This is a genomic window from Methylomonas sp. EFPC1, assembly GCF_016925515.1.
Classification (GTDB): domain Bacteria; phylum Pseudomonadota; class Gammaproteobacteria; order Methylococcales; family Methylomonadaceae; genus Methylomonas; species Methylomonas defluvii.
On the sequence record NZ_CP070494.1, the window covers coordinates 4,140,522 to 4,196,346 of the forward strand.

Below are 55,825 nucleotides of genomic sequence, written 5' to 3' on the forward strand. Positions count from 1 at the left end.
GTGCCAATGCGAATGACACGCTGACTTTGCAATTCAATTACATTTCAACCGATGGCCGTGGTTATGACGACTACGCCTGGGCGCGCTTGGTCAATGCGGATACCCACAACACTGCCGCCTGGTTGTTTACAGCCCGCAGCACCAATTCTGCTAACGGTAATGTCGTGCCCGGTAACGTGTTGAATCGTCAGGTAGATAACAACTTACCGGATGAACTCGATGCGGTATTGAATGACGGTAACACCATTGGCTTTGCTGCGGCTGGCACAAGCTGGATACCGTTGGGTGGTTCAAGCGGCATTTGCTGGGATAACGCCAACACCTGTGGCCCGACCGGCTGGATTAAGTCCGCTTACTCGTTCACCGCAACCGGATCGTATTTTCTTGAGTTTGGGGTGATTAACTGGGGCGACGAAGCGTTTGATACTGCACTTGCTTTTGATTTTGGCGGGCTACAGCAAGTGAATTTCAGCGGTGTCACAATAGTGCCGCCACCCGCGACAGTGCCTCTGCCTGGCGGCTTCCTGTTGATGTCTTTGGGCATGGGCTTAGTCAGCGCAATTTCTCGTAGGAGCAAATTCGCCGGCCAATCCTGAAAATTCCGCGGCAAGTCATCTTGATAAGAAATCAGGGGATGATTTTGTCTGTTCTGTACTAATGAAAACCGCGAGCCAAACCAGGCCCCGCGCCGGCAGATCCGCCACAACCACATCAAAAACAACAGTTTAAATCGCCGTAAAATCAACCCTGTGATATATTCGCGCCAGACTCACCTGCCCATATGGGCAATATAGCCTCGGCAAAACAGGCGGTATAGTGCGGACAACCTTGAAGCAGTTCCGGTAAAGCTAACACCCTCAGCGGCCCCGGAACTATTTCAAGGTTTGCCAACATCCTGCGGGATGCAATGAAGCGCAATTGCACGGAAACTCGGCCATATGGGCGATCAAGCACTTGCAATGTATACGGTAGCTGGAAGCTTGGAGGATTGACGCTTCAATCCTTTTCCGGCCGGGTTTGGAAGAGCCTAGTCTCAGCAATACAGAACGAGAATTTTATGAACTTGAAACGCCAATCGCTAATTGCCGTATGTTTAGGTCTCGCCGCCCAAATCGGCAACGCCCAGGACGTAGCGCCGGTTAATCTGGAACAAATCCGCAAGACCGCTGCCGATTTCGAACACGGCCGCACTGTCAAACAAGATTACCATCAAGCTTTTGATATGTACTGCAAGGCCGCACTGCAAGGCGATGCCGAATCGGCTTACAGCATCGGCTTTATGTATTTCAACGGCCGCGGCGTGGCTCGTAGCATTCCGCTGGCCAGTCACTGGTTTAAACAAGCGGCAGAACACGGCGATAGCCATGCCAAGCAAATGCTGACCCGTTTCGGCGATGTCACACCCAGTGACGACCCAGCTTGCCAACCACCGACTCCGGAACCCGAAGTTAAACTGGTCGCTGAACCCAATCCTAACCGCGAACGGGTAGAAGCTTGGGTAAAAGAAATTGCCCCGATTTACAGCATCGATCCGCAACTGATCATGGCGGTGATTCAAGCCGAATCGGCTTTCAACCCCAGCGCGCTGTCCGGTAAAAATGCCCAAGGCCTGATGCAACTCATTCCGGAAACCGCCGAGCGTTTTGGGGTAAAAGACAGCTGGAATCCCATTCAAAACATCAAAGGCGGCACCGCTTATCTACACTGGCTGCTAAGACATTTCGAAGGTAAAGTCGATTTGGTGCTGGCCGCTTATAACGCCGGCGAAGGCGCAGTAGAGCGCTATCAAGGCATCCCGCCCTATCAAGAAACTCGCAATTACGTTAAGCAAATTCTGGCAGCGTATCGGAAGCCGACCCATCCGGTACCGCCACAAGAATTGCAAAAAAACTTGGTTATCGAGCAAAAAACCTAAGTTACCGCCCCCTCTCCAGCTATCCAAACCTGGGAATACGGTATTTCGTAATATTGACGAAATACCGTCTGCACTTAGACCCCATATCCAGCATTATCCAGCCCCTCTTCCATCTTTTCATTCCTTCTAAACTCTTTCAACAACAGGCAGTTAACCGACCACAACTTTAAAGACCGCACGTCTGGCACAAGAATTGATCCAGTTGAGCCAACAAACCTCGGTTAACGAGATTTCCGGCCACTCAATTCAAATGGGTTATTGTCATGAACGTTGATAATTCGATCTTCTCTAGCGCAGTGTTGACTGCCATCGATTCAGCCACTGACTTAATGGAGGCGCTGTGATGGATAACCGAATCAGACTCCAGCAACATAAATACACTGTTGTATCACCCATCGTCGCCCAGCGCTGGCTTAGCCAAACACCGGCATGCGAAACCGACAGCGAATGCTGTCAATTGAATCAATCCCGAGCCGAGCTTGCTGCATTGGAACGCGCCCTGGCGATTAGTCAGCAACAGCTGGCCGACGCCCGCCGACAAATCGAGTCGCTGAACGCCACTCGCAAAACCTTGGAACAGCAACTACTGGAAAGTAACGAGAATTACAGGCAAGCGCTGCATTGCGCACACCACGACGAATTAACCGGCTTACCCAATCGAGTTTTATTGCTGGATAGACTGCAACAGGCCATGGCCCAAGCGGATCGTCAGCAACGGCCGGTCGCACTGTTGTTTATCGATCTGGACGAATTCAAAAACATCAACGACGAACTCGGCCACGCGGCCGGCGACCAATTACTGAAAGAAGTGGCGGAACGCTTGTCGGCTTGTCTGCGCTGCGGCGACACCGCTTGCCGTTACGGCGGCGACGAGTTCTTGGTGTTGTTGGGTGAAGTCGATGCTGATCGCAGCGTGGCGGCGGTGATAGAAAAAATTCAGTCCCAGCTGGCCGAAACTTGCAGCATTAAGGGCAAGCCGGTTGCGATCAGTGCCAGCATAGGCGCGGCCATCTATCACCACGACGGCCAAAGTAGCCTTGACTTGCTGAACCGGGCCGATAGCGCGATGTACCGCGCGAAAAAACTGAAATTATCCCAAACGATCAACTAACCACAGAGCAACAGATTAGCGACGGCTGCTATGCGACGTTTTATAGCGGCCGACACTATCCAGAATTTCCTGCCGCGCATCTTCAAGGCCACCCCAACCTTCCACACAGACCCATTTGCCTTCCTCCAGATCTTTGTAATGTTGGAAAAAATGGGTGATCTTCGCCAACTTGTCTGGTTGCAAATCCTTGTAATCTGTGACGTGATTGTAAAACGGCGTCAAGCGCGGCACAGGTACCGCCAATAACTTAGGATCGGGGCCGGCTTCGTCTATCATTTTCAACACACCTACCGGCCGGCAATTGATCACGCAACCGCTTAACAAAGGTGCCGGCGTGATGATCATCACGTCCACCGGATCGCCGTCTTCGGACAAAGTTTGCGGGATGTAGCCGTAATTGCAGGGATATTGCATGGCGGTGCCCATGAAACGGTCCACTGTCAGGGCGCCGGTATGTTTATCCACCTCGTATTTGACCGGATCGCTGAATGCGGGAATCTCGACCACCACATTTATTTCAAACGGAATATTGCCACCCGCAGTAACTTGCATGAATGACATCGAATCCTCTTTGAGTACGCTGGAAACGCTGTCATTATAGCCGCCGTTATTCAGCTATCGGGATTAAATCAAGTGTTAGGCAGTCTGCAGAAAATGACCAGCGCGTTGGCCGCGCCAGTGCAATACCGCTTGCCGGTCGGCGAGCAGGCAATCGAATTGAACCCGCTGTTGGGCAAAAAACTCACGCTACGTTACACCGGCCAAATCTTTTGCGTGCATTGCGCAAAAAAAACCAATAAAAGCTTCAATCAAGGCTACTGCTACCCCTGTTTCATCAAGCTGGCGCAATGCGATATGTGCATCATGAAACCGGAAACCTGCCACTACGCCGCCGGCACCTGCCGCGAACCGAGCTGGGGCGAGGAGTTTTGCTTTCAACCGCATATTGTCTATCTAGCCAACTCTTCCGGCATCAAAGTGGGCATCACCCGCCAATCGCAAACCCCAACCCGCTGGATCGATCAAGGCGCGGTGCAAGCCTTACCCATTTTTAAGGTCGTTTCTCGCCATCTGTCGGGTTTGATCGAAGTCACCTTGGCGCAACACGTCAGCGACAAAACCAGCTGGCAGCAAATGTTGAAAAACAACACCGCTCCCTTGGATTTGCCGGCCATCCGCGACGGCTTGCTCACCGAATGCGCCGAACAATTACAAAACATCGCCGTGCAATTTCCCGACAGTCCGCCGCAGCTGCTCAGCGATGCCCAACCGCTAACGCTCGACTATCCGGTGTTGCAATACCCCAGCAAGGTAAAATCGTTTAATTTCGATAAAGAGCCATTAGTGTCCGGCGTTTTAGAAGGCATCAAAGGCCAGTATTTGATCTTCGACAACGGCGTGATCAATATCCGCAAATATTCGGGGTACGAAGTGGAGGTGCTGGTTTGATCGCAATAATCTGGCTGCTGCCAATCTCGCACATTCTTCTGATGGCACGATAATGCGTAGGATGGGTAGAGCAACGCGAAACCCATCAAAGAAGATCAAGATTAGTTTCATGCTTGTAATGGCATGACTTGAATTTGGATTGATTAATCTGATGGGTTTCGGCTATCGCCTCTACCCATCCTACGACCCTAATTGCACATCAGATGTAGGGTACGCACCGCGTACCATTAAAGCCTTCATGGTAGCAAAAGCCAGAAGGTACGCGGTGCGTACCCTACCGGGCTTACCGATCATCGGCCGTGCTCACCAGGAAGTACGATCGCTTTGGACCCGTGAAGCACAGATCGGTCACCGCCTTCATATCGAGAAGTGAACGGGCCGATCTTGCCTTCTAAATAGTGGAACCACTTTCTTCCGAGGGCATCAATGAACTCCACCAATTTATCGGAGGCCCGGTCGCTGTAGGACGGATTCCAAATCAATTTGGGCTCGTCGGAGTTCGAAACCTCGACGTAACGGTTGATGGTGATGTACAGAAAACAATCGATGGAAGAGTAAGAATGAACCAATGCATCGCACGCCAGCGCGTGGACAATGTCGGGAGCCACACTCGTGAACCCATCGTTGACGAATATCAACACACCATGGGGCTCCGAAAGGCTCAGTTTTTCCTTTGTCTCTCGAATCTGGCGATTTGCCTTCTTTAGTATGCGCAAGATGGCTGGTCTAGCGAGGCGCACAAACTCTTTGTGAAACCAGGAGGGGTATTTGCCGTCGCCTCCGAAGATCAGGGGACGCCACGTTGGATCTTCACTGGAGAGACGAGCAAGAAGTCCTTCGAATCCACGCTGAGCGGACTCCGAACGAAGAAACTCAGTTTCTACTTCCTTTAGTTCAAGGACCGATCCGATGTTCTCAAATAAGTAGTCTGCGTTGTCGAAGTCGGGTGATTTCGAGAGGCTGTCGGCAATTCTCCTCCCTCCGACACTCGAGACGAACTCATCCCACGTATCCTCAACCGGTAAAGGTAAATGCGGACCGACGTCCCAGAATCTAGGTCTCTCTGCCATCGCTAAGCTCGCCCTCCCAAAGCCGCCGAACAAGTTATTAAGTTGTTAACAGTATATCTACCTAAAAATGCTATTTGATACGCTAATTTATTGATTCGTACAGAACTTTTCCTTATGTATATCATCGCTGTCAGTTTGTGATGGCTGGTAATGATCCAACTGCCGCCATTGATCACGCTAGGCGATAGACAGCTTAGCATCGATAGCGCGCTCCGGACAATGCTGTGCTCAACGCCCGCGAAATTCGGCAATCGACCAAACAACCTCCGATTTTCGCTTTGCAACTGAGCCTTACAGCCTAATCCAGCCTACGCTCGATCACCTGCACCCGCTGCGTAATTCCGCACAACAAAGTATACGGAATGGTTTCCGCGTAACGGGCGATTTCTTCCACCGGCAAGCCGTCGCCCCACAAGGTTACCGGATCGCCGGGTTGCGCATCCGGCAGTTGGTTGAGATCAACGGTGATCATGTCCATGGATACCCGGCCAATTAACGGCACCCGTTGGCCGTTTACCAACACCGGCGCGCCGCTCTTGGTGTGGCGGAGGTAGCCGTCGCCGTAACCGATGGAAATTACGCCCAGTCGAGTTGCGGTTTTGCATTGCCAAGTACCGCTGTAACCGACCGTTTCGCCGGCGGCGACATCCTTGACCGCGATCAGCCGTGAATGCAAACTCATCACCGGCTGCAAACCAAAGTCCGCGCCGGTTTTACCGGCAAACGGCGAACAGCCATAGAGCATCAATCCCGGTCTCACCCAATCGCTACTGCGGTCCTGAGCGGTGCCGAAGCGGACATTCGGCCAGCCGATAATCCCTGCGGAATTGGCGATGCTGCACGCGCCGGGATAGTCTTTGACCGCGTCGTTGAACAAATCGATTTGCCGACGGGTTTTATCGTCCAGCAAGTCGTCGGCATTGGCAAAATGGGTGATCAGATTGATCGGTTGCTCGACCCGTGCGCAGCCCAACAGTTGCTGGTAAGCGGCGTTGAAATCGGCGCCTTTAAAACCCAGGCGGTTCATGCCGGTATCCATTTTCAGCCAAACGGCAAGTTTGCCTTCGGCATCGGTTTGCTGTTGCAAAATGGCGATTTGCTGCGGGGTATGGATCACCGCCGCCAATTGGTACTTCAACAACTGCAACAACTCATCGACGCAGACAAAGCCCTGCAACACGGTGATGGCTTGTTTAAATCCGGCTTGCCGTAGCCTGACGCCCTCGTCCACCCGTGCAACGGCAAAGCCATCCGCCAAGTCCAAAGCAGTAGCTACCCGCGCCATGCCGTGCCCGTAGGCGTTGGCCTTGATCACCGCCATGATTTTTTTGTCCGGCGCGTAACGCTTCACTTGCGCCAAGTTGTGGAGCACGGCTTCCAAATCCAGATGCACAAAAGCCGCAGGCGTCATTCGTAATCCTCGGGGCCGTTATAAACGCCGGCAAAGTTTTCGAAGCGGGTGTATTGGCCCAGGAAAGTCAGACGCACCGTCCCCAAAGGTCCGTTCCGTTGCTTACCGATAATCACTTCGGCGATGCCTTTATCCGGGCTGTCCTCGTGATACACCTCGTCGCGGTAAACGAAGATGATCAAATCGGCGTCCTGTTCGATCGCCCCGGACTCACGCAGATCGGACATTACCGGCCGCTTGTTAGGGCGTTGCTCTAGGTTCCGGTTCAACTGCGACAACGCGATAACCGGCACATTCAGCTCTTTAGCCAAGGCTTTCAAGCCTCTGGAAATATCGGAAATCTGCTGCACTCGGTTATCGCCGCTGGCCGGTGATTGCATCAGCTGCAAATAGTCCAGCACGATCAAACCCAATTGGCCGTGTTCGCGGGTCAAACGCCGGGCGCGCGAACGCACTTCGGTCGGCGTCAAAGCTGGCGTGTCGTCGATAAACATCTTGGTTTCCGCGAGCAGGTTGATCGCCGAGGTCAAACGCGGCCAATCGTCGTCGTCCAGCTTACCGGTGCGTACCTTGTGCTGATCAATGCGGCCCAGCGAGGACATCATCCGCATCGCCAAGGATTCGCCCGGCATCTCCATACTAAACACCGCGACCGGCATGCCGCTTTTCAGCGCCACGTTTTCGGCCATATTCATCGCAATCGTGGTTTTACCCATCGACGGCCGGCCGGCGACGATAATTAAATCGGCGGGTTGCAAACCGGAGGTTTTTTCGTCCAGATCGGTGAAACCGGTGCTGGCGCCGGTGATGTCGCCATCGAGTTCGTAGAGGGTTTCGATTTTATCCACGGCTTTGGCCAGCAGGGATTTGATCGAGCTAAACCCACCCTGCCCACGTTGGCGCTGCTCAGCGATTTCGAAGACCTTGCGTTCGGCATTTTCGAGCAAATCGGCAGTTTCCCGGCCCTCGGTGGTAAACGCCGAATCGGAAATTTCGGTACCGACGTGGATGAGTTGCCGCAAAACCGAACGATCACGGACGATGTTGGCGTAGGCCACGATATTCGCGGCGCTGGGCGTATCCCGCGCCAGCATGCTCAGATAAGCCAAACCGCCCACATCCTGTAATTCGCCGGTGGTTTCCAAAACCTCGGACAAAGTCACCACATCGAACGGGTCCTGTTTTTCAGCCAACTGAGCGATGGCACGGAAAATCAATCGATGATCACGGCGATAAAAGTCGGTCTCGACCACCTTGTCTGCCACCGAATCCCAGGTTTGGTTATCCAGCATTAAACCGCCCAGCACCGACTGCTCGGCCTGAATGGAATGCGGCGGCACTTTTAGGGATTCGACGGCTTGATCGGGGGTGAAATAGTAGTCTTCGGACATGGCGGAGAAGGGTTGTCAACAATAGCCGCGGATTATACCCGGCTATGCCCATAGCGGCAGCGCCGAGCGCTTTGACGAATGCCGGTAAATCAAACAAATCAACCCTAAATGTCATCAAGCCACAGAATTAACTCACTAGTTATCGATTGCCTAATTACCTTATATTTCGTACCATAAATTTTGGCGCCTCTCCTGGCTTTTATCGGCTTGTTGCCGGCCATGGCGCTTCGCTCCATCCTCTTTTCTTACAATAATTCTAACTATTCGCCTGCCCTACCCAGCTAACCGACACCATAAACGGGTTGCGGCATATTGTATTTCTTGACTCCCTAAAGGAGGATTCTATGAACGGAATTAAACGCAAAACCCTATCTGCCACCGCATGCCTGTTGGCTTTGCTCGGCTTGTTCAGCCCTGCAGCCCAAGCTGAAACCGGGAATGTGGTGTTATGGAACAAATTGGGCAGTGATGCTGAGATTGCGAATAGCGAAGTGGGGCCTGGAGGCCAAAAAACAGCTGGGCATTTCGCGCCAGGCCCTTTTGCTAATTTTGGTCAGTCTTTTGTGAATGACGTTGGGAACTCAAACGTGTTTGCCTTAACTTTTCCTGCCACATCCGTTGTGTCAAAAAGTAAGGGAACAATAGAATTCTGGGCAAAACTCAGTAATTTCCCAAGTAATTTTTTTGATGCAGTGACTATGATTTTCTACGTGCCACCACCTAATTTTCCGATATTTCACTGGAGAATTGGTTTTGGGTCTAATAACGGTTGCGGCGGCTTCGGTTTTTACGGGACAGTGGGGGTTGCGACTGACGGCTATTGTAATGGGTTAGTGGACACTGCAACCCAATCCGGAACATTAGATAGCACTCTTGGTGACCGTTCAGCCTGGCACCATTATGCGATGGTATGGAATGAAACAGGTATTGCGCAATTTGGTGGACGTAAGCTTTATCTTTATCTTGATGGAAACCTTGTTACAACACAGCGCTACCATGATGCCTCACCATGGGGTGCCATACCTGATGGCTCACGCCTTGCTCTCGCCTACTTTTACAATATCTCAGGCGCTAGTGTTGCAATTGACAATTTAATTGTCTGGGACGATGTTAAAACGGACTTTTCTGACCGGTTTATAGAAAACCCAGTGGGTTGTGGAGTAGCTGAACTTCCTGAGTTGTTTGCATCTATCACCGCTAAATCGGGTACTCAAACTGAACGCCGATGGACTATCACCCTGTCAAACAAGAGCGGATGTATCGCCGAGAATACCCAGATCGATGACTTAACCCTTACACAAACCTCTGGAGCCGCTTGTAGTCCAGTTATTACAAGCCCCTTATCTTTTCCATTAGGCGTCGGCAACATCCGGGCAGGAGCTAAAGTGAGCGGCACCACCACAATCAATTTTAGCGGCTGCCCGAATAGCGCCAGATTTAAAGCTGTCATCCCGTTTAGCAGTAACAACGGTGAAGTAACCGGATCGAAAACGCTGACCAACCAATTTCGCTAGCCCTAACTAAGGAGATATTCTCATGATCAAGCAACTTATCCTGTTAGCCAGTTTACTGTTTATTCTTCCCAGCACCCAAGCCGCGACCTCACTACAATTAGAGCCAACAAACGGCTTAATCGAAGGCGATGCGGGCGATACCGTGGGCTGGGGCTTCCTGCTCACCAACACGCAAAACTACCTCGTGGTGACCGGTGCGGAATTTCAGTCCTCTACCTCCCCAGGTATATTCACGGACTTCATCAGCGCACCCGACAATTTCTTCGTTGTAGGCCCGGGCTTTGGCGCCAGCACCGTCTGGGGGCAAACGTTCGATGCCGCCAGCCAAACCGGCGTCGGTAGTTTTAAAATTGCTGACAACGCCGCGCAAGGCACCGTCTTCGGCCAAATTGTACTGACTTACGATTTATTCACCCGCAGCCCGTTTAATCCCTTGTTCGATCCTGACACCGACACGCTATCCAACGGCAATGTATTAACGGCAAATGCCTCGATCAAGATCACGACCGTGCCGTTACCTGCAGCCGCATGGCTGTTTGGCGCGGCACTGGCGGGATTGGGATTTATCGGGAAACGCCGCATCTGAGAGGACTCAAAATAAACACCGCCTGCAAAAATTGAGGCGGTGTTTTCGCAAAATATTCTCGGCCGCCTCTTTAAGCAAATGAGCGGGCAATTCGCGCTTTGTGATACCGCTTTCAGATCTGTGAGTTGTTATTATTGCCCAACAGTCGACTCGGATGGAAGGTAATCCATACCGCACCTGAGCGATCCCGCTATCCAAGCACTCCGCCCAAACCGTCCGCCATGACAAAATTGTCATGGCACGAACGGACAATTAAACGACGTTACATACCCGGATAAACTGCTCACCAGATGATTTGCCGCACACATCCTGTTCTGCGTCCAATCACCTCCGATAAATTTCCATTCATTACTCCGGGTACTTGCCATGAAAACGCTATTTACTGCTTCCATCCTATTATCTTCGGCCCTATTCACTTCCTCCGCCTTTGCGTCAAATTGGTTTGAACACGAACATGAACACGACAATCAGCCAGAACACGGTAGCTGCGGCAATCAAGCATCTTGCGATTTGGAAAAACTGAGCCTGACGTTATCAGGCGGCAGCAACGGCACGCTAATTTCGAAAGCCGACAACATTAGCAGTAACGATAGCTACACCCTTAACTTCAACTATCAGCTGGACACCACCTTTATCAACAGCGCTCTGCTGAAAATATGGTTGCGTGACGACTCAACATCGGCCGACGACTCCATCATCTTAAATGGCCTGTTAAAAGACAAAAACGAATACGCCCGTATAACATCGATTAACGGCTCCAACGTTTCCACAAGCTGGACCGAAGTCGATGGCTACAAACAATATATCAGCTTGGATGTTAGCGATTTTCTTTCCAAAACCGGCTTCGCTTCATTGACGGCCGTATTGGGCGTGAAGGATTATGGTAGCAAAGATTATTTTTTCAAAGCTGCCGAGCTCTATGTTGAATATTGCCTGGACAACAATGGCGGAAGTGGTCCGATTACCGCTGTCCCGGTGCCAGCAGCAGCATGGCTGATGGGTTCCGGCTTACTCGGTTTGATAAGCTTCAATACCAGAAAACAACGCCAAGCGTAATCAGCCATTTAGCTCGCTGTCGCTAAAAGCCGGAGGCGTAAAGATGTCTCCGGCTTTTGTGTTTTCGGCTTCGAGCGAATATTTTAAAAGGCCCAGGCCTGGATGTCGCGGACAAGCATAGCCCTTTGGCCGCCGGTTTAATCCATCGAGTAATTGCCTTGCGCCAATTCGTAATAAAAGTCCGCATTCTCGATCAACTTGGCAACCACCTCGCCATCCAAAACCCCTTCCGCCACGCGCTGCCTGAGGTGCTGGATAATGTCAGCCAGTAACATGCCCTCGCGATATGGACGGGACTGGGCCAAGGCCTGAAAAATATCGGCCACACTGATAACCCTGCACTCCAACTCCAAAGACTTGCCGATGGTCTTGAACGGATATCCTTCGCCACGCAGATTTTCATGGTGCAAACCCGCCCATTGCGGAATTTTTGAGTCGGTAAACACTCTTTGCAAAATTCGGTACGTGTCATAACTGTGGCGCTGCATGCAGGCCCGCTCTTCGGCAGTTAAGCTGCCTGGCTTGTCTATGATGTCCTCGGAAACCCGCAATTTGCCAATGTCGTGCAATAAACCGGCAATTTCCACCTGCTCCAGATCGCAGCCGGTCACACCCAAATCCAATGCCAATTGTCTGGAGATTTGGGCAACCCGTTCAGAATGCTGCTCGGTGTACGGGCTTTTCGCATCCACCACTCGCGAAAACAGCCGCGCCATTTCCCGAAGCGAGGGATAAGTCAAGTCTACCGTCGGCAAATCACGCCCCAATTCGCGTAAATCCTCATCCAGATAATCCGGGTCCATCGCCAGCCAAAACGCCTGACTTTTCGCCAGTTCCGCAAATGCAGCCAACAGCTCGGGCGCAAACAGCGATCCCGAATAACTCAGTAAGCGCTCCACTATTTTGGGCGCAGCCACCAGAATTTGCTCGCTGGCCAAATACGGGGCTTGCAACACGTCAATCCGATCAGCCAGAAACAACAGATTGGCACGCAACTTTATCCGGGGCACCAGCGGCAATTCAACCAATTGCTCCCAGCGCGTGTGATGATAGCGGATTTCCTCCGCCAGATAGGCCAGCGGCGGGCAGGCTTGCAAGTATTCCGCACCGCGTAAACAATGCGCCTCCGCACCGTCCCACTCCAGAGATTCGGTCAAATGCCTATGCTCGCGAACCTTTGCCACCCCGCAATCGTGCAACATGCCGGCGTATAGAATGCTCAATCTATCGACAGCCGACCAATCGAGTTTACCGGCAATGTGCCAAGCCATCATCGCGACCCGCTTACCGTGCTTGACTTCGTCGATACCAACTAAATCCAACGCACAACTTAGGGAGATAATGGAGCGGTGCAAATCGATATGTTGGCTATCCATGAGGCTGAACTCCAGATTGAAGGTGTTAGTACGATGCTATCGCACTTTGAAAGGATCGGCAAAGTATCGGAAACATTCCCACTCACTCACCAAGACCACAAGCAGCAACTGCGCTCATTATTAAATGCCACGCATGACAGCACCATGCCATCCTGCCAAATCTGTCGTAACCTCTGCCCCGGCTGTCAGCAGCTCAGCTGAAAAAGCGCTACCAAATCACATTTAAATAATTGATTGGATTAATCTAAATTAAGTTGGCATTACTAATGCTTAGTTAGAGTGACGCACTATGCAACCCAATGGCTTGCACGCGAATCACTTATCTCTCAGCCACTGACAAAAAGGAATCGACATGAATGCTGTAATGCCGAAAATGCCCTTATCCGGATTAATCCTGATTTTAGCCTTCTTCACTCAAGCCGCCGAGTCGGCAACAGTGATCGATAATTTTGCCACCCGTCAGTCCACTACAAACACAGTCAATGGCCCAGTTAATGTATCCGGATCTGATCTAAGCAATTTGCAACGAACCTTAAATTCCAGCCCCACCCCTAGCGGTACCACCAGAATTTTTGTAGAAGACGGCTTGTTAACGGTCGGTAACAGCAGCAATTCAGCCGGCACCGCTAGTATCTTTTACAACTTCGCTGCGGTCGATTTCACTACTTTCGCTAACGCGATATTGCTGACGACAGAATCTAGCGACGCCAGTTACCAAATTCAAATGATCGCCAACGGTACTTCGCTGCTAAGTTTTCAGAACTTGGCCAGCGTTGCAATCGGTTCACCCAGCACTATTAGATTTGATTTCTCACAATTTTCGAATCCTGCGGCTTTCAAGAACCTAAACAGTCTGGAGCTGAAATTACGAGGCACCCATGCCGCCTGGGACGCTGACTTCAGCCAGTTATCAACGGTCCCGGAACCTTCCGTCACCGCTTTATTGATCATAGGCGCTTTGGGCATTGTCGGCGGCAAACGCCAAAAAACTAGTAGCGGTTTAACGCCTGCCGTCAAAATCTTCTGATTTCCAAACTTCAATTCTGCTCACGGATAACTCATATGAATGCTAAACATTTTCACAAAAACCTCGCGCCTTTGCTGCTAAGCCTGGGCTTAGTGCTATCCGGCCAAAGCCAAGCAGGCATACTGACGATTGATAATTTCAGCCATGCTCAAACCGCATTCGACGACGGCAGTAGCGCAGGCTCTACCAGCGATACAGTGTCTGCTCTTACCGGCACGGACCTGAGTAATGCCTCGAGGACCTTTATCGCTCAAGCCTCGGGAACCGCCTCAGCCAACACCACGGAAATCGTTTCCGGCGGCAACCAGCTGATCATATCGAATGATGGCCGTTCGGCCGGTGGCGCTTCCATTCTGTGGAATTTCGATCCGCTCGATTTAACCGCTCACGGCAACGCCATCCTGCTGGAGGTGTTGGCAATCGATCTGGGTGTCAACGTGGAAATGGTAGCCAACGGCAGCTCAAGTTCCGGTATCAAAACGTTTACCAGCAACAATAATTACTTGGTAAGTTTCAGCGACTTTACTAATCCTGCGGTATTTGCCAGCCTGCATAGTTTTCGCTTGAACTTCACCGGCCCGACAAAATGGGATGGACAGTTCAGACTATTAACCACCACAACCCCAGTTCCTGTGCCGACAGCCTTTGGCTTAATGGGTTCGGCATTATTGGGCTTCATCGCCTTGTCCCGCAAAAAATCGCTTTCCTGATTTTAAAAAATCTACAACGCTCACCTCCGCCACTAGCGCGGAGGCGATTTTTTAAGCACCATTCCGCTCGAAAATCACCACACAGCTTAGCCTTCTTTCTATCCGCATAGCCAGGAAAGCAGCGTATCAACATGGACCAATCCTGACCGACAAGGCACAATAGCCCGCTATTTCACCCCTTTCGTCGCTCATGCTTGCACTTCTGGTCCGTTTTTCCATTCGTTATTCCGGCATCGTCGTGGCCCTGGCGCTACTGCTGTTCGTTTACGGCGGTTACCGTCTGGCTAACGCCGGTCTGGATATTTTTCCGGAATTTTCGCCCAAACAAGTCATCATCCAGACCGAAGCCCCCGGCCTGGCTGCCGAGCAAGTGGAAGTGCTGGTGACTCAGCAAATCGAAAAAAGCGTTGGCGGCTTAATTGGGCTGCAAACCTTACGCTCGCAATCGATTCAAGGCCTCTCCATCGTCACCGCCACCTTCAACGAAACTAGCGACGTATACCGCAACCGGCAATTGATCAGCGAACGGCTAGACGGCCTTAGTCAGCAACTGCCGCCTGGCGTGGGAATGCCGATTGCCGTACCCTTATCTTCTTCGTCGGCAACAGTATTGACGATAGGCATCAGTTCGGACAGCAAGACCTTGATGGAACTGCGCGGCTTGGTGGATTGGAGCTTGGTGCCGCGCCTACTGGCGGTGCCGGGCGTGGCGGATGTGAACGTATTCGGCGGCGATATTCAGCAACTACAGGTGCAGTTACAACCGGCGGCCCTGCAACGCTTTAATCTCTCAATAGACGACATTGTCAACGCAGCAGCCGGGGCGGCGGAAATGAACGGCGCCGGTTTCATTGAAAACGCCAACCAGCGCTTTACGTTACAAATCAGCGGCCAGCCGGTCAATCCCGAGCAATTCAAGCAACTGATCGTTAAACGCCAGGACGGCATGAACGTGACCTTGGGCGATGTCGCGCAGATCGGTTATGGCGCCGAGCCGCCCATAGGCGCGGCGCAAATCATGGGTAAACCTGGCATCGTGATGATGGTGATTGGCCAGTACGGCGCCAATACCTTATCGGTGTCGCGGCAGGTCGAGGCCGTATTGGAAGAGTTTCAACCGATTTTCAAGCAGCAGGCCGTGGATTTCTACTCGCATTTATTCCGGCCGGCGGATTACATCGAAACCTCGGTGCATAACCTGTCCGGGCATTTACTGATCGGCGGTCTGTTCGTACTGGTAGTGCTATATGTGTTCTTGTTCAATCTGCGTAGCGCCTTCATCGCCGCTACAGCCATTCCGTTGTCGCTGCTGACCGCCGCGCTGGTACTGCTGGAATCTGGCGTCAATCTGAATATCATGGTGTTGGGCGGGCTGGCGATTGCGCTGGGCGAGGTGGTGGACGACGCCATTATAGACACCGAAAACATCTTTAGGCGCCTGCGCGAAAACCGCGTAAAAATCTTTCCGGATAGCGCGGAAACTGTAATTTATCAGGCTTCGCTGGAAGTTCGCAGTTCGGTGGTTTATGCCAGCTTCATCGTGGCTTTGGTGTTTGTGCCTCTGCTGACGCTGGACGGCGTCAGCGGCCGCTTGTTCGCTCCTCTGGGCGTGTCGTATATCCTGGCGATTTTGATGTCATTGTTGGTGGCGCTAACGCTGACACCGGCTCTATGCCATTTAATGTTTCGCAACAAGCTGCCGGACGATAGCGATCCACCCGTGTTGCGCCGGCTTAAACCACTGTATGCCAAGCAATTGCTCTGGGCTATCAGGCATTTCAAAACCGTGGCGATGCTAGGCGCGCTTGCCTGCTTGATCGGCGTTGCCGCCTTTCTGCGATTGGATCATAAATTCCTGCCGGAATTGCGCGAGGGCCATTTCATCGTCCACACCGCCAGCGTACCGGGTACTTCGTTGCAAGAATCCATCCGCGTCGGCAGTTTGCTCACCGAGCAAATCATGGCTATCGACGGTGTGGAATCGGTCTCGCAATGGGCCGGCCGTGCCGAACGCGGCGCCGACACTTATGGCAGCCACTACAGCGAATACGAAGTAAGGCTAAAACCATTATCCGGCGAAGAACAACAGCAGGTGCTGGACCACTTGCGCGATGTTTTGGAACAATTCCCCGGCATCAATTACGAAGCCAACACCTTTTTGACCGAACGGGTCGATGAAACTATTTCCGGCTACACCGCGCCGGTGGTGGTGAATATCTACGGCAACGATCTGGCCGAACTGGACCACAAGGCACAGCAACTCGCCGCACTGATCAACACCATCCCCGGCGCGGAAGACGTGCAATTGCGCTCACCGCCAGCCACGGCCTTACTGCAAGTCGAGTTGAACCTGGAGCAGTTAAAGTTTCGCGGCATCAGCCCGGCGCAAGTGATGACCGCCCTACAAACCGCTTACGAAGGCCGCATCGTCGGCAAGCATCTGCAAGGCAACCGGATTTTCAATGTGGCGGTAGCATTAGCCCCGGAATGGCGCAGCCAGCCGGATTATCTGGCGCAGTTGCCCTTGAAAAACAGCGAAGGCAAGCGGGTGCTGCTCGGCGAAGTGGCCGAAATTCGCCACGGCGAAGGCCGCTACAATATCCTGCATCAAGGTGCGCAACGCATCCAGACCGTCACTTGCAAGGTGGAAGACCGGGATATGGACGCATTCATGGCTGAACTGAAACAGCGGGTACAAAACGAGCTCAGCTGGCGCGACGGCAGTTACCCGGAGTTCATCGGCGCGGCGCTGGAACAAGCAAAGGCCCGTGAAACGTTGATCATCCACGCCCTGCTGGCCGGCGCCGGCGTGCTGATTTTCGTGTTCATCGCCTTGGGTAGCCTGCGGCACATGTTACTGACCTTGCTAAACCTGCCCTTTGCCCTATTGGGCGGCGTGGCGGCGGTAGTCATCACCGACGCCACGCTGTCGGTGGGTTCCTTCGTCGGCTTCATCACCTTGTTCGGGATCACTGTGCGCAATTGCATCATGCTGATTTCGCATTACCGGCATTTGATTGAGCTGGAAGGTCAGATCTGGTCGACGGAGACCTTGATTCGCGGCGCCCAGGAACGCCTGCCGGCCATCCTGATGACCGCACTGGTCACCGCACTAGCCATGCTGCCGATTGCGATAGGCAGCGATAATCCGGGCCGGGAAATCATGGGGCCAATGGCGGCCATCATCATTGGCGGCTTGGCTTCATCGACCATGCTGAACTTACTGCTGTTGCCAGCGATTTTGCAGCGTTATGGCCGGTTTGAGGTGGCGTTTGAGAAACAGGTTTGACAACGGCAGACAGGGTGAGACATTGGTCCCGCCCTGCCCGATCAACTAGGGAACCCGCCTTGCCGTTTGAACGATGGTTAAACCTAAGTCCGTTAGCGGCGCTTGCTTGGTCGCCGAGCCAGCAATCCCAGCAAACCGCTGCCAAATAACCAGGCGGCAGCTGGTATCGGCACTTGGCCGACGTCGCTCGGTTTATCGGATGCCGCGATCACAAAGTTATCCAGCGCCGCATAGCCGCCTTGCAACTCATCGATTTGCAATATCACGTTGCCGTTGGTGTTCCCTGTCGCGTCAAGCGCTATGATGTGGTTAGTCCAATCGAAAGTATTCTTCAGCGCCGTTGCCGTCCCGGTTACATCCGCGAAACTTAACAATGTCCCTCCAGTTACTCCGTTACCGCCGCCGGGATTGTCAAAAAGCGAGAAACGAAACACTGGCGCAACGCCTCCCGAAGCGACAAAAGGGCCACCCCATCTATCCAAATCTATCGAGGACACATCCATCTGAAAATTCAGATATTTGTGTGTTCCAATATTAAAGGACAGACCTAAAAGATCGTTCTGAGCGCTCGAAAGCATACTGATCGCATAGTTTCCCGCCCGCGCTTGCGGGTCGAGAAACCCGGCCCCCCAAGCCTGTGTGCCGCCAATTCGCAATGTTTCCACGGTAAAGGTTTGAGCGAACTGGAAACCGGCCGGCTGCCCACCATAAAGGGCGTTGATAGGATTAAAAATATTGACATCACCGCTATCGTTCACAAATGCGCCGGCATTGGGATTTTCGAAGTCTTGGGTATAAAGCGTGGTTGCGGCATAACCCTCGGAATAAGGGATACAAGCGAAAAACAGGCCTGACATTAATAGTTTTTTCATTCGTCCTCTTGCTTTCATAATTGCCTCGTTGAGTAAGATTTACTGACAATGTGTTTCAAAGTGATGAGTATTGCTGCCATTTTATGGAACTACCTGACGCTTTTGCGTTGAAACGGAAACAGCAAAACATTCTAACGCAAATCATCAACCGACATCGATCGCCAATTGTCTCCCACACAGATTAACTGGTAGACGACATGGTCCGCAATTCCCCCCTATCAACACTGCATATCATCCATGAACCGTCGCCGCGATCACCACCTGGCCCAAAGCCAATCCACCGTCGTTCATCGGATAGCGTTGCGGCGATAACACGGTTTTGCCGTGTTGGCGCAATTGCTCGCAGACCGATTCCAGCAACAAGCGGTTTTGAAACACGCCGCCGCTCAAGACAATACAATCTGCGCCGGTTTGACGACTCAATCGATTCAGCACTTCGACCGTCCCGGCAGTCAGGGTGTGATGTATACGGGCGGCTATGCGAGCCTTGCCGGTGCCGCGTGTCAGGTCGTCCAATACCGCTCGCCAGAAGTCTCGCCAACTTAATACCAGAAGGTCACCGTTCAGTTTCATAGACCAGGTCGCCGGGTAAGCCTGCTCCTCATTAAATACCGGCGTCGCCAACACTTCCATGGCAATCGCCGCTTGGCCTTCGAAATGCACTTGCTCGGGATGTAAGTCCAAAGCAGCGGCAAAGGCGTCGAACCAGCGCCCGCAGGAACTGCTGAGCGGCGAGTTGAGATTTTTCGCCAGCATCGTATCCAGCGTTGCCAAAGGCTTGCCGACCAACAGCCCCATGAAGTCCAAATCCGCGTAGTCACGCTGTAAAATCGGCCAATCGAAATAATGCCGCAGTTGCGCATAAGTATTCCGCCAGGGTTCGCGCATCGCCTGGGCACCACCGAGTAAGGCAATAGGCTGGAAATATCCAAGCCGCGTGTAACTCCGGTAATCGCCCAATAAAAATTCGCCACCCCATAATTCACCATCCTCACCCATGCCCAAACCATCGAAGATCGCCGCCAATACCGGCGGTGCGTTCAGATCAACACCATGTTCGGCCAGACAAGCCGCCAGATGGGCATGGTGGTGCTGGACGCCGACTAATTCGATGGATTCAGTGGCAGCCAAGGCCTGACCGTATTGGGTCGATAGATAGCCGGTGTGCTTATCGACTGCAATCTTTACCGGCCGAAAGTCGTTAAGCTTTTTGTACAAATCGATGGTGTGCCGGTAATTCAGTTGCACGGCGGCGTTTTCCAGATCGCCGATGTGCTGGCTGACCAGCGCTTGGCCGTTTTTCAGCAAACAAACACTGTTTTTCAACTCGGCGCCCATCGCCAGAATATTGCCGAATTCCGCAAAACCCGGAGGCAATACCAAAACCTCCGGACTATAGCCGCGCGCCCGACGCAGCATGCGCATGTTGCCATCCATCAAACGCACTACCGAATCGTCCAGGCGATTAACGATGTCACGGTCGTGCAGCAGCCAATAATCCGCGATGCCCGCTAATTTTTCCCGCGCCTCGGCGTTAGCTATGCATTGCGGCTCGTCGGAAATATTGCCCGAAGTCAACACGATGGGCGCCTGCAATTCTTGCATCAGCAAGCTATGCAAGGGCGTGTACGGCAGCATGAACCCCAGCTTGTCGTCGCCCGGCGCAACGCCGCTCGCTAGATATTCGCCTTGCGCTGGTAACAGCACGATAGGCGCGGCGCGGTCCTCCAAGGCTGACAGTTCCCGAGAATTGATCAGCGCATAACGGCTTACCATCGCTGCATCCCGCGCCATCAACGCAAACGGCTTGGCGTAACGGCGCTTGCGTTGTCTGAGCTTGTCGACAGCCCCGGTATTACTCGCATCGCAAGCGAGGTGAAAACCACCCAGACCTTTGATGGCGAGGATGTAGCCTTGACGAATCAAGTCCGCGGCTTGGTGAATGACATCGTTCATCACGCCTGCGTTCATGATTCCCACGCTCCGCGTGGGAACCCCGTCTTGGACGCTCCGGCGTCCCGGACCGCGCGCCGGTTCCGGCTGCATTCCCACGCCGAGCGAGGGACCGATAGCCGCCTCCAACCAGAGCTGCGGCCCACAAACCGGACAGCAATTGGCCTGAGCATGGAAACGGCGATCGGCCGGGTCATCGTATTCGCGTTGGCATTCCGGGCACATCGCAAATACCGCCATACTGGTGTGGCAGCGGTCGTAAGGTACGCTGTGGACGATGGACAGGCGCGGCCCGCAGTGCGTGCAATTGGTGAACGGGTAGCGGTAGCGGCGGTTGCCGGGATCGGCTATGTCCGCCAAACAATCCGGGCAGGTGGCGGCGTCGGCGGCGATTGCTGTTTCGACGCGGCCGGATTGGCTGGCGACGATACGAAATTCGCTATCCGCCGCTTCCCCTGCTAAATCATTGATTTCCAAGGCATCCAAACGCGCCAGCGGCGGTAGCTGTTTGGGAATGGCTGCGGCGAAGCGTTCCAGGTCGGCCGCATTGCCATAGACATGAATCATCACGCCTTCGGCGTCGTTCCACACCGATCCCGCCAAACCAAACTCGCGCGCCAGATGCCAAATCGCCGGCCGAAAGCCGACTCCCTGCACCACGCCGCGCGCGCGGATGGCCTTGCCGGGCATCAGCAGATGCGCGGCAGTTGTTCGCCGACCGGCCAATCGACGATGCGTCGGCCGCCGAAAGCGGTAGTCATTTGCACGAAATGGTGCGGGTCGGCGATGACTTGGCCGATGATGGCCGCGTCGCGCCCCAAGGGATGCTTGCGCATCGCCGCCAGCAATATCTCTGCGGCGGCGGCGTCGCAAATGCATACCAGTTTGCCTTCGTTGGCGACATACAGCGGATCGAGACCGAGAATTTCGCAAGCCGCCTTGACTTCGGCTTTGACCGGAATCGCCGCCTCATCGATGACCATGCCAATGCCGGATTGACCGGCTAGTTCGTTCAAGGCCGTCGCCAAGCCGCCGCGGGTCGGATCGCGCAGACAGCGAAGCGCCGCCGGCGCCGCCGCGACCAGATCGGCGACCATGCCGTGCAGCGCCACCGAGTCGGAGATGATGCTGGTTTCGAATTGCAGGTTCTCGCGGCTAGCCATGATCGCCACGCCGTGGTCGCCGATGCTGCCGCTGAGCAAAATTGCGCAACCAGCTTCGGCGCGGTCGCTGGAAATATTCACCCCGTCCGGCACGATGCCGACGCCGGTGGTGGTAATGAACACCCCATCGCCCTTGCCGCGCTCCACCACCTTGGTGTCGCCGGTGACAATCGGCGTACCGGCGGCCTTGGCGGCAGCGGCCATGCTGATGACGATGCGTTCCAGGTCGGCCAACGGCAAGCCCTCTTCCAATATGAAGCCGGCGCTCAGATAAAGCGGTTTAGCGCCGGACATCGCCACGTCGTTGACCGTGCCGTGCACCGCCAGCGAACCGATGTCGCCGCCCGGAAAAAACAGCGGCGAAATCACGTGACCGTCGGTGCTGATCGCCAAGCGCCCGGCCGGCACATCGAACAAGGCCTGATCGTTTTGCCGACGTAGCAAGTCGTTGTCGAAATGCTTAATGAACAGTTCGGCAATCAATTGCGCCATCGCCCGGCCGCCACCACCGTGGGTGAGATCGACTTGGCCGGATTTGAGGTTGAGTGAATGGAAGTAGGACATGGGTTTGAGTTTTTGAAGAGCTGACGGATGGATTGGTTGGGGACAAGGGGCAAATTATGGTTCGCTAGTCGGAACTAGGAGTTCTAGATCGTTTATTCAGTAGGGTAATCATACACAGCGCCATTTTCATAAAGAAAGAGATCAGAAAAATCGAAAAATTCTTTCCCTTTCTCGTCATATAGCCGTACCGTTCCTTCTGCCCGGTACCTGCCATTCTCAAACTCTTTAGGCTCAGAGTTGACTTCTGTTAACGGCCCCATTTGCCCGTAACGCAATGGCCACGCTAGATCTTGCTCCTCACTCGCCAGCTTGCCTCGATCTGTGTAACTTTTCTGCGACATACTCCAATAAGGAATTGGATGCCCTAAATCTATCTTATAGATATAGATACCTACAAGCTCGGCACGCCTATATTTTTTACGGGCGGGAATATCGAAATATACCGCTTCATCGTTCCCCTTAAATACAACCATTTTTGTGACGCTTGGAAGAGCATCGCATGCTCCAAAGCACGCAAGACACCCTGAGAGCAGTCCGCTAAACGTAGTAAAGGCAACAATTAAGACTGTATGACGCAATAACCAACGGGCATTTCGTTGTAATTCCGTTTCTTTCGAATTATTCAAACTCATACCAAAACTCGCTGGGCCGTTGGATGTGCTGAGCGAAAGCGAAGCGCATCACGTTGTTCGGCACGTCGTACTATTTGGCTAATCCTTGCATCAAGCCATTCCCTGCCCAGGTTGCGGACGGGCAGCTCAAACCGGCTCGGCATGTAACTTTACGCCTAATGCCCGGATAACCTTCAACACCGTGTCGAAGCGCGGTTTGGCGCCTGGCGCCAACGCTTTGTACAAACTTTCTCGGCCCAGGCCGGATTCCTTGGCGATCATGGCCATGCCTTTGGCTTTGGCGATATAGCCCAAGGCTCTGATCAGTTCGTCGCTATCGCCTTCTTCCAAAACTTGGTTCAGGTATTCGCTGATGGCTTCGTCACTGTCCAGCAGCGTGGTCATATCGAAAGGCAGTAGTTGTTCACTCATGTTTCAAACCTCTTTAGCCAGTTTAATCGCACGTTGAATATCGGACTGTTGCGTGGACTTATCGCCGCCGGCCAACAAAATAATCATCATGCCGTTACGTATTGTGTAATAAACGCGGTAACCCGCACCGAGATCGATGCGCATCTCGCAAACGCCTTCGCCCACCGCTTTGGTGTCGCCAAGATTGCCGGCCTGCGCCCGGTCAATACGGCGGTAGATTGCAGTTTTGGCACGCAGGTCTTTTAAAGACGCCAGCCATTTTGCAAACGATTCCGTTTGCTGCACAACATAATTCATGGGCCAATTGTATCCATTTAGATACACGCATTCAACCGCAACTCAAGCACGTTTGAAACATACCCAAAAGGCCCTTCCATGACCAATGGTGTACAGGCAGTAGATGCTGAGCGACATATAGCCCTGATTTTTTGAGTATAAAAGATCGCTTGATAAATCACACGATTAAGCACACCATTAGCGCCTAACTTAACTGCCGGGAATGCCGATGTCGCACATTAGCGCCAACGATTTAAAAACCAAAGGTATCGCTGCTATCGAGGCGGCGCTGGCCGAGGCACCGGAAGCGGTGGTGTCGGTACGCGGCAAGGAGCGTTTTGTGGTGATGGACATCGCCCATTACCACTATTTGCGCGAATGCGAACTGGATGCAGCGTTGGCGCAAACCCGCGCGGATTTGGCGGCCGGCCGCTTCACGCAGGAGTCGCCGGAAGCGCATTTGGCGCGGCTGGACACGCTGTAATGGCGTATGCCTTGGTTTTTACCGAGCAATACAACCAAAAAGCCGCACGCTTTATCAAACGCCATCCGGCACTCCGGCAACCGTATTTAAAGGCCTTACAGTTACTGGAAGCCAATCCGTTTCACCCGTCGCTCCGTTTGCATCCACTGCAAGGCAAGTTGGCTGGACTGCATTCGGTTTCCATCAATTTGTCTTACCGCATTACATTGGAATTATTGATCGAAGACGGCCGGATCATTCCCATCAATATTGGCGATCACGACGCGGTTTACTGAGCGCAAGCGCGGACCAGCACTTCCTAAAATAGTTATTTAATCTCCGTCGGCTTGAGCATACTCGCCCCTCCCCTGCAACACTGCTTATCTCCTGTCCCAAATCCTCGGGCGATTGCTTGGAACTTCCGGCTATGGTAGAAAACCCATGCCGATGCCTAAAATCATCCGCACCAGCGGTTTGGACGCTTGTCCGGACCGTAGTCTAAAAATAATAATTAACACGAGGTAACGTTCATGAAAACAAATCTACTCGCTTTATTGACACTGGCAGCTGTTGCCATCACGCCTTCACTGGCCAGCGCCGATGCCGCGGCTACTTGCAAAGGTTGCCATAACGGCTCGGTCGCACCGGCCGTGGATGCCTTGAAAGCTAAATTCAAAACCGCCGACGAGTTGGTTGCCGGCGCTAAAGCGTCGACAAACCCCATGATGAAACCGATGCAAGGCGACGAAGCCAAACTGAAAGCGGCTGCAGCGGAAATCTATAAATAAGCCGCATCGCCTCGCCCGCTAAACAAGGGCCACCCAAGCGGGCGTTACACGGCGCCCGCTTTTTCTAACTTTGCCGCAGTCGCCCATAACTCCAGTAGGCCGCGCAAGCCCCTTCCGACGATACCATGCACGAGCCCATCGGGTTTTCCGGAGTGCAGACCGTACCCAGCAATTTGCAATCCTGCGGCTTTTTCGCGCCGCGCAGGATGGCTGGACATTCGCAGCCTTTGACATCGCCGGCTTGGATGGCTGGCATATCGAAGCGCTGTTCAGCGTCGAACTCGGCGTAATGAGCTTTTAATTTCAATGCACTGTGCGGGATCAACCCCAAACCGCGCCATTCGAAGTGCGTCCGTAACTCGAATATCTCGGCCATCAAAGCCTGGGCTTTGATGTTGCCGTCGCGGGTCACCGCACGGCTGTATTCGTTTTCCACTGTATGCTGACCGGCATTGATTTGGCGGATCAACATTAAGGCCGATTGCATCACGTCCAATGGTTCGAAACCGGCGATAACGATGGGCTTGGCGTAGTGTTCGGCAAAGGTTTCGTAGGGCTTGCTGCCGATCACGCTGCTGACGTGCGACGGGCCGAGAAAGGCGTCGATTTGTACCGGCTCCGGCGCATCCAAAATGGCTTGCATCGCGGCCGGCGTCAGCACATGGTTACAAAACACTGAGAAATTAGTCAGTCCTTCGGCCTGTGCCTGTTTAATGGCAACGGCAGTCGGCGGCGTAGTGGTCTCAAAACCAATCGCAAAAAACACCACTTGCCGGTCCGGGTTATCCCGGGCGATTTTCAAGGCGTCTTGGGTGGAATAAACCATGCGAATATCGCCGCCGGCCGCCTTGGCTTTGAGCAGACTTTGTCTGCCGCCGCCCGGCACCCGCATCAGATCGGCATAAGTGCAGAGGATTACGTTGTGCTGTTCGACCAATTGAATCGCGTTGTCGATGCGTCCCGTTGGCAACACACACACCGGACACCCGGGGCCGTGGATGAATTCGACATTGCCCGGCATTAAATCCTGCACGCCGTAACGGAAAATCGCGTGGGTATGGCCGCCGCAGAACTCCATTAACCGGTAATGGCGGTCCGGATTGACGGTTTGCGCAATGCTGTTAGCCAATTGTTTGGCCAAATCCTGCTGCCGAAATTCGTCTATGTATTTCATGACGCCGTCAAACCGGCTTCCGCAAACAAGGCCAGGGTTTTTAAGGCCTCGTCCTCGTCGATTTTATTCAGCGCATAACCGACGTGGACCAGCACATAGTCGCCGACTTTCACATCATCGACCAAGGCCAGCGACACTTCCACTTTGACACCATCCACCGAGGCCGTCGCCATCTGTGTTGAAAAATCAATGTCAGTAATTTGGGCAGGGAGGGCTAGGCACATAAGCTGATTGTTGATGTTGTAGATTAATTCGGCGCTTGCTTTCGCATCACTTTTTGCATGCGGGCTTCAGGTTGAGACCTTATCACCCAATTCTTTCCATCCAATAATCAGGTTTTCGATGCAAATGCGCTACGGCAATTACGATAACTTTGCCTTCATCAAGGCCGTACAAAACACCATACGGAAAACGTTTTATCAGGCAGCGTCTTATCTCATTGCCAATCAACGTATAGGATTTTGGATACGCGGTAATTCGCCTAATCGCAGCATCGAACTCGTGTAAAAACTGTAAACCTAGATTATTTTGCTGTATTTCATACCATTCAAAGGCCTGATCGAGCTCGGCTTGCGCGGCTTCGAGAAATTCAACCTTCATTTATATTTCTGCATAACCGCTTCATAACTGACTGATTTTAGCTTGCCATCTTTATAGCCTTGCCAACGTTTTTGCGCCTCGTCGCGCCAGACAGCATCGATTTCCGGATTCGGCGCATCCAGATCGGCAAGCAACATCTCTGCTAAACGCAATTTCTCCAATGGCATTAAGTGGCTGATTTGTTGGTAAATTTCTTGACTAGTCGGCATATCCTTTCCTCGAAAATGAAGGTAAACGGTCAGAAAAAATCTTACCGCATAGTGATTTAAGCATACGCTATGCGCTGCAAAGCCATCTCAGCCCGCAGCCAGGTCAGCCAGTTGTCCATGCCTTCGCCAGTCTTGGCCGATAGCGACAATACCTTGATGCGTGGGTTGACCTGTTTCGCGTATTGAATGCATTGCGCGCTGTCGAAATCCAGATATGGCAGCAGATCGGTTTTGTTGAGAATCATCAAATCGGCGGCATGGAACATGTCCGGATATTTGATCGGCTTATCTTCGCCTTCAGTGACCGACAGGATCACCACTTTATGCGCTTCACCCAAGTCAAAAGCCGACGGACACACCAAATTGCCGACGTTTTCGATAAACAACAAACTATGCTCGGGTAGATTCAAACTTTCCAAACCATGACCGACCCTGTGCGCGTCCAAATGACAGCCCTTGCCGGTATTGATTTGCAGCGCCGGCACGCCAGTAGCGCGGATGCGGTCGGCATCGCGGGCGGTTTGTTGGTCGCCTTCGATCACCGCGATGCTTAACTCCTCTTTCAACCGCAGAATGGTTTCGGTCAGCAGCGTGGTTTTGCCCGAGCCGGGACTGGACACCAGATTCAAAGCCAGCATGCCGCGTTCACTGAAATAGCGGCGGTTTTCCTCGGCATAACGATTGTTCTTGGCCAGAATATCCTGCTCGATCTGCACCATCCGCGCCTGAGTCAGACCCGGCGCATGAGAATGTTCTGCAGTATGTTCGTGATGATGGTGATGTCCATGCTCGTGACTGTGGTGGTGATCATGAGCATCGTCGTGATCGTGTGGTTCATCGTGCGAGTGGGTATGGCCCTCGCCGCAGCCGCATACGCCGCACATTACTCTACCTCCAGTTCTTTAATTCGCATTTGATCGCCATCGACGATCTGTAATTGATGACTGCCGCATTGCGGGCACTCGTCGTATAACTGTTGTACCAATACCTCGCAGCCGCAGGGCATGCACCACGCCACACCCGGCACGTCGATAATTTCCAAGCGGGCCTGGTCGGCCAGAGAACCTTGCATCACCACTTCAAAACTAAACCGCATCGCCTCCGGCTCCACGCCCGACAAAGCGCCTATCTCCAGCCACACGGCTTTGACTTTGGCAAATTGCTGGGCCTTGGCCTGCTGTTCGATAATCTGTAACACGCTCTCGCAGAGCGACATTTCGTGCATGATGATTGCTCTGTGTAGTTCAGTTTTCCGGCGTCAACACCAGTCGGTATTGCACACAAGGGTCCACCGCGTTAATCAGCCATTCCGCCTGCTGCCGCAAACCATCGACAGCGTCCGCTTGCAAAGACTTTAAACCTTGGGCCAACACACCATCGGGGTGAAAATTCCATTCGGTCGGCGCCACGATGCGGTAATCGTACACCCTGCCTTCACGCAACTCCAGGCGATGAATCAATAAGCCGCGCGCGGCTTGGACTTGCGCCAAGCCAAGGCCATCGCCGGCGTACGCCGACGTCATGCCAGCCATTGAGCTTATTCCCTGCGGAATTACTGCCACTTCCATCAACACGGCAACAAAGCGCAGCAACAAACCATTGCCGTAACGGCCATGCAAATCCGCGAGCAAGGGTGACGCTTGCTGACGACTCAAAGGCGTCGACTCAAAACAACAGCCCCGCCACTGCGGCGCCCGACAGAAGGCCAAAAGATCTGTGTTTTGCATCTGCCAGTTCAGTTCGGCCGGCTCCAATTCCGGCAAACCCACCACAGTACTGCTCCCCAGCGCCGGCCAATCGCGTTGATATACGGCATTCAATAGTCGCGCGGCCAATCCTGTATTTTCATCCAACCAGTCGCGCAAATGCGCTTCGTTGCTAGCAGCCAGAAATCCGCTACGGCCGCCAGCAAAAATCGCTTCATCAATTAAGCCGGTCAATTCATCAAGCAAAGTCTGCAAAAACGCTCCGTCGATCTGCAACTGGCTATCCAGCTTAAACGCCTCGCCATCCTTGAATAAAAACGATTTGAACTGCCTATCCAATTTTAACAGCGCGGCAAGCGCGATCTTATCCGCGGGCTGACCCAGCAAAACCGGCCAATCCAATAATATCCGCCAAACGTGTTCGCGCACGGTTTCCAGTTGCAGCAAACATTCCCGAGCGGCATCCGCTTCCGGCTCGGCGGTCATCTGCAAGGCAGCGCGGCAGGCCATTAAAGCCGCGTAAGCCTGGGCATTGCCGCATAAAGAAAACAGTAGTGGCACCATGCTCAACACTTGCTCCGGCGTTTTGCCGATCAACACCCGCGCCGCATCGGGACGCGTCGAGTCTATCTTCACCGCAGCGACCTGCCCGGCGCGATGCGTCAGTTCGAGAGTAATCTCGCCCGCCGGCGTCATTTAAGGTCTTACCAAATTGCCGCGCAACAAATCGCGGCGGCTGATCGCTCGTGGCGCGGGAACGGCTAGCAAAGCTTGCAAAGCACTTTCCGCCGCAGCCACGGCCGCCGCTTGGTCGGCAAATTGAAACATCGGCGAAAATAGCGAACATTGCGCATACCTTCCCAGTTGCACTTCGTCGGCGACGACAAACTCAAAACTGCCGTACGGAAAAGCCTGGTCAAACTTGGTTCCTGGCGCTTGCGCCGACCATCGACTTTCCGCGCTTGGCAGCAGTAACAGATTCATAAACCAGGGCGTAATCAACACCCCCACCCAATCGGCGTTGTAGCGGTTAAACCCCAGGGCTCGCACCGCCAATGCCGGATTCAGTACCGGCATGTCGCGCATCCGTTGAGCCAGGATGTCGTTAAACACGGCTTCCAGCGTTTGCCGAATCTGCTCACCATCCTGCCAGTACATACTTAGTCGTCCAGCACCAAAAAGCCCTGCTTCGGCGCGCCGCATTGCGGGCAACTCCAATGGTCGGGCAAATCGACAAACGCGGTGCCGGGCGGCACTTGCCAAACGGCATCGCCTTCGGCAGGGTCATAGACGTGCCAGCAAATCTTGCATTCCAGCTTGGCCTCGGGAGGCAAGCGCGAGGCATCGCCGCCATAAGCCCCGGCGAAGAAACCTTCAGTCACAAATACACCTGCAAAATTTCCTGCAAACGCTGATGGCTGTCGGCGATGTCTTCCGCCGACGCGCACGCCACATTCGGCACGTCGCTGACTTCCAGGGTATTGAGAATCAGCGTGTCTTGCGAATTAAAATATCGTACCCACCAAACGTTGCGGGTGGCGGTAGCGTCGATCCGGCAGTTACCGTAACCACGCGACAAAATCGTCACCGCGCCCCTGCCCAAACGTTGTTCCAGAAACGCCAAATCCTGCTCGGTTTGCGGCAGCAAGCTCAAGTTGATGATATGCGCTTCGGCACCGGGTTGATACTCGGCGATTTTGGCATTCAACTCGGCCAGCAGCGGCGGCGCGTTCATCACCCCGTCCGGCAGCGCGCTCATGTCAGTATCGATATTTTTAGCGGCATCGGCGAATGCAGTTTGCAGGATAGCTCGCGGGATGATGCCAACTTCCAATGTATCTGTAATTATTTGCTTTTGCGCATCCAGACGTTGCGAACGCCAGACACCGGCCAGCACCGATTCCTGAATCCGCAAGGTTTGCGTACCGTTACACAGCATGCTGACTTCGCCTTCGCCGAGCAGTTCGTCGACGAACTGGCGATTGGTTTGGTCCAGTTTGATCAAGTCTATGGCTTGGCTGGTTGCCGGGTACGTTGCCAAATCCTGCTCAAGCTGCTGCAACGCGGTTTTGGCCTGCGCCAGATCGGCAGCGTTCAAGTCCACCGAAATCGTCGGCATCCGATACGTCGTCATTTCTTCCGGCATCGCCAGATAGTCGAGTTCGACGCCGTCTTCCTCGGCGGGTTGGCTGCCTTGGCCGAAAATTGGGAGGGATATGCTGGTCATATTCAGTTGTTTGTTGGTTTTGGGATGTTTGTTTCATTGGTGTCGCTATCGCGAAGCTGGTTTTGCATGTCGGGTCTCGGCCCGACAGCCGAAATACTTTCTTTTGCGTGGCCAAAAGAAAGTATTCAAAGAAAAGGCCACCCGACATTCCGCCTTTATCCTGCGCTTCTCGCTTTTGGCGAGGGTTTTCGGAAGGGCCATCCCTGGCCCTCCGAAAACGAGCGGCATCCCTGCCGCTCCCCTATCGGGCTAATCTCGCCAAAAGCTGCGATGCTCGGGGCGGAATAACGGGAGCAAAAGCGTCCCAAAATTTAATAGAAATCTTGGAAATTTTGGTTGCCAAAAACTCCTGGTTTTCTCGGCCACAAAAATGTGTTACCAAACCGGAGTTTGTATCAAAAGCCAACAAGCTTAAGGGCATGGGAATGCACCTTTAAGTGCTGTTATAGCGAGAACAGCATCAGCTTCGTGTAGTTTTTCTGGGTGCTCTTCAAGGTATTTAAGAACAACTCGAATAGATGGATCAATGGATAAGAACTGTCCTTTGTCAGTAGGATGGCAAATACCAAATTTCCGAGCTTCATCAGACGGAGAATTACCATTAATTACCATTGTTGCCATCACACCATTGACCAAGCCAGCGCAATAGTTCAATCCTCGATGATCTCGTTCATTTCCAGTATCACCACTAAGTAGTTTCACTGCGCTTTTACAACTAATAATTAGAGAGCTACCATCTCCCGCATGAACAACCGAGTAGGGTACAAGCAAAAGAATCAGCACCAATACTGTTCGACACATTAGTTAATTCCGAATCAAAAGAGAGACAAAGCGCTTACCCGTTATTCCTTAAGTGGTTTTCGTTATCTATACCCAACCAGTGGACAAACTGCATCCAGTAACTTTCTGCAAACCGACTCCACAAGACCGAAAATCGGAAACACCTTTCCTCCTGTCACAATGTAATTCAGCTGTTTCGTTGAATACAGCTCATTTAATACTTCGAATGCGTCATACTCCATGTCTTCTAGATTAACGAGCGACCCTAAGCCAAGTTCATTAGCTTTTTTTAGGCACTTCACGATGTCATGTCCAAATTTCTTGGTTCTAAGATCACGCAAGGGAACACCGCAGAATACAAGATATGCCTTCAGACAAAGCTCAATCGAATGCCCCATAAGATACATGACTGGTATGGGGGCAATAGACTCAAAGCCAGGTCTATGTCCTATTTTGTCGTCAGCTGCTAACGCAAAATCGAAAAATTCTCTTGCATAACGAGCAAGGCCGATAGGCGTTGTTCTTTTTGGATCGTCGCTCATTAAATTCCTCATCTAAGTCAACTAGTAGGCTGGGCAGAGCAACGCGAAGCCCAGCGATATAGGCCAGAGCTCGGTTTACACTGTCGTTCCAACCCAGCCTACCAAAAAACCTTAGCTACACATTTTATCAGTTGGAGTGGACTATTCCCGTTATTCTGCCCCGAGCATCGCAGCTTTTGGCGAGAATAGCCCGCAGGGGAGCGGCAGGGATGCCGCTCGTTTTCGGAGGGGCAGGGAAGCCCCTTCCGAAAACCCTCGGCAAAAGCGAGAAGCGCAGGAGTAAGGCGGAATGTCGGGTGGCCTTTCTTTTGGTGACTTTTCTTTGGCCAAGCAAAGAAAAGTCACTCGGCTGTCGGGCCGAGACCCGACATCAAAATAAGCCGCGATAGCGACACAAAATCAATCAAAACCCCTGAAACAAAAAATCCAACGCTGCCCCTATCTCAAACCGCTGCGCTTCCAACGACATCATCGGTGATTTCAAAATCCGAGCCGGAACCGATGCCAATTTCGGCGTTTCCAACACACACTCAAGACCATCGACCACCACAATCGGGCTCAAATTAGTGGGTAATTTGACTGCCGGAAAGCGATCAAGCCGGCGCAGCGGTACGACGACTCGGCTGTCCAAAGAATTCAAGACATCGCTTTGCACATCCAGCAGATACGGCACGTCGTCGGACGTTGTACTGCTATTGCGGTAAACATCGAAGCGCGCCATGTCAGAAAGACCGCCATTCGTCTAGCGGCAAACCGTCTTGCTCAATCGTTTGATTGTAGGCTGCGATAAACTCGGCATGCTCTTGCTGCCAACGCCTTTCTCTTTCGCCGCGCACCAACTCGCGCAGGTGTCGGTCGCAGGCCTGCGAAATATTGATATTCAATGCCTTGGCCTCGGCCAGCACATCGGCAGACAAGGTGATATTGGTGGCTTTCTTTGTTGCGCTGTTCGTGACTGCCATGATGTTGTCTCCATGAATATGGCTTTAGTATGCGCATTGTACTCCAACATAAAGACTGTTGGAGTACTGCGCAATAGTGACACCAAATTGTTAAAGAGCCGGTGAGATTCCCTTCACCCTAGCGCTCTCCCAAGGGGAGAAGAAATCAGACCGCTGAATTACGCAACGCCTTAAAGCGCCGATAGCAAGCGACTTCAAAAACTAACTAAGCCTACCCAGCACCACAAACCTTACCCAGATCAAACCCCGGCGGCTGCCCCGGCTCGGAGGCCAAAATCCTGGCAAACTCCTGCCCGTATTCCGCCCAATCTTTGATCCCGGTAATCACGCCCAAATACTCGCCGCCGCGCAAAAACACCAAGGACGGCCAACTGGTAAATCTAAACCTAGCCTGTAACTCGCGTTCGATGGATTTATCGATCAGCGCACCGTGCAAGCGCCCGGCAAAGGCTTTTAACAGCTCCGGCAAAATCACGGCCAGATCGTGGCTTTCCGGGAACAGCAACGGATCGTTGGCAAAGAACAGCACCACGGTGTCGTGGCCGTAAATAAAGTTGTCGTAACTCTCGGCATCCAGCAGCGGCAGGCCGTGGCGGGTTTGCAATTGTTCCAGCAAGGGCGTGCTCATGTTCTTAAAAATTCCGGCAGTTCGGGTTCACGGTCGACTAGGTCGGCGAATAAATGATCGAAATTGGTTTCGCCTTGCATGGCTAAGCGCATGGCTTCTAAGGCATCGGCGATTTGTGCGGCGCGCTCTGCGGAGATGACTTCCCGGGCAGCATCTAGAAACACCAGCAACCAAGTGCCGGCGACTTGTTCGCCCACCAACATCATGTCAATCAGCGTGGTTTGGCCGCGATACTCGCAAAGTGCCGAATCGCCGCGCGGTTCTATGACTTGCATGGGGATGCCGATACACATCAGTATTTGCCCCGATAATCGACATCGACTTGCAGACTGGGCAGGTCAGAAGCCGGCGGCAGCTTCACCTCAAAAGCCGCGGATAACACGATACGTTCGTCACCCAACCGACAGGCTTGTTCGGGCGACGGCCGTTCTTGTTCGTAGCGTTGGATATTCAAGATCGGGTCGGCCAATGCTTGCGGTGTGTCCACGCACTCAGCAACGACGCCGAACCTTTGCAGATAAGACAGAGCCATCTCGATAGCCGGTTGAATTTGCGCTTTGACGGCGGGCCGCAGGCTGCCGCCGTAATCTTCTAGTTCTTCCGGCTGCACGCCAATCAGCAATAAATGCTGGGGATATTCACCCAGCATTTGCGCCAGCGCCAATACTTCCTGAAAACCGGTTTGATGCAGGCTCATTTTCTTGGCACCGAGGAAATTCGGCACCTCGTCATTTTCAACGCGCTTCATGGTGGCCGGTGGCAGACCATAATCGACCGCATCAAATACCACCAATACATCCGCCGCCTGGACATGCTCGATCAGATAGACGCCCTGCGTACCGCCGTCCACCACTTGCACGTTATCCGGAAAACGGTAGTGTTTTTGCAGATGTTCGATAACGCGCACGCCAAAGCCTTCGTCGGCCCAAAGCAGGTTGCCGATGCCGAGTAGCAGGATGTTGGCTGGAGTATTTGCCATAGCTCGCTCAGGCAAGCGTAGGGTGGGCACAATTAAGTGCCCACCGTTCTGTTCCGCGTGGGCACCAAAACAGTGCCCACCCTACGAATTTAATGCGCATCGTCCACCGGCTTGTCATCTTTAAAGGTCCGCCAGCCGGTCGCAATGGTGGACAGCATGCTCTGCCCGGATAATTTGTCCTCGCGCACCGCGACATAAATATGAATCAGCACGAAACAGACGATGAACCACATCACCAGATGGTGCCAGGTGTGCACGGTTTGACTGTCGCCGAACAGCGGCAGCAACCAACTACTGAACAGCGCATATTGCCAACTGCCCTGCCCCTCGCCTTCGCCATACAAGGCAAAGCCGGTGAAGATCATGAACAAGGAACCCCACACCAATACAAAATGCATCGCCAAGATTGCCAGCGGGTTGTGACCGATGTAGTGGCGCGGTGCTTTGGTCAAAAACGCATACCACAACAGTTCCTGCAAAACGCCGTCCCAAAAATGCGCTTGCAGCAAGGGCGGCAGAAAGATCTGCCGAGCATGCTCATTACCGGCAAACGCCCAGTAGATTCGTCCCAGAAAACCGATCACCAGCACATAGCCCGCCGCAAAATGCGCAAAGCGGATATAGCCCATCAGAAAATGCTCGCTGGCTTCGCCGACTGGGGACGGTAACGGCGAGGCAATCAGATAGCCGCTGACCGCCAGTACGGTAATCGCCAAGGCATTGACCGCGTGCCAAAGCCTGACCGGCAACTCGTACACATAAACCGGAGCCAGGGGCGCGCTCATAAGGGTCTCCGCCAGCGGCTCGCCCAGCAGACTGCCACCACGGCCAGCACCAGCAATATCAAGCTACCGCCCAAGGCATAAGGCATGGGCAGGCCTTGGATCAGAAACAGATGTTCCAATGCATGGGTAAAGCTATCGATACCCGGATGGCTGTGAGCATGGGCATTGCCGGCCAGCGCCAGCAGTAACAAAGTCCAAAACAAGTTTTTCATGGCTATTCCTTATCTGACTTGGACGCGGGTTAATTCAGTACCGTCGGGGCTGATCACATGCGTGGAGCAAGCCAAACACGGGTCGAAACTATGCAGTGTGCGCAAAATTTCCACCGGTTCGTCCGGCACCTCGACTTTGGTGTTCATCAACGAGGCCTCGAAAGCGCCGATATTGCCTTGCTCGTCGCGCGGCGAACCGTTCCAGGTGGTCGGCACCACGCATTGATAGTTGGCGATTTTGGTGTCTTCGATTTTCAACCAATGCCCCAAAGCACCACGTGGGGCTTCGGTAAATCCGACACCTTTGACGCTGCTCGGCCACGTTTCCGGGTCCCAGCGCTCGACATTAGCCGTGCTTAAATCGCCGGTTTTCAGATTGGTGATTAGTTTGTCCATAAAATAACGCATCTTGCCGGCGGCCCATTGCGCTTCCAGACCGCGTGCAGCGGTTCTGCCCAAGGTGGAGAACAAGGCGCTGACCGGCACGTCCAGGGTTTTCAGCACAAAATTAATCTGTTCGGTAATTTCCTTATTACCTTGTGCGTAACCGATCACATAGCGCGCCAGCGGTCCAACTTCCATGGCATGCCCGCGCCAACGCGGTGCTTTGATCCACGAGTATTTGGCACTTTCGTCCAGTTCCTGGATATTGGTGCGGTCGCCCTTGGTTTTCGCGCCGATTTTATAGTTCGGTTCGGTGATGCCATCATAAGGATGCAAACCCAGCGCTTCGTCCGGGTATTTGTACCAGGAGTGGGGCACGTATTCCTTGATTTGCTCTGGATCGGTCAAGTCCACTTCATGAACTTTAGTCAAATCGCCGTTAATGATCGCGCCGCGCGGCATCAGCAAGTTGGCGGCAGAATAGTCGTTGGCTTTGTCCGGAATGTCGCCGTAAGACAGCATACTGGCGCCGGCCAAACCACCGCCGTACATCCAGCCTTTGTAGAACTGCGCAATCGCCAGTAAATCCGGAATGTAGACCTGGTCGATAAAGGTTATCGTACGGTCAATAATCGACGAAATCAGGTTCAAGCGCTCCATGTTCACCGCACCGACCGCGCCGACGCCGTCCAGATTGATCGCGCACGGCACGCCGCCGACCAGCCAATTCGGATGCGGGTCCTTGCCGCCGAAGATGGTGCGGATTTTCATAATGTCCTTTTGAAAATCCAGCGCTTCCAGATAATGGGTCACCGCCAACAAATCGGCTTCCGGCGGCAGCAAATAGGCCGGATTGGTCCAGTAACCATTTTTGAACGGACCCAATTGGCCGGATTCGACAAACTTTTTCAGCCGATTTTGGGTGTCGCGGAAATAGCCCGGTGAAGACTTGGGATTGCTCGGCGAAATCTGTTGTTGCAAGGCCGAAGTTGCCACCGGATCAGCCTTCAAGGCGTTGACCGGATTCACCCAATCCAAGGCATGCAAATGATAGAAATGCACCAAGTGATCGTGCGCCTGCAAGCTGAGCTGCATGATGTTTCGGATCGAGTTGGCGTTTTCCGGAATCTTGATTTTCAGGGCATCTTCAACCGCCCGCACCGAGGTCAAGGCGTGAGTACCGGTACAGACGCCGCAGATGCGTTGCACGAAAGCCCAGGCGTCGCGCGGGTCGCGGCCTTTTAAAATCACTTCCAGCCCCCGCCACATGGTGCCGCTGGAGATGGCGTTACGGATGATGTTGTCGTCGTCGATATTGACTTCGCAGCGCATATGGCCTTCGATGCGGGTCACCGGATCGACCACCACGCGGCGGCCGGCATCGTTTAAATTAAAACCGTTGGGGGTGTTTCGGACTGTCATTATTGCTGCGCTCCTGGTTGTTTATCCCCGGCTTGTTTGGCATTGTTTAAAGCGGTCAAACCGGCATGCGCGGCAACGCCGGCACCCACAATCGCGGCGGCGGTGCCGCCGACCGCATCGGCGTTAGCTTCGATACCAAATTGGTTGATGCCGGTGAGGCGGTCGTAAAAGCTGCCTTTATCCCAGAAACCGTCCTCGGAACAGCCGATACAGCCGTGGCCGGATTGAATCGGAAACGAGGTGCCTTCGTTCCATTTCACTGTGGAGCAGGCGTTATACGTGGTTGGCCCTTTGCAACCCATTTTGTACAGGCAGTGGCCTTGGCGGGCGGCTTCGTCATCCCATTGCTCGACGAATTGGCCGGCGTCGAAATGCGGCCGTCTGTAGCATTTATCGTGGATGCGCTGGCTGTAGAACATTTGCGGCCGGCCTTGTTTATCCAGGGTCGGCAGTTTGTCGAACGTTAGTAGATAAGCCACCACGGCGGTCATCACTTCAGCAATCGGCGGGCAACCAGGCACCTTAATAATCGGCTTGTCGGCCAAGCCGGGGACTTTATGTACCGGCGTCGCTCGAGTGGGATTGGGCTTGGCGGCTTGCACGCAACCCCAGGAAGCGCAAGAGCCCCAGGAAATGATGGCCTTGCAGCTTTCTGCGGCGTATTTCAGCTGATCAACGAAGGGCTTGCCGCCGATGATGCAATACATGCCATCTTCGGCCAGCGGCGGATTGCCTTCCACGGCCAGGATGTAGTTGCCTTTGTATTTTTCGACGATCTCGGTGACGATGGCTTCGGCGTTATGGCCGGCGGCGGCCATGATGGTGTCGTCATAATCCAAGGACAGCATCGACAAGATCACGTCTTTCGCTAAGGGATGGCCGGAACGGATGAAGGATTCCGAGCAGCAGGTGCATTCCAGACCGTGCAGCCACAACACCGGGATGCGCGGCTTGGTTTCCATCGCATGGGCAATTTTCGGCGCAAATGCTGGAGACAAGCCCAGCGAGGCAGCTGTTAAACTGCAAAATTTCAGAAAACTGCGGCGGGTGATGCCTTGTCGGCGCATCACATCGTAAAAGGTTTCGATCATGGATACTCCAGTCGTCGTTATGGCTAATCGAAGTGACTGGCTTGACGACACCACGCGAGTCTGGGCGTTGATTGTTGTTATCCAGTAGCTTCAACAGCAAGTTTTCAAAGCCGCCCCCGCAGCTGTTCCGACCGAGCTACTCCCGGACGGTTGAAAACGTTTGGTTGTTATTATTCGAGTTGCAGCGCCAACAGCCTTCCGCTACCGGCATTGCCCCGCTTACCCGGTGCAACATCCATGCCGGCCACAGGACAACGTTAAAACCTTTGCATTCGTAAGACTATTAGGGTTTAACGCGGCTTAGCCTCTGTCTGCTAACCAACAAACTCAACAAAACCACACAACGATTGCCGGAAATACGACATATACATAGCTTAGAGAATGAAGCCTTCGCAAACCTATGCCGCATTTGGTTGACAGGCCAGAGCGTAGGCCACTAAAGTGAATAACCGTCCTCAAGACTGGATTAACCCAAAATAATTAAGCAGAGACGGCACCGAAGTCCGTTCCCCCGCATTGCCAGGAGATCTCTTATGAACAGCGTCATCTTGCTCATGTTACTGACGATTTTTAATCCCAATGCCCTGGCCGATTGGGACCCGGAACTGGAAGCACAAGAACAAGCACAGCGGGAGGCCACGCAGCGCGCCGAACAAACCAGAGAACGCGAGGCGCAAAAAATGGTCGACGAGGCCAACGCCAAAGGCAATCGGGAAATGATGGACAGCAAGCGCAAAAACCTCGGCGCAGCGGCCAAGGGTAAATCGGATGCGGAAGTGAATCGTTTGTACGACGCCAAGATCAAACAAACCACAGACGAGGCCAATCGCTTGGCTCAGGAAGCTCGCAGTGCGCTTAGCCAAGGCCAAGGCGCAGCGGCGGTAAAACAAGTAACCGGCAAAAGCCTGCAGGAATTGGAAAATATGTCCGATGAAGAAGCCGAGGCCCTGTCTCGGGAATTGGAAAAGAAATACGGGCAATGAGGAAAGTGCCTCGCGCCCGCCGTTCGGATAAATAACCCCCTAGCTTAGAGATTCATCCGCCCACATTCCCGGCAAAGGAACTGCCGGCCCTGGCTTATTCGCCGTCTATTTCTTGTTCCAGCAAGGTCCGCAGACCGGCCGGCATTTCCAGGGTTTCCGGATCCCAGCCTTCCAGCTCCAGCACATCTTTCAGGCATTCTTCCATGATCAAATGGGCTTGTTGCGTGGCATCGGCAATCCGTTGATGCACCCGGGTTTGCACCTCGCTACCGCTGCGCTCGGAGCAATTGGCCTGATAGTCGAACAGCTTGCGCAAGCTATCGATCTGTCCGCCCACTTGCGACGGGCAGGAACACATGTACAAAATCCCCTGGACGTTGATACGTTTGAGTTGTTGATTGCTAAATTGGGTTTCCAGTTTCATGATGCGAGCTCTCGATTTTCTCGTTTATTATAATTATCGGGTTGGCGCCAACCCTGGCTCTAAATCTTTTCCGCCAAATAGGCCGCTAAGCTTCGACCGGCGGCATAGGCTATCAAGGCCAAGGCCAGTTATCAACTTTAGGCAGATTCGTTACGCGCCAAGAGGCAAATTTTAACAATCAATCCAAGATCAAGCCGGCGCTAAGCCACCGCTGATCAATTGCCGGGTACGGGCATAGGTTTCCTGAATGATTAAGGCATCGGTGCTGGCTCGATGCCGCATCAAGGCCATATCCTGCATCACTTGCCGTTTGGTTTGGCTCCAGATGTCCATTTGCGCTTCTTTTAATATCATTTCCAACGCGCTGAGATAAAAACCCGGCTGTACGCCGCAGCGGAAGAACAAGCGAGATAACCATGGCTTATCGACCACCCAGCCATCGCTATACACCGTTTTACCGGCTAAAAAATCATTCAATTCGCTGGCCACCAGGGCGACGGGTTTTCCATAATTGATTAAGATCTCCCGACTGAGGCCATGCACGCACTCAGCCTGCGCATCCCAGTGAGTCCAATCGCTGGCAGGCTTGATCAGCGCGCAATATTTTTGCCCGTTTCCCAATACTACGCCTACTTCGATGGGATAACTATCGAAGCCAAACCCGGAGGCTTCAAAATCGATGACATTCGGTCTGATGGTTTGCAACTGAGCATCCCTTTGCAAATCGTAAAACGTGTAAGCCTAGCCTAAATCGACGAATAAGATCGACGTAAACGGGCCGATTTAATTTTATAAAACCAGCGCAAAGCCAGTAACAACGCCAGTATGCCGCCGAACAGCAAGGGCCGGCTCAGATCCTTTTTGACTAGCCAGGCAAAATGCACCACGCCGGCCGCGGCAATCGGGTAAACCAAACCGTGCAAGCGTTTCCAGTTTTTGCCGCCGAGTCGGCGCTGCATGGCGTTGGTAGAGGTTACCGCCAGCGGAATCAGTAGCACAAACGCCGCAAAGCCCACGGTAATGTATGGGCGCTTCAGGATGTCCTTGGCTATAGCCGACCAATCGAAAAACTGATCCAAAACCAAATACGTCGAAAAATGCAGGCAAGCATAAAAAAATGCAAACAAGCCCAGCATACGCCTGAGCCGGACCAGCCAATTTGCGCCGCTCAGCTGCCGGAGGGGCGTGACGCCGAGACTGATAAGCAAAAACGTCAAGGTCCAATAACCGGTATTGTGGGTGATTTTTTCGATGGGATTAGCACCCAATTGATCTTGCCAGGCCGCCGTCAGCAATAACCCCAGGGGCAGCAAAGCCGCCAAAAACACCAGCGGTTTTAGACGCCGCAGGTGAGTATCGTCAAGCGCTTTCCAATTCACAGTCAAAAGTTTTTAGTCAAATCCATCCCGGCATACAAACCGGCGACTTGCTCGGCATAGCCGTTAAACGGCAAGGTCGGCCGTTTTAGAAACTCGCCCAAGCGGCGCTCCTTGGCTTGGCTCCAGCGTGGGTGATCGACTGCCGGGTTGACGTTGGCGTAAAAGCCGTATTCGCTGGGGCCGGCTTGCATCCAACTGGTGGTCGGCTGCTGCTTGAGCAAGCGAATTTTGACGATGGATTTGGCGCTTTTGAAACCGTATTTCCACGGCACCACCATTCTGACTGGTGCGCCGTTTTGATTGGGCAAGACTTCGCCGTACAAACCAAAAGTCAGCAAAGCCAAGGGATGCATGGCTTCGTCGATGCGCAGGCCTTCCCGGTACGGCCACTCCAATACCGCCCGCCGTTGACCGGGCATTTGCTCGGGGTCGTGCAGGCTGACGAATTCCACATAACGCGCCTCGTTGGTCGGTTCCACTTGTTTCAGCAGCTCCGCTAAAGGATAACCCAACCAGGGAATCACCATCGACCAGGCCTCCACGCAACGCAGGCGATAAATGCGCTCCTGCATCGGTGCCAATTTCAGCAAATCTTCGATGGCAAATTGTTTGGGTTTGCGGACTTCGCCTTCTACACTCACCGTCCAGGGCCGGGTTTTAAGGCGGCCGGCCATTTTTGCCGGACCTTCCTTGCTGGTATCGAATTCGTAGAAATTATTGTATTGGCTGACGTCTTCCAGAGGTGTCAATTTATCGGTCAAGCCGTAAGCTTCGGAGAGGCTGCTTGCCAGCTTTTCGCCGCCGAAAGCCGCGCCGGCAATTAAGGCGGTAGAGCCGCCCAATGCCAACTGCATAAAATGCCGGCGCTGGTAAAACAGCTCGCGTGGCGTGATTTCGGAAGCGGGAATTTTGGGGATGCCGGGAAGTTTCATGGTGACGCCTCTTGAAAAGTTTAGAACCACTCGACCGTAAACCGGGCCGGCAGTTCCGCTTGCGGCAAAATCAGGCCATGGGCTTTGCTATAGCCATCCGCTCTATTTGTGCGGCTTTTTCTTGCTGTCCGACTTTTTGGCTGCCGCCTTTTTTGTGGCAGTCTTTTTTGCGGACTTACCGGGCTTGGCGACTTTTTTATGCGCGGATTTCTGCGGCTTTTCCTCCGCTGTCAGTTTCGCGGCCTCAGTTTGCGCAGACTGATCTGCCAGGTCCGCGCTATCCGGCGGCAAATCCGGCATCGGCAATGCGGCCGCGTCGTTGCCGTCATCAACGGCTGACCAGTCGCAGTCGGGTAAATCTTGGTCTTCAGGCGAGCAAATGACTCGATAGATAATTTTCCGATCGTCGTTTTTACCGGTTTTAGGTTCTAACGGCTTAACAACCGGCGCGGTGTCGTCCGAGATTGTGCCCAATAATTCTGCCGCGGCTGTTTCACTGTATGCCCAAACGCTAAAAAGCAAACTGAAATAGCACGCTAGGTATATCGGGCGACTAACATCGCTCCTACGCAAACTAGCCATGGGGCTGCAATTGCTTTAAATGACGCTTGGCTTCGTCCCATAAGCCGTCCAGTTCCGCCAATTCGCAATCGCGCAGCTCGCGGCCCGAGGCTTTCACTTGCTTTTCGATGTAATTGAAGCGGCGGGTGAATTTTTTAGTGGCTTCGCGCAAGGCGATTTCCGGGTTGACTTTCAGGTGCCGGGCCAGATTGACAACCACCAGCAGCAAATCGCCGATTTCTTCCTGGATATGCGCTTGATCGCCGGACTGCCAAGCTTCGTGGACTTCCTGCAACTCCTCGCGCACTTTGTCGAATACCGGTTCGGTTTCCGGCCAATCGAAACCGTGGCTGGCCGCGCGATTTTGAATTTTCTCGCACTGCACCAGCGCCGGCAGGCTTTGCGCAACGCCGGCTAACACACTTTCGGTCGTTTGTGCGGGCTGTTTCAGCCGGCGTTCCTGCGCTTTGGCTGCGTCCCAGGCTTGCTGGCGCTGTTCGTCAGTATCGAACTTCACGTCGGCAAATACATGCGGATGCCGGCTAATCAGTTTCTCGCTGATTGCCGCCGCCACCTGTTCAAAGTCGAATAAGCCGCGCTCTTCGGCAATCCGCGAGTGAAACACCACTTGTAACAACAGGTCGCCCAATTCGCCGCGCAAATCGTCGAAATCGTTACGTTCGATGGCGTCGGCCACCTCATAGGCTTCTTCGATGGTGTAAGGAATCAGGCTATGGAAATCCTGCTTGACGTCCCAGGCGCAACCCGTCTCCGGGTCGCGCAAGCGGGCCATCAACGCCAGCAATTCCTGGGTTTTAGGCAAACTCAAAATGTGGAACCGAAGGTATCCTGATAGCGTTTTTTGAACTCCGCCATCGTAAAGGTGTGGTTTTGGGTACCGTTGTGCTCGATTTTGATCGCGCCTAACAGCGAAGCGATCCGCCCGGTAACGTCCCAATCGTAATCATTGATCAAACCGTAAAGCAGACCGGCGCGGTAGGCGTCGCCGCAACCGGTGGGATCCAGCACTTGTTTAGGCTTGGCGGGCGGAATGTCGATCACTTCGCCGCGCGTGTATACCTTGGAACCGTTACCGCCCAGGGTGATAATCAGCGCGTCGACTTTTTCGGCAATTTGCTCCAACGTCAGGCCGGTGCGCTGCTGCATCAACTCCGACTCATAGTCGTTAAAGGTGGCGTAATTAGCCAGTTCCAGAAACGCCAACAACTCGTCGCCATCAAACATCGGCATGCCTTGGCCGGGATCGAAAATAAACGGAATGCCTTGCTCGGCGAATTGCTGGGCGTGCTCTTGCATGCCTTGCTTACCGTCCGGGGAGACGATACCAATGGTAATGCCCGAGTCAGACGGCACGGTATTTAAATGCGAAAAACTCATGGCACCGGGATGGAAAGCGGTGATTTGGTTATCGTCTACGTCGGTGGTGATATAGGCCTGGCCGGTGTAATGATCGTCCAGCACCTTGATATAACGGCTGGAAATGCCGCATTGGCTCAGCCATTGCGCGTAGGGTTCGAAATCGTGGCCGACGGTCGCCATGATGGACGGCTCTTCCTGCAACAGTTTCAAGTTATACGCAATGTTGCCGGCGCAGCCGCCGTATTCGCGGCGCAAGGCCGGCACCAGGAAAGACACGTTAAGCATGTGTACTTTCTCTGGCAGGATGTGATGTTTAAATTTGTCGTGAAACACCATGATGGTGTCGTAGGCCATGGAGCCACAGATCAATGCACTCATTATTATCCTTGTTTGACGATTTTAGCCGCCCTAAGGTAACGGATGTTTGAAACAGGCACAAGACGAAAGCGACAAAACGAATTGCCTCAAATTAAAAGTAACCCAAGGGGTCATTAAAAACGGGTCGTTGCCTCACATTGTGTGTAACCGAAATCAAGCGGGTTACCACCATGGGAAAACACGAACGACGAGCCTATTTACAGGCTATCCAAAAGCGCTATCGACAAAGCGATAGGGCCACGAAACAAACGATCCTAAACGAGTTTTGCGAAGTCTGCGGCTACGCCCGTAAGTACGCGATCCGTTTGCTGAATCGAAAAGCCAAGCCAACCGCTTCGCCTAGCAAACGGCCCGGCCCCAAGCGGAAATATCAAGCCGAGGTGTTGCTGGAGCCATTGAAGCGCATCTGGTTTGCTAGCGATCAACTGTGCGGCAAGCGCCTGAAAGCCGCGATACCGATCTGGCTGCCTCATTACGAAGATCAATACGGCCCCTTGGCGGATGGCGTGCGCGCCGACTTGCTCAAGGTGTCGGCGGCGACCTTGGATCGCTTGCTCAAACCCTTGCGCGTCCAGCACCCCAAAGGCTTGTCCGGCACCAAACCCGGGTCTCTGTTGAAAACCCAGATTCCCATCCGCACTCATCACTGGGACGAGACCCAGCCCGGTTTTGTCGAAGCCGATACTGTCGCTCACTGTGGCAATTCGCTGGCCGGCGATTTCGTCTGGAGCCTGACGATGACGGACATTGTCACCGGCTGGACCGAATGCCGGGCCACCTGGAATAAAGGCTCGCAAGGTATCCTGGAACAGATTCAGGCCATCGAGAACCTGTTGCCATTCCCTTTGAAAGGCTTCGATTGCGACAATGGTTCTGAATTTCTCAATCATCACCTGGTTCGCTATTTCACCGACCACCCGCAAAAGCCGGCGTTTACCCGCTCCAGGCCTTACAAGAAAAACGACAATGCCCACGTCGAGCAGAAAAACTGGACTCACGCCAGGCAATTATTCGGCTACGACCGGCTGGATAATGCCGCGCTGGTGCCGTTGATGAACGCGGTCTACAGCACGCTTTGGTGCCCTTTGCAGAATCATTTCTGTCCCAGTCTGAAACTGCGGAAAAAACACCGAGACGGCGCCAAAGTCGTGAAAAAATACCATGCCCCGCAAACCCCTTACCAACGGGTGATCAATCATCCTGACATTCCGGAAACCACCAAACAGACTCTCCAGGAACATCATGCCAAACTCAATCCATTTGCTCTTAAGGCCGCCATTGAGCAACAATTGAAACTCATTTTTTCACAAGTCCAGGTTACCTCTAATGTGAGGCAACGACTCTGATACTTCGGTTACCTTTTTCTATGAGGCAATACGCAAAATCAACCGCTCTCCTTGCCTTTATCCCTTACAAAAGAATCAACGCCCAGGTCACGCCGGCCCAAATCAAGGACAACATGACTGCCGCCGAGCCTATGTCCTTGGCGCGTCCGGATAACTCGTGATGCTCGAAACCGACCCTGTCCACGACCGCTTCTACCGCGGAATTCAGCAACTCCACCAGCAACACCAAAACCACGCTGCCGATTAACAAGACTTTTTCGATAGCGGTTTGCCCCAGCCAGATCGCCAGCGGCGTTGTGACCACGAACAAGGCCACTTCCTGACGAAACGCTTCCTCGTGCTGCCAGGTAGCCTTAAAGCCGGCGACCGAAAAAAAGCAGGCGTTAATCAGCCGCTTAAGTCCCTTTGCATTTTGATTTGCCATTACTTATTCCTACTCCTCGATCAGGGTCCGATAACCATCGGCATCCATTAATTGTTCCAGTTCCGCCGGGTTATCGGCTTTGATGCAAAACAGCCAGGTTTGATACGCGCCGTCGTTTACCAACTCCGGCTCGTCCGTCACCGCTTCGTTGACTTCAACCACGCTGCCGCTGACCGGGCTGAACAAATCGGAAGCTGTTTTGACCGATTCCACCACCGCCAGTTGTTCGCCCGCTTTTACGACCCGGCCGACATCCGGCAAGCCGATAAAAACGATGTCGCCCAATTCGGACTGCGCGAAGTCGGTGATACCGACGCGCACCAGATTGCCGTCTTCCAGCTTGGCCCATTCATGGGTTTGCGCATATTTCAAATTTTCAGGTGTTTCACTCATTTGCATTTCCCTCAAGCCGTCACAGTAATCCGAAAGGATAACCGGCTATTTTTTTAACACAACAAAAAATTACAGACGCCAGCCCAAACTTTATAATCCCGACTCTATGGGAAGCACTTACAACAAGTTCGGCCATTAAGACGTCAAACTACATTCAACAAAATTCATGCGCATAGCACTTTTCCTAGCAGGCTGGCTTGGCTTTGTTAGCCTGACTCCGACCGCCGCCAGGGCGGACGATGACGACGCCCCCGCAAGCACCGACCGAACTAAACCGGCCGACGGCAACGCCGCCGGCGACGTGTTACAGCTGAACAGCGCCGCGCAAAAGCGGGCCGGCATTCAAACCCAAACACTGGTAGTGGTTAAACAAACGCCCGAATTTGCCGCTTACGGCACGGTGGTCAATCCGGAACCACTGCTGAGCATCCGCCAGCAATTCCTGGCCGCCAGCGCCCAGCAAGACAGCGCCCAAGCCCGTTACAGCGAAGCGGCGCAAAACCTGAACCGCACCCGCGACCTGCATCAACAGGACATCGTTTCCACCCGCCGCTTGCAGGAACAGCAAGCTATCTGGCAGGCGGACAAAGCCAATCTGGCTGCCAACAGCTATCAGCAGCAACTCATAGCAGCCAACAGCCGCCTAGTGTGGGGCGACACCCTGAGCAACTGGTTTACCCATGCTCAGGATAAAAACGCCATGCAACTGCTGGAACATCGCGCCCAGTTACTGCAAATCACCCTGCCCGCGAATAGCCGGCTCGATCCCGGCGTCAAACTTATTCATATCCACGAACGCGGCCAGCGCCAAGCCGCCTTGCCCGCCGCGCTGATTTCCGCCTCGCCGCAAGTCGACCCTGTGTCGCAAGGCCCGCGTTATTTTTTCAAATGCGCGGACTGCCGCCTGCCCTTCGGCACCCATATTACCGCCTGGATTCCAGAGGGCGGCCAAGCCAGTAGCGGCGTCAATATCCCGCAACCGGCCTTGGTCTGGCATCTGGGTCAGGCTTTTGTGTTTATCAAAACCGATGCGGAGCATTTCAGCCGCCGAGCGCTCAAGCAATACAGCAGCACTAGCCAGGGCTATTTCGTGGCCGACGATGTGCGGCCCGGCGAAGAAATAGTGACCACCGGCGCGCAAACGCTGTTATCGCAACAATTGAAAGGCCTGATACCGGACGAGGACAAGGATTAGAGCCGGCTTAGTGTTTTATCTGCAACACCTGGACCGATTCCCAAACCCGCTCAGTAAACTCCGCATCCATCGCCGGCATGCCATCCTGGAGCCACTGCACGATCACTTTAGCGATATTGGGATAGGTGACATGCACCGCATGGGGATTGTGCAGCCAGTCCTCGATCACCGCGTCATCCAAATCAAACATCGTATGGCCGTAGCCCAGTTGCTTTAATGCTTCGGCGTTGGAAATCTGCTCCATTTGCGCGTGCAATGGCTTGACCAGGATCTTCTTGCCCAATTGCAAGGACTCGCTGGCCAATTCGAAGCCCGCATTGCTGATGATGCCGGCGCAATCGTACAAATCCCTCTGGAAACCTGCTCTGGACAGTTGCTTGCAAACGATGTGCGGATATTTCGACACCGCCGGTTCCGGCGAGTACACATGAAACTCAAAATTTTCGAATGGGCACAGCAGCTTAACCACTACTTGCGGATCTTCGAAAGGCAAATACACCAATATTTTATTGGCCTGGGTGTTTTGCGGAAACGCCGGGGTTTCGATAATCGGCGGCAAAATCGGTTGGCCGAAATGGTGCCAGTGCAGACCTATACCGATGTCCGCCGGGGCAAAATACTTCATCACCTGCTCGGCAATCGGATCGCCGCCGGCCCGGGGAATTTTGTGTCCAAAGGCGTATTGATGGCCGATACCCAAGACTTTTTTCTTTTGCCGCCTTGCCGCCCAGGCTGTGACCGGCTCGAAATCGCTGATCACCAAATCGTAAGCACTTAAGTCCAGGCTGCTGATGTCTCTGATAAAGCGGATCGGACTGGCCTCCAACGCGGTTTTTACGTAACTGACCTGGCCGTTATGGGTGTTAAAGGTCAAGCCGGTTTTGACTTGATAGCCGTTGAATACTTCCATATCGAAGTATTTGTCCGCCGGCCGGCCGGTAAATTGGAAGGTCACATCAAAACCCGCCGCATACAGTTCTTTCGCCATCACTCGTGCGCGGGTGATGTGACCATTGCCCGTGCCTTGCACACCATAAAAAATTTTCATCATAAAATGTAATTGAGACTAAAAATTGCCGCGCCAATCCCCAAGACCACGCCCATCAGCGTGTCGGTGGGAAAATGCACGCCCAAAACCACTCTGGAAAAACCGACCAGCGCGGCCCAAACATAAAGAACCGGCAGCAACGCAGGCGCGAAATAACCCACTAAGGTTGCCACCATGAATGCGGCCGAAGTATGTCCGGAGGGAAAACTGAATTGGTCCGATGGCGTAATCACGCTCTGGAAATCCTGCAGCGCTTGTTGCGGACGGTTGCGTTTAAAGCCTTTTTTTAGCAGCGTATAGACCGGTCTTTCGATTAGAAACGCTAATATCATGGCGCGTAACAACGCATCGTTGCTGCCTTGATCCCAATACAGCCAAGCCGCGAGAAGCACATACAGGAAACCGTCGGCGGTGCGGGAAATCATGCGGCAAAAGCGCACTAGGTAGGCATGGATGGCAACGCTGTTCAACCAGGTAAACATCGTCACGTCGTACTTATGAATGGAGTAAATCAGCTTCATGGTCTGGCCCTCGTTGTTTGCCGCGCGCGTCGACCGCGACCTTCACGCAGCAGTTGAAAATCTTCGATTTTCCGTTTCACGTTGATCCCTGATGACGAGGCCAGCTTAGAGATGCTTTGTGACAACAATATGAAGCTTTGTTTAAGCTTATGTGACAGGCCCATTTCGGCGATTGTTTGTTACAATTGCCGGCTGCGGCGCGCTCGGCTGTTTGGCGCGTTCGAGACCGGCGATCTATAACAACACGGCAAAACCTTTTCGGTTTTAATCAGGGCACTATGCAACGTTTTTGCACTATAGGTTTTGTACTCGGCCTGATCTTGATGGTCTTCGGCGTGACCTACGCGCTACCCATAGCCACTTCGCTGTATTTCGAGGATGGCATGGTCGATCACTTCTTGAACGGCATGTCGCTGAATATCGGGGTAGGCAGCCTACTATCCGGCTTAACCATGCGCTTTCGCGGCGATGTAAAAACACGGGACGGCTATTTGTTGGTAGCCTCGTTCTGGATATTAATGTCTTCAGCGGCCACACTGCCATTGATTTGGGGGATACCCGGCCTGACGTTCACGGACGCTTTTTTCGAATGTGTCTCCGGCTTTACTACCACCGGCGCCACGGTATTGGTCGGTCTGGACAATTTAGCACCGTCACTCAACCTCTGGCGACACGAACTGAACTGGATAGGCGGACTGGGTATCATCGTCCTGGCCGTGGCCATTCTGCCCTTGCTGGGTGTAGGGGGAATGCAGTTGTACAAAGCTGAAATCGCCGGCCCGGTTAAGGACAGCAAAATCACCCCGCGTATCGCCGAAACCGCCCGACTGCTCTGGCTGGTCTACGCCGGCGTTACTTTGGCTTGTATCCTGGCATTAAATTTGGCCGGTATGGGTTGGTTCGATGCCATTTGCCACGCCTTTGCCACGCTGGGCTTGGGTGGATTTTCGACGCACGACGCCAGCATCAGCTTTTACGATTCGCCAGCCATTGAGTTGGTACTGACTATTTTCATGTTGATCGCGGCGATGAATTTCGCCACGCACTACACGGTACTGCATCATCGCAGCCTGAAACCCTATCTATCGGACCCGGAAGCAATACCGATGTTGGGTGTCGTCGCCGGCAGCATTTTGCTTTGCAGCGGCTATCTGTGGCATTTCGATACCTACCCGGACTTCTTTACCAGCTTGCGCCATGTAACTTTTAACCTGGTATCGATAGCCACCGACTGCGGCTTCATGAGCGCGGATTTCAACAAATGGCCGCCGTTTGTACCGTGGTGGATGCTATATCTGAGCTGTATTACCGTCTGCACCGGCTCTACTGGCGGCGGCATCAAAATGTTCCGCACTTTATTGTTATGGAAACAAGCCGGCCGGGAAATGTTCAGCCTACTGCATCCGCGCGCGGTCAACCCGATTCGGATCGGCAACACCCCTATCGCCAACAAAATCATTTTCGCGGTCCTGGCTTTTATTTTCCTGTACTTCATTTCCATCGTGGTGCTGACCTTTTCCTTGATTTTCTCTGGCCTGGACCCGATCTCTGCGCTTAGCGCGGTTATCGCATGCATCAATAATGCCGGACCTGGCTTGAATCAAGTCGGACCTGCCGGCAATTACCAAAGTCTCAGCGATTTTCAAACCTGGATCTGCGCGGTTGCAATGCTACTCGGCCGACTCGAAGTATTCACGCTGATCGTGCTTTTTACACCCACTTTCTGGAGAAAATAGTACAATTCTCCGCCTTATCGTCCGCAAGCTTTCTACTTGACACCTTAGATTCAGCGCGACCGGATCGCAACACTTACCATTTATCAGGAACATTGGCATGACTTCCGCTACACACATTGATTTTCTTAGTAAAAGAAAACTGGCCTTTTATTTTTCCGGCACCCTGCTGCTAATTTCCATTGTTTCGTTTTTCGTCAAGGGTCTGGATCTGGGTATAGACTTTACCGGCGGCAGCGTTTACGAATTGCATTACAACCAAGCGGCGGATCTGGACAAGATGCGCAGCACACTGGAACAACAAGGCTTTGCCGATGCCAATCTACAACATTTCGGCAGCGCGGCCGACGTATTAATCCGCCTGAAACCGGTAGAAAACGTTAGTCAAAAAGAACTTAGCGAAAAAGTGCTAAGCGTCGCCAACAGCAGCCAAAGCCAACCTGGCGAGCTGCGTCGCGTCGAGTTCGTTGGCCCGCAAGTGGGGGATGATTTGGTCAACGATGGCGGTCTGGCCCTGTTCTTCGCTTTTGTCGGCATCATGGTCTACGTCAGCATTCGCTTCGAGTGGAAATTATCCTTGAGTGCGATCGCTGCCTTATTCCACGACAGTATCATCACGATGGGTTTTTTCTCGGTATTTGGCTGGGAATTCGACATGACCGTGTTATCGGCGATTTTGGCGTTGATCGGTTATTCCATCAACGACACCATCGTGGTCTACGACCGGATTCGTGAAACCGTCCGCACCAGTCGCATCAAGGAATCAATCAACGACATCGTTAACACCGCACTGAACGACACGCTGAGCCGGACCATTCTGACCTCGTTAACCGTCTTCTTAACACTGTTGGCCCTAGCTTTCCTCGGCGGCAAAACCATCCACGGCTTTGCGATTGCTATGCTGATCGGCGTCGTTAAAGGCACCTACTCGTCGATTTACATCGCCAGCTCGCTAGCTCTGAGCCTGGGCTTGAGCCGCGACGACCTGATGCCGCCCGCCAAAGACAGCGTCGTCGACGACATGCCTTAACCCGAATTTTCATTTATCACTTCAAGCGAACGCTCACGGAATAACTTGATGACACAAAAGCTTAATACTCGCGACCTTACCCAACTCACCCTCGGCATCCCCGGCTTTGCCTATAAAGACTTGTACGATGCCAAACGCCTGTCTGATTTGTTGACGGTATTCGATCAGTCGGTACAGCAACACGATGCCGCCTTGTTTGCGGAAATTACTGCTTACCGCGCCTGCGGCGGCGAAGGCATGAAGCCCGAGGAAGTTTCCGAATTGTTGGTAAGAATGGCACCGCTAGTCGGTACCTTCGTCGCGCGTTTATTCAATGTCAGCGATGTGCGCGACCAACAAATCGGCCATATTCGCGGCGAATTCGACGCAATATTTGTTTATCGCACCGAAATCGTTGGCAATTTGAGCAAGCTTTTCAAAGGGCAAACCATCGAAGGCTGGGATATTGCCGCACTGCGCGCCCAACTGAACGGCTTATTGACCGCCGCCGACAAACAGGATTTATTCCAGGCCGATCCGGAATTGGCAATCAGCCAACTCGGTGCCGATTTATGGCGCTTGTCGCAACAGGCCGAAATCACCGATGCCGAGGTTGCCGCGTTCAAAGACCAATTGACCGGCTACGACAACCCTGCTGCGTTGGTAGCCGGCCTGCTGGACATCGTCCGTCGCTGGAGTTTTGCCGCCCAGCACGACCCGGAATTAAAAACCTATGTCGCCAAATGGGTGAGTTTCAAGGTACCGGAAAAAACCAATCTGGACAATCTGGTTGACCACGAAACCGTTGCACAAAAAGGCTATGACGTCTGGGCCTGCGACGATAACCATCATCGCCGCCGCGACGGCTTTGCGTTGACCGACAAGCGCTTCAAACAACGCCAGGTGTTGTACGAAGTGGATCATTGCATTTACTGCCACGACCGCGATAACGATTCCTGCTCCAAAGGCATCAAGAACAAAAAAGACGGCACGTTCAAAACTAATCATTTGAGCGCACTGATGACCGGCTGCCCGCTGGAAGAAAAAATCTCCGAGATGCACGTGGTCAAACGCCAAGGCGACAATATCGGCGCACTGGCGATGATCATCATTGACAATCCGATGTGCCCCGGCACCGGCCACCGGATTTGCAACGACTGCATGCGCGGTTGTATCTACCAAAAAACCGAATCGGTGAATATTCCGCAAATCGAAACCAATGTGCTGACAGACGTATTGTTCATGCCTTGGGGCTTTGAAATTTACAGCCTGTTGACCCGCTGGAACCCCCTGAACATCAAGCGCTCCACCGCCCTACCGTATAACGGCAAAAATGTACTGGTGGCGGGTATGGGGCCTGCCGGTTATACCTTGTCGCACTATTTGCTGAACGAAGGCTTTGGCGTGGTGGGTATCGATGCCTTGAAAATCGAGCCGCTGCCTCTACATCTGACCGGCGATCGCGACAACGTGCCTATGCCTATCATGGACTTCCAAGACCTTTACGAAGATCTGGATAAACGTGTGTTGCTCGGCTTCGGCGGCGTGGCCGAATACGGTATCACCGTGCGTTGGGACAAAAACTTTTTGAAAGTCATTTACCTGACTTTGCTACGCCGCAACGCTTTCAAATGCTACGGTGGCGTGCGTTTCGGCGGCACCATCACCATCGACGAAGCCTGGGAAATGGGTTTCGACCACATCGCCATTGCCAGCGGCGCCGGCAAGCCGACGGTGATCGATCTGAAAAACAACATGACCCGCGGCATCCGCAAGGCCTCAGACTTTTTGATGGGCCTGCAATTGACCGGCGCGGCCAAAGAATCCTCGCTGGCTAATTTGCAGGTACGCCTACCCGCCGGCGTCATCGGCGGCGGCTTGACCGCCATCGATACCACCACCGAATTACTGGCTTACTATCCTGGTCAAGTCAGCAAAATTCTGCATCGCTACGAAAAACTGGTGGCCAAATACGGGGAAGCGGCGGTGCGCAGCCGTTACGATGGTGAAGAACTGGAAATTCTGGAAGAGTTCCTGGCGCATGGCCGCGTCATCGAACAGGAGCGTGAACGCGCCGCCGCCGCTGGTGAAACACCTAACTTCCTGCCTTTCCTGAAACAATGGGGCGGCGTGACGCTGTTCTACCGCAAAGGCATCAAAGACTCGCCTGCATATCGGCAAAACCACGAAGAGATCCATGAAGCGCTTTCGGAAGGCATTTACCTGGCCGAAGGCATGAGCCCATTGGAAGCGATCGAAGACCAATACGGCCATTTACAAGCCGTACGCTTTGAGAGACTGACCGAGCAAGACGGTAAATGGCGCAAAACCGATGAAGTGGAAGTGAAGCTGCGCGGCTTGTTCATCGCGGCAGGCACCGCGCCCAACACGATCTACCAGTCCGAACATCCGCGCACTTTCGCGATGGAAGGCAAATTCTACAAACGCCACGAACCCGACTGGTTGGACGGCAAGGCGCAACTGGCGCCGATGGCCGACGAAGCGCAAGTCAAAGTGGGCAAACCGGCACCGTTTACGTCTTATGTCAGCAACGGCCGCTACATCACCTTCTATGGCGACAACCATCCGGTTTATGCCGGCAACGTGGTAAAAGCCATGGCCAGCGCGAAAGACGGTTATCCATATATCGTTAAACTGTTCGCCAACGAAATTGCTGGATTGGATGCCTCCCAGCAACCACAACGCGATGCCCAATTACGCAACCTGCAGGACAGACTGGATGCAACCTTCCTGGCGCATGTCGTCGAAGTAAATCGTCTGACACCCACCATCATCGAAGTGGTCATCAAAGCGCCCGCGGCCGCCAAACATTTTGAGCCCGGCCAGTTTTACCGGGTGCAAAATTACGAATCACTGGCCCCTGTAGTCGAAGGCACCACACTGGCTGCCGAAGGCTTGGCTCTGACCGGTGCCTGGGTAGACAAGGAAAAAGGTCTGGTATCTTTAATTGCCCTGGAAATGGGCAGCTCCAGCCGCTTGTGCGCCACCTGGAAAGTCGGCGATCCGCTGGTATTGATGGGCGTGACCGGCGCCCCGACCGAAATTCCAACCGGTAAAACCGTTTTGCTGCTGGGCGGCGGTTTGGGTAACGCGGTATTGTTCTCAATCGGTAAAGCCATGCGCAATGCCGGCAACAAGGTGCTGTATTTCGCCGGTTACCGTAACAGTGAAGACTTGTTCAAAGTCCCGGAAATTGAAGAAGCGTCCGACGTGATTGTTTGGGCGGTAGACGACAGACCCGGCAACGAAGCGATCCCGGTCACTCGGCCACAGGATAAAACCTTCGTCGGCAATATCGTCGAAGCCATGGTGTCTTACGCCACCGGAAAATTAGGTGACACCAGCATTCGCCTGCAGGACGTCGATCACC

General features: G+C 53.3%; 62 protein-coding genes (2 of these 62 only partly in view). 19 read left to right on the forward strand and 43 right to left on the reverse strand.

Annotated features, from left to right (window positions below):
• The 3 genes from JWZ98_RS18980 to JWZ98_RS18990 all read left to right on the forward strand — a co-directional run.
• Positions 1 to 596 carry the 3' portion of an NF038132 family protein gene (locus JWZ98_RS18980; RefSeq protein WP_205451355.1) on the forward strand. 292 nt of this gene lie to the left of the window's left edge, so only the last 596 of its 888 coding nucleotides appear in the window; its start codon lies beyond the left edge, outside the window; its stop codon occupies positions 594 to 596.
• A gap of 461 nt (positions 597 to 1,057) precedes the next feature.
• Complete coding sequence (locus JWZ98_RS18985; RefSeq protein WP_205451356.1) at positions 1,058 to 1,915, forward strand: transglycosylase SLT domain-containing protein; 858 nt, start codon at positions 1,058 to 1,060, stop codon at positions 1,913 to 1,915.
• Positions 1,916 to 2,258: 343 nt separating this feature from the next.
• Positions 2,259 to 3,026: a GGDEF domain-containing protein gene (locus JWZ98_RS18990; protein ID WP_205451357.1), complete on the forward strand. Its 768-nt coding sequence runs from the start codon at positions 2,259 to 2,261 to the stop codon at positions 3,024 to 3,026.
• A 15-nt stretch (positions 3,027 to 3,041) separates the two neighbouring features.
• Here the strand turns inward: JWZ98_RS18990 and ppa are convergent, their stop codons facing one another.
• Complete coding sequence (gene ppa, locus JWZ98_RS18995) at positions 3,042 to 3,587, reverse strand: inorganic diphosphatase (RefSeq protein ID WP_205451358.1); 546 nt, start codon at positions 3,585 to 3,587, stop codon at positions 3,042 to 3,044.
• Positions 3,588 to 3,659: 72 nt separating this feature from the next.
• Here ppa and JWZ98_RS19000 point away from each other — a divergent pair, with 72 nt between their 5' ends.
• Positions 3,660 to 4,475: a DUF2797 domain-containing protein gene (locus tag JWZ98_RS19000; protein ID WP_205451359.1), complete on the forward strand. Its 816-nt coding sequence runs from the start codon at positions 3,660 to 3,662 to the stop codon at positions 4,473 to 4,475.
• A gap of 290 nt (positions 4,476 to 4,765) precedes the next feature.
• Here JWZ98_RS19000 and JWZ98_RS19005 read toward each other — a convergent pair whose 3' ends face one another.
• The 3 genes from JWZ98_RS19005 to dnaB all read right to left on the reverse strand — a co-directional run bounded on the left by JWZ98_RS19005 (position 4,766) and on the right by dnaB (position 8,347).
• A complete protein-coding gene (locus JWZ98_RS19005; RefSeq protein ID WP_205451360.1) occupies positions 4,766 to 5,545 on the reverse strand; it encodes a hypothetical protein in 780 nt (259 codons plus the stop codon).
• A gap of 298 nt (positions 5,546 to 5,843) precedes the next feature.
• Positions 5,844 to 6,956, reverse strand: coding sequence for an alanine racemase (gene alr / locus JWZ98_RS19010; protein ID WP_205451361.1), 1,113 nt, complete (start codon positions 6,954 to 6,956; stop codon positions 5,844 to 5,846).
• Positions 6,953 to 8,347: a replicative DNA helicase gene (gene dnaB, locus JWZ98_RS19015; protein ID WP_026147003.1), complete on the reverse strand. Its 1,395-nt coding sequence runs from the start codon at positions 8,345 to 8,347 to the stop codon at positions 6,953 to 6,955. Before dnaB ends, alr begins: the two co-directional genes overlap by 4 nt.
• Positions 8,348 to 8,691: 344 nt before the next feature.
• Here dnaB and JWZ98_RS19020 point away from each other — a divergent pair, with 344 nt between their 5' ends.
• From JWZ98_RS19020 to JWZ98_RS19030, 3 genes are all read left to right on the forward strand, one after another.
• Positions 8,692 to 9,861 carry a LamG-like jellyroll fold domain-containing protein gene (locus JWZ98_RS19020; protein WP_205451362.1) on the forward strand — a complete coding sequence of 390 codons (1,170 nt, stop codon included), beginning with the start codon at positions 8,692 to 8,694 and terminating at the stop codon, positions 9,859 to 9,861.
• Between the two features lie 22 nt (positions 9,862 to 9,883).
• Positions 9,884 to 10,447: a VPLPA-CTERM sorting domain-containing protein gene (locus tag JWZ98_RS19025; protein WP_205451363.1), complete on the forward strand. Its 564-nt coding sequence runs from the start codon at positions 9,884 to 9,886 to the stop codon at positions 10,445 to 10,447.
• Positions 10,448 to 10,813: 366 nt separating this feature from the next.
• The gene (locus JWZ98_RS19030; RefSeq protein ID WP_205451364.1) at positions 10,814 to 11,503 is read left to right on the forward strand and encodes a VPLPA-CTERM sorting domain-containing protein; all 690 of its coding nucleotides are present in this window, start codon (positions 10,814 to 10,816) and stop codon (positions 11,501 to 11,503) included.
• 137 nt (positions 11,504 to 11,640) lie between these two features.
• Here JWZ98_RS19030 and JWZ98_RS19035 read toward each other — a convergent pair whose 3' ends face one another.
• Positions 11,641 to 12,879, reverse strand: coding sequence for an HD domain-containing phosphohydrolase (locus JWZ98_RS19035; protein WP_171697534.1), 1,239 nt, complete (start codon positions 12,877 to 12,879; stop codon positions 11,641 to 11,643).
• 352 nt (positions 12,880 to 13,231) lie between these two features.
• Here JWZ98_RS19035 and JWZ98_RS19040 point away from each other — a divergent pair, with 352 nt between their 5' ends.
• The 3 genes from JWZ98_RS19040 to JWZ98_RS19050 all read left to right on the forward strand — a co-directional run bounded on the left by JWZ98_RS19040 (position 13,232) and on the right by JWZ98_RS19050 (position 17,905).
• A complete protein-coding gene (locus JWZ98_RS19040) occupies positions 13,232 to 13,906 on the forward strand; it encodes a PEP-CTERM sorting domain-containing protein (protein WP_205451365.1) in 675 nt (224 codons plus the stop codon).
• Between the two features lie 35 nt (positions 13,907 to 13,941).
• Positions 13,942 to 14,616, forward strand: a complete 675-nt coding sequence (locus tag JWZ98_RS19045; protein ID WP_033159127.1) for a hypothetical protein — start codon at positions 13,942 to 13,944, stop codon at positions 14,614 to 14,616.
• Between the two features lie 190 nt (positions 14,617 to 14,806).
• A complete protein-coding gene (locus JWZ98_RS19050; protein WP_101054254.1) occupies positions 14,807 to 17,905 on the forward strand; it encodes an efflux RND transporter permease subunit in 3,099 nt (1,032 codons plus the stop codon).
• Positions 17,906 to 17,997: 92 nt separating this feature from the next.
• On the opposite strand, the gene JWZ98_RS19055 is transcribed toward JWZ98_RS19050, so the two are convergent.
• The 6 genes from JWZ98_RS19055 to JWZ98_RS19080 form a co-directional block, all read right to left on the reverse strand.
• Positions 17,998 to 18,777, reverse strand: a complete 780-nt coding sequence (locus JWZ98_RS19055; RefSeq protein WP_101054257.1) for a hypothetical protein — start codon at positions 18,775 to 18,777, stop codon at positions 17,998 to 18,000.
• A 231-nt stretch (positions 18,778 to 19,008) separates the two neighbouring features.
• A complete protein-coding gene (gene hypF, locus JWZ98_RS19060) occupies positions 19,009 to 21,420 on the reverse strand; it encodes a carbamoyltransferase HypF (RefSeq protein ID WP_205451366.1) in 2,412 nt (803 codons plus the stop codon).
• A complete protein-coding gene (gene hypE / locus JWZ98_RS19065) occupies positions 21,420 to 22,457 on the reverse strand; it encodes a hydrogenase expression/formation protein HypE (protein WP_205451367.1) in 1,038 nt (345 codons plus the stop codon). Before hypE ends, hypF begins: the two co-directional genes overlap by 1 nt.
• Positions 22,458 to 22,549: 92 nt before the next feature.
• Positions 22,550 to 23,089, reverse strand: a complete 540-nt coding sequence (locus tag JWZ98_RS19070; RefSeq protein ID WP_205451368.1) for a hypothetical protein — start codon at positions 23,087 to 23,089, stop codon at positions 22,550 to 22,552.
• A gap of 126 nt (positions 23,090 to 23,215) precedes the next feature.
• The gene (locus JWZ98_RS19075; protein WP_205451369.1) at positions 23,216 to 23,500 is read right to left on the reverse strand and encodes an addiction module antidote protein; all 285 of its coding nucleotides are present in this window, start codon (positions 23,498 to 23,500) and stop codon (positions 23,216 to 23,218) included.
• Positions 23,501 to 23,503: 3 nt separating this feature from the next.
• A complete protein-coding gene (locus JWZ98_RS19080; RefSeq protein WP_205451370.1) occupies positions 23,504 to 23,797 on the reverse strand; it encodes a type II toxin-antitoxin system RelE/ParE family toxin in 294 nt (97 codons plus the stop codon).
• A 208-nt stretch (positions 23,798 to 24,005) separates the two neighbouring features.
• Between JWZ98_RS19080 and JWZ98_RS19085 the strand changes: the two genes are divergently transcribed.
• The 3 genes from JWZ98_RS19085 to JWZ98_RS19095 all read left to right on the forward strand — a co-directional run bounded on the left by JWZ98_RS19085 (position 24,006) and on the right by JWZ98_RS19095 (position 25,027).
• A complete protein-coding gene (locus tag JWZ98_RS19085; protein ID WP_101054273.1) occupies positions 24,006 to 24,260 on the forward strand; it encodes a prevent-host-death protein in 255 nt (84 codons plus the stop codon).
• Positions 24,260 to 24,535: a plasmid stabilization protein gene (locus JWZ98_RS19090; RefSeq protein ID WP_101054276.1), complete on the forward strand. Its 276-nt coding sequence runs from the start codon at positions 24,260 to 24,262 to the stop codon at positions 24,533 to 24,535. Before JWZ98_RS19085 ends, JWZ98_RS19090 begins: the two co-directional genes overlap by 1 nt.
• Positions 24,536 to 24,769: 234 nt before the next feature.
• Positions 24,770 to 25,027, forward strand: a complete 258-nt coding sequence (locus JWZ98_RS19095; protein WP_101054279.1) for a hypothetical protein — start codon at positions 24,770 to 24,772, stop codon at positions 25,025 to 25,027.
• 64 nt (positions 25,028 to 25,091) lie between these two features.
• Here the strand turns inward: JWZ98_RS19095 and hypD are convergent, their stop codons facing one another.
• The 21 genes from hypD to JWZ98_RS19200 form a co-directional block, all read right to left on the reverse strand.
• Complete coding sequence (hypD, locus tag JWZ98_RS19100) at positions 25,092 to 26,201, reverse strand: hydrogenase formation protein HypD (protein ID WP_101054282.1); 1,110 nt, start codon at positions 26,199 to 26,201, stop codon at positions 25,092 to 25,094.
• A complete protein-coding gene (locus JWZ98_RS19105) occupies positions 26,198 to 26,425 on the reverse strand; it encodes a HypC/HybG/HupF family hydrogenase formation chaperone (RefSeq protein ID WP_101054284.1) in 228 nt (75 codons plus the stop codon). The genes hypD and JWZ98_RS19105 overlap by 4 nt, the downstream gene beginning before the upstream one ends.
• A gap of 82 nt (positions 26,426 to 26,507) precedes the next feature.
• The gene (locus JWZ98_RS19110) at positions 26,508 to 26,801 is read right to left on the reverse strand and encodes a type II toxin-antitoxin system RelE/ParE family toxin (RefSeq protein ID WP_101054287.1); all 294 of its coding nucleotides are present in this window, start codon (positions 26,799 to 26,801) and stop codon (positions 26,508 to 26,510) included.
• Complete coding sequence (locus JWZ98_RS19115) at positions 26,798 to 27,010, reverse strand: addiction module protein (protein WP_101054291.1); 213 nt, start codon at positions 27,008 to 27,010, stop codon at positions 26,798 to 26,800. The genes JWZ98_RS19110 and JWZ98_RS19115 overlap by 4 nt, the downstream gene beginning before the upstream one ends.
• Positions 27,011 to 27,066: 56 nt before the next feature.
• Positions 27,067 to 27,894 (reverse strand): hydrogenase nickel incorporation protein HypB, encoded by an 828-nt coding sequence (gene hypB / locus JWZ98_RS19120; RefSeq protein WP_205451371.1) that lies wholly within the window; start codon positions 27,892 to 27,894, stop codon positions 27,067 to 27,069.
• Positions 27,894 to 28,235, reverse strand: coding sequence for a hydrogenase maturation nickel metallochaperone HypA (gene hypA, locus JWZ98_RS19125; RefSeq protein WP_205451372.1), 342 nt, complete (start codon positions 28,233 to 28,235; stop codon positions 27,894 to 27,896). The genes hypB and hypA overlap by 1 nt, the downstream gene beginning before the upstream one ends.
• Before the next feature lie 19 nt (positions 28,236 to 28,254).
• On the reverse strand, positions 28,255 to 29,412 hold the full coding sequence (locus tag JWZ98_RS19130; RefSeq protein ID WP_205451373.1) for a nickel-dependent hydrogenase large subunit: 1,158 nt from the start codon (positions 29,410 to 29,412) through the stop codon (positions 28,255 to 28,257).
• Positions 29,413 to 29,874, reverse strand: coding sequence for a [NiFe]-hydrogenase assembly chaperone HybE (gene hybE, locus JWZ98_RS19135; RefSeq protein ID WP_205451374.1), 462 nt, complete (start codon positions 29,872 to 29,874; stop codon positions 29,413 to 29,415). It abuts the gene before it with no gap.
• Between the two features lie 2 nt (positions 29,875 to 29,876).
• Positions 29,877 to 30,098: a rubredoxin gene (locus JWZ98_RS19140; RefSeq protein WP_205451375.1), complete on the reverse strand. Its 222-nt coding sequence runs from the start codon at positions 30,096 to 30,098 to the stop codon at positions 29,877 to 29,879.
• Positions 30,095 to 30,943, reverse strand: coding sequence for a hydrogenase expression/formation protein (locus JWZ98_RS19145; RefSeq protein ID WP_205451376.1), 849 nt, complete (start codon positions 30,941 to 30,943; stop codon positions 30,095 to 30,097). Before JWZ98_RS19145 ends, JWZ98_RS19140 begins: the two co-directional genes overlap by 4 nt.
• A gap of 411 nt (positions 30,944 to 31,354) precedes the next feature.
• Complete coding sequence (locus JWZ98_RS19150; protein WP_205451377.1) at positions 31,355 to 31,744, reverse strand: Rap1a/Tai family immunity protein; 390 nt, start codon at positions 31,742 to 31,744, stop codon at positions 31,355 to 31,357.
• 62 nt (positions 31,745 to 31,806) lie between these two features.
• Positions 31,807 to 32,265: a hypothetical protein gene (locus tag JWZ98_RS19155; protein ID WP_205451378.1), complete on the reverse strand. Its 459-nt coding sequence runs from the start codon at positions 32,263 to 32,265 to the stop codon at positions 31,807 to 31,809.
• A gap of 403 nt (positions 32,266 to 32,668) precedes the next feature.
• Positions 32,669 to 32,986 (reverse strand): CcdB family protein, encoded by a 318-nt coding sequence (locus tag JWZ98_RS19160; RefSeq protein WP_205451379.1) that lies wholly within the window; start codon positions 32,984 to 32,986, stop codon positions 32,669 to 32,671.
• Position 32,987: 1 nt separating this feature from the next.
• Entirely contained in the window at positions 32,988 to 33,227 is a 240-nt protein-coding gene (locus JWZ98_RS19165; protein WP_020483425.1) for a type II toxin-antitoxin system CcdA family antitoxin, read from the reverse strand.
• Positions 33,228 to 33,438: 211 nt separating this feature from the next.
• Positions 33,439 to 33,855 (reverse strand): hydrogenase, encoded by a 417-nt coding sequence (locus tag JWZ98_RS19170; protein ID WP_033157847.1) that lies wholly within the window; start codon positions 33,853 to 33,855, stop codon positions 33,439 to 33,441.
• Positions 33,852 to 34,148, reverse strand: a complete 297-nt coding sequence (gene hypC, locus JWZ98_RS19175) for a HypC/HybG/HupF family hydrogenase formation chaperone (protein WP_033157846.1) — start codon at positions 34,146 to 34,148, stop codon at positions 33,852 to 33,854. The genes JWZ98_RS19170 and hypC overlap by 4 nt, the downstream gene beginning before the upstream one ends.
• Positions 34,148 to 34,834, reverse strand: coding sequence for a HyaD/HybD family hydrogenase maturation endopeptidase (locus tag JWZ98_RS19180; RefSeq protein ID WP_033157845.1), 687 nt, complete (start codon positions 34,832 to 34,834; stop codon positions 34,148 to 34,150). Before JWZ98_RS19180 ends, hypC begins: the two co-directional genes overlap by 1 nt.
• Positions 34,835 to 34,923: 89 nt before the next feature.
• A complete protein-coding gene (cybH, locus tag JWZ98_RS19185; RefSeq protein ID WP_205451380.1) occupies positions 34,924 to 35,619 on the reverse strand; it encodes a Ni/Fe-hydrogenase, b-type cytochrome subunit in 696 nt (231 codons plus the stop codon).
• Positions 35,616 to 35,831, reverse strand: coding sequence for a hypothetical protein (locus tag JWZ98_RS19190; protein WP_205451381.1), 216 nt, complete (start codon positions 35,829 to 35,831; stop codon positions 35,616 to 35,618). Before JWZ98_RS19190 ends, cybH begins: the two co-directional genes overlap by 4 nt.
• 9 nt (positions 35,832 to 35,840) lie before the next feature.
• Complete coding sequence (locus JWZ98_RS19195; RefSeq protein ID WP_205451382.1) at positions 35,841 to 37,637, reverse strand: nickel-dependent hydrogenase large subunit; 1,797 nt, start codon at positions 37,635 to 37,637, stop codon at positions 35,841 to 35,843.
• Complete coding sequence (locus JWZ98_RS19200; protein WP_205451383.1) at positions 37,637 to 38,728, reverse strand: hydrogenase small subunit; 1,092 nt, start codon at positions 38,726 to 38,728, stop codon at positions 37,637 to 37,639. Before JWZ98_RS19200 ends, JWZ98_RS19195 begins: the two co-directional genes overlap by 1 nt.
• Before the next feature lie 533 nt (positions 38,729 to 39,261).
• Here JWZ98_RS19200 and JWZ98_RS19205 point away from each other — a divergent pair.
• On the forward strand, positions 39,262 to 39,711 hold the full coding sequence (locus JWZ98_RS19205; protein ID WP_205451384.1) for a hypothetical protein: 450 nt from the start codon (positions 39,262 to 39,264) through the stop codon (positions 39,709 to 39,711).
• A 94-nt stretch (positions 39,712 to 39,805) separates the two neighbouring features.
• Here the strand turns inward: JWZ98_RS19205 and JWZ98_RS19210 are convergent, their stop codons facing one another.
• From JWZ98_RS19210 to JWZ98_RS19240, 7 genes are all read right to left on the reverse strand, one after another.
• A complete protein-coding gene (locus JWZ98_RS19210) occupies positions 39,806 to 40,135 on the reverse strand; it encodes a hypothetical protein (RefSeq protein ID WP_205451385.1) in 330 nt (109 codons plus the stop codon).
• A 189-nt stretch (positions 40,136 to 40,324) separates the two neighbouring features.
• Entirely contained in the window at positions 40,325 to 40,840 is a 516-nt protein-coding gene (locus JWZ98_RS19215; RefSeq protein WP_205451386.1) for a hypothetical protein, read from the reverse strand.
• Between the two features lie 41 nt (positions 40,841 to 40,881).
• Positions 40,882 to 41,514, reverse strand: a complete 633-nt coding sequence (locus tag JWZ98_RS19220) for a protein-methionine-sulfoxide reductase heme-binding subunit MsrQ (protein ID WP_205451387.1) — start codon at positions 41,512 to 41,514, stop codon at positions 40,882 to 40,884.
• A gap of 2 nt (positions 41,515 to 41,516) precedes the next feature.
• Entirely contained in the window at positions 41,517 to 42,446 is a 930-nt protein-coding gene (gene msrP / locus JWZ98_RS19225) for a protein-methionine-sulfoxide reductase catalytic subunit MsrP (protein ID WP_205451388.1), read from the reverse strand.
• Between the two features lie 102 nt (positions 42,447 to 42,548).
• Positions 42,549 to 42,920, reverse strand: coding sequence for a hypothetical protein (locus tag JWZ98_RS19230; RefSeq protein ID WP_205451389.1), 372 nt, complete (start codon positions 42,918 to 42,920; stop codon positions 42,549 to 42,551).
• 100 nt (positions 42,921 to 43,020) lie between these two features.
• On the reverse strand, positions 43,021 to 43,836 hold the full coding sequence (gene mazG, locus JWZ98_RS19235) for a nucleoside triphosphate pyrophosphohydrolase (RefSeq protein WP_205451390.1): 816 nt from the start codon (positions 43,834 to 43,836) through the stop codon (positions 43,021 to 43,023).
• Positions 43,833 to 44,765, reverse strand: coding sequence for a carbohydrate kinase family protein (locus JWZ98_RS19240; RefSeq protein WP_205451391.1), 933 nt, complete (start codon positions 44,763 to 44,765; stop codon positions 43,833 to 43,835). The genes mazG and JWZ98_RS19240 overlap by 4 nt, the downstream gene beginning before the upstream one ends.
• 170 nt (positions 44,766 to 44,935) lie before the next feature.
• On the opposite strand from JWZ98_RS19240, the gene JWZ98_RS19245 reads away from it, so the two are divergent.
• Positions 44,936 to 46,111, forward strand: coding sequence for an integrase (locus JWZ98_RS19245; RefSeq protein WP_205450356.1), 1,176 nt, complete (start codon positions 44,936 to 44,938; stop codon positions 46,109 to 46,111).
• Between the two features lie 64 nt (positions 46,112 to 46,175).
• Here JWZ98_RS19245 and JWZ98_RS19250 read toward each other — a convergent pair whose 3' ends face one another.
• On the reverse strand, positions 46,176 to 46,535 hold the full coding sequence (locus JWZ98_RS19250; protein WP_033157835.1) for a diacylglycerol kinase: 360 nt from the start codon (positions 46,533 to 46,535) through the stop codon (positions 46,176 to 46,178).
• Between the two features lie 9 nt (positions 46,536 to 46,544).
• Complete coding sequence (gene gcvH / locus JWZ98_RS19255; protein WP_033157834.1) at positions 46,545 to 46,928, reverse strand: glycine cleavage system protein GcvH; 384 nt, start codon at positions 46,926 to 46,928, stop codon at positions 46,545 to 46,547.
• Between the two features lie 166 nt (positions 46,929 to 47,094).
• Between gcvH and JWZ98_RS19260 the strand changes: the two genes are divergently transcribed.
• On the forward strand, positions 47,095 to 48,123 hold the full coding sequence (locus JWZ98_RS19260) for a hypothetical protein (protein ID WP_205451392.1): 1,029 nt from the start codon (positions 47,095 to 47,097) through the stop codon (positions 48,121 to 48,123).
• Positions 48,124 to 48,130: 7 nt separating this feature from the next.
• Here JWZ98_RS19260 and JWZ98_RS19265 read toward each other — a convergent pair whose 3' ends face one another.
• Positions 48,131 to 49,171, reverse strand: coding sequence for an MJ1255/VC2487 family glycosyltransferase (locus tag JWZ98_RS19265; RefSeq protein WP_205454497.1), 1,041 nt, complete (start codon positions 49,169 to 49,171; stop codon positions 48,131 to 48,133).
• Positions 49,171 to 49,692 (reverse strand): phosphatase PAP2 family protein, encoded by a 522-nt coding sequence (locus tag JWZ98_RS19270; RefSeq protein WP_205451393.1) that lies wholly within the window; start codon positions 49,690 to 49,692, stop codon positions 49,171 to 49,173. The genes JWZ98_RS19265 and JWZ98_RS19270 overlap by 1 nt, the downstream gene beginning before the upstream one ends.
• Positions 49,693 to 49,970: 278 nt before the next feature.
• Between JWZ98_RS19270 and JWZ98_RS19275 the strand changes: the two genes are divergently transcribed.
• The 3 genes from JWZ98_RS19275 to JWZ98_RS19285 form a co-directional block, all read left to right on the forward strand.
• Positions 49,971 to 51,428, forward strand: coding sequence for a potassium transporter TrkG (locus JWZ98_RS19275; protein ID WP_205451394.1), 1,458 nt, complete (start codon positions 49,971 to 49,973; stop codon positions 51,426 to 51,428).
• A 97-nt stretch (positions 51,429 to 51,525) separates the two neighbouring features.
• The gene (secF, locus tag JWZ98_RS19280; protein ID WP_205451395.1) at positions 51,526 to 52,455 is read left to right on the forward strand and encodes a protein translocase subunit SecF; all 930 of its coding nucleotides are present in this window, start codon (positions 51,526 to 51,528) and stop codon (positions 52,453 to 52,455) included.
• Between the two features lie 48 nt (positions 52,456 to 52,503).
• Positions 52,504 to 55,825 carry the 5' portion of a pyridine nucleotide-disulfide oxidoreductase gene (locus JWZ98_RS19285; protein WP_205451396.1) on the forward strand. 326 nt of this gene lie beyond the right edge of the window, so 3,322 of the gene's 3,648 nt are visible here — the first part of the coding sequence; its start codon is at positions 52,504 to 52,506; the stop codon falls past the right edge of the window.

Bases quoted from the DNA above. Each gene is read 5' to 3' on its own strand.
- JWZ98_RS18985 (WP_205451356.1), top strand. From the start codon at position 1,058: ATGAACTTGAAACGCCAATCGCTAATTGCCGTATGTTTAGGTCTCGCC.
- JWZ98_RS18990 (WP_205451357.1), top strand. From the start codon at position 2,259: ATGGATAACCGAATCAGACTCCAGCAACATAAATACACTGTTGTATCA.
- ppa (WP_205451358.1), bottom strand. From the start codon at position 3,587: ATGTCATTCATGCAAGTTACTGCGGGTGGCAATATTCCGTTTGAAATA.
- JWZ98_RS19005 (WP_205451360.1), bottom strand. From the start codon at position 5,545: ATGGCAGAGAGACCTAGATTCTGGGACGTCGGTCCGCATTTACCTTTA.
- alr (WP_205451361.1), bottom strand. From the start codon at position 6,956: ATGACGCCTGCGGCTTTTGTGCATCTGGATTTGGAAGCCGTGCTCCAC.
- dnaB (WP_026147003.1), bottom strand. From the start codon at position 8,347: ATGTCCGAAGACTACTATTTCACCCCCGATCAAGCCGTCGAATCCCTA.
- JWZ98_RS19020 (WP_205451362.1), top strand. From the start codon at position 8,692: ATGAACGGAATTAAACGCAAAACCCTATCTGCCACCGCATGCCTGTTG.
- JWZ98_RS19025 (WP_205451363.1), top strand. From the start codon at position 9,884: ATGATCAAGCAACTTATCCTGTTAGCCAGTTTACTGTTTATTCTTCCC.
- JWZ98_RS19030 (WP_205451364.1), top strand. From the start codon at position 10,814: ATGAAAACGCTATTTACTGCTTCCATCCTATTATCTTCGGCCCTATTC.
- JWZ98_RS19035 (WP_171697534.1), bottom strand. From the start codon at position 12,879: ATGGATAGCCAACATATCGATTTGCACCGCTCCATTATCTCCCTAAGT.
- JWZ98_RS19040 (WP_205451365.1), top strand. From the start codon at position 13,232: ATGAATGCTGTAATGCCGAAAATGCCCTTATCCGGATTAATCCTGATT.
- JWZ98_RS19045 (WP_033159127.1), top strand. From the start codon at position 13,942: ATGAATGCTAAACATTTTCACAAAAACCTCGCGCCTTTGCTGCTAAGC.
- JWZ98_RS19050 (WP_101054254.1), top strand. From the start codon at position 14,807: ATGCTTGCACTTCTGGTCCGTTTTTCCATTCGTTATTCCGGCATCGTC.
- JWZ98_RS19055 (WP_101054257.1), bottom strand. From the start codon at position 18,777: ATGAAAAAACTATTAATGTCAGGCCTGTTTTTCGCTTGTATCCCTTAT.
- hypF (WP_205451366.1), bottom strand. From the start codon at position 21,420: ATGCCCGGCAAGGCCATCCGCGCGCGCGGCGTGGTGCAGGGAGTCGGC.
- hypE (WP_205451367.1), bottom strand. From the start codon at position 22,457: ATGTCCTACTTCCATTCACTCAACCTCAAATCCGGCCAAGTCGATCTC.
- JWZ98_RS19070 (WP_205451368.1), bottom strand. From the start codon at position 23,089: ATGAGTTTGAATAATTCGAAAGAAACGGAATTACAACGAAATGCCCGT.
- JWZ98_RS19075 (WP_205451369.1), bottom strand. From the start codon at position 23,500: ATGAGTGAACAACTACTGCCTTTCGATATGACCACGCTGCTGGACAGT.
- JWZ98_RS19080 (WP_205451370.1), bottom strand. From the start codon at position 23,797: ATGAATTATGTTGTGCAGCAAACGGAATCGTTTGCAAAATGGCTGGCG.
- JWZ98_RS19085 (WP_101054273.1), top strand. From the start codon at position 24,006: ATGTCGCACATTAGCGCCAACGATTTAAAAACCAAAGGTATCGCTGCT.
- JWZ98_RS19090 (WP_101054276.1), top strand. From the start codon at position 24,260: ATGGCGTATGCCTTGGTTTTTACCGAGCAATACAACCAAAAAGCCGCA.
- JWZ98_RS19095 (WP_101054279.1), top strand. From the start codon at position 24,770: ATGAAAACAAATCTACTCGCTTTATTGACACTGGCAGCTGTTGCCATC.
- hypD (WP_101054282.1), bottom strand. From the start codon at position 26,201: ATGAAATACATAGACGAATTTCGGCAGCAGGATTTGGCCAAACAATTG.
- JWZ98_RS19105 (WP_101054284.1), bottom strand. From the start codon at position 26,425: ATGTGCCTAGCCCTCCCTGCCCAAATTACTGACATTGATTTTTCAACA.
- JWZ98_RS19110 (WP_101054287.1), bottom strand. From the start codon at position 26,801: ATGAAGGTTGAATTTCTCGAAGCCGCGCAAGCCGAGCTCGATCAGGCC.
- JWZ98_RS19115 (WP_101054291.1), bottom strand. From the start codon at position 27,010: ATGCCGACTAGTCAAGAAATTTACCAACAAATCAGCCACTTAATGCCA.
- hypB (WP_205451371.1), bottom strand. From the start codon at position 27,894: ATGTGCGGCGTATGCGGCTGCGGCGAGGGCCATACCCACTCGCACGAT.
- hypA (WP_205451372.1), bottom strand. From the start codon at position 28,235: ATGCACGAAATGTCGCTCTGCGAGAGCGTGTTACAGATTATCGAACAG.
- JWZ98_RS19130 (WP_205451373.1), bottom strand. From the start codon at position 29,412: ATGACGCCGGCGGGCGAGATTACTCTCGAACTGACGCATCGCGCCGGG.
- hybE (WP_205451374.1), bottom strand. From the start codon at position 29,874: ATGTACTGGCAGGATGGTGAGCAGATTCGGCAAACGCTGGAAGCCGTG.
- JWZ98_RS19145 (WP_205451376.1), bottom strand. From the start codon at position 30,943: ATGACCAGCATATCCCTCCCAATTTTCGGCCAAGGCAGCCAACCCGCC.
- JWZ98_RS19150 (WP_205451377.1), bottom strand. From the start codon at position 31,744: ATGTGTCGAACAGTATTGGTGCTGATTCTTTTGCTTGTACCCTACTCG.
- JWZ98_RS19155 (WP_205451378.1), bottom strand. From the start codon at position 32,265: ATGAGCGACGATCCAAAAAGAACAACGCCTATCGGCCTTGCTCGTTAT.
- JWZ98_RS19160 (WP_205451379.1), bottom strand. From the start codon at position 32,986: ATGGCGCGCTTCGATGTTTACCGCAATAGCAGTACAACGTCCGACGAC.
- JWZ98_RS19165 (WP_020483425.1), bottom strand. From the start codon at position 33,227: ATGGCAGTCACGAACAGCGCAACAAAGAAAGCCACCAATATCACCTTG.
- JWZ98_RS19170 (WP_033157847.1), bottom strand. From the start codon at position 33,855: ATGAGCACGCCCTTGCTGGAACAATTGCAAACCCGCCACGGCCTGCCG.
- hypC (WP_033157846.1), bottom strand. From the start codon at position 34,148: ATGTGTATCGGCATCCCCATGCAAGTCATAGAACCGCGCGGCGATTCG.
- JWZ98_RS19180 (WP_033157845.1), bottom strand. From the start codon at position 34,834: ATGGCAAATACTCCAGCCAACATCCTGCTACTCGGCATCGGCAACCTG.
- cybH (WP_205451380.1), bottom strand. From the start codon at position 35,619: ATGAGCGCGCCCCTGGCTCCGGTTTATGTGTACGAGTTGCCGGTCAGG.
- JWZ98_RS19190 (WP_205451381.1), bottom strand. From the start codon at position 35,831: ATGAAAAACTTGTTTTGGACTTTGTTACTGCTGGCGCTGGCCGGCAAT.
- JWZ98_RS19195 (WP_205451382.1), bottom strand. From the start codon at position 37,637: ATGACAGTCCGAAACACCCCCAACGGTTTTAATTTAAACGATGCCGGC.
- JWZ98_RS19200 (WP_205451383.1), bottom strand. From the start codon at position 38,728: ATGATCGAAACCTTTTACGATGTGATGCGCCGACAAGGCATCACCCGC.
- JWZ98_RS19205 (WP_205451384.1), top strand. From the start codon at position 39,262: ATGAACAGCGTCATCTTGCTCATGTTACTGACGATTTTTAATCCCAAT.
- JWZ98_RS19210 (WP_205451385.1), bottom strand. From the start codon at position 40,135: ATGAAACTGGAAACCCAATTTAGCAATCAACAACTCAAACGTATCAAC.
- msrP (WP_205451388.1), bottom strand. From the start codon at position 42,446: ATGAAACTTCCCGGCATCCCCAAAATTCCCGCTTCCGAAATCACGCCA.
- JWZ98_RS19240 (WP_205451391.1), bottom strand. From the start codon at position 44,765: ATGAGTGCATTGATCTGTGGCTCCATGGCCTACGACACCATCATGGTG.
- JWZ98_RS19245 (WP_205450356.1), top strand. From the start codon at position 44,936: ATGGGAAAACACGAACGACGAGCCTATTTACAGGCTATCCAAAAGCGC.
- JWZ98_RS19250 (WP_033157835.1), bottom strand. From the start codon at position 46,535: ATGGCAAATCAAAATGCAAAGGGACTTAAGCGGCTGATTAACGCCTGC.
- gcvH (WP_033157834.1), bottom strand. From the start codon at position 46,928: ATGAGTGAAACACCTGAAAATTTGAAATATGCGCAAACCCATGAATGG.
- JWZ98_RS19260 (WP_205451392.1), top strand. From the start codon at position 47,095: ATGCGCATAGCACTTTTCCTAGCAGGCTGGCTTGGCTTTGTTAGCCTG.
- JWZ98_RS19265 (WP_205454497.1), bottom strand. From the start codon at position 49,171: ATGAAAATTTTTTATGGTGTGCAAGGCACGGGCAATGGTCACATCACC.
- JWZ98_RS19270 (WP_205451393.1), bottom strand. From the start codon at position 49,692: ATGAAGCTGATTTACTCCATTCATAAGTACGACGTGACGATGTTTACC.
- JWZ98_RS19275 (WP_205451394.1), top strand. From the start codon at position 49,971: ATGCAACGTTTTTGCACTATAGGTTTTGTACTCGGCCTGATCTTGATG.
- secF (WP_205451395.1), top strand. From the start codon at position 51,526: ATGACTTCCGCTACACACATTGATTTTCTTAGTAAAAGAAAACTGGCC.